This is a genomic window from Hyphomonas sp. (genome assembly GCF_022844445.1).
Lineage (GTDB): Bacteria > Pseudomonadota > Alphaproteobacteria > Caulobacterales > Hyphomonadaceae > Hyphomonas.
The window spans coordinates 1-44,550 of record NZ_JALHLS010000022.1 but is presented as its reverse complement, the minus strand read 5'-3'; the positions used below and the strand labels follow the sequence as shown (position 1 = coordinate 44,550).

Below are 44,550 nucleotides of genomic sequence, written 5' to 3'. Positions count from 1 at the left end.
TCGCAGATGTTCAGGTTCGGGTCGAAGATCTGAAAATGCTCGGCGACCGGAGGCTCATTCCAGGCATGCCGGTTGAGGTCTATATCGAGACCGAGCAGCGGACCGCGGCGTCCTATCTTATCAAGCCGTTCGCAGATCAGGTGAGCCGCGCGTTCCGTGAGGAATAGCCGACGCCACGACCCGGCGCCCGATCGGCAGGCTTCAGCGCTGTCGCTCTTGCTGCAGCCGCAGATCGCCTTCCGCTAAGTCATTGAAATTGATGGTAGCGAGGGGGCGCTACAGCCTTATACCCCGACAGGTAATCCGCTTCCGGCTGGTCGCCTGAAGCCGCTCACTTGCAATCCGGGCCGTCGCCCCGGAAGATCGCCGGATGAAGACGATCGTTTCCCTCATCTTTGTGCTCGCGCCGACGCATGTCATGGCTCAACCACCCGTGAGCCAGGAAGAGACTTATGCCGAGGTCGGACGGCGGCTCGAACAGATCCAGCGGGAGCTTTTGGGCTCTGAGGCCGGGGCAGGGTTCCTCGTCGAGGGCAAAGCCCATGCTGAGCCGGGAACCGTTGGCGAAGGACGCGGCCCGGCCACGGGCAGCGGACCGGAAGAAAAGAATGGACGCAGTGCGCAAGCTTCTGCGGATCTGCATGTCGACTACAGCATTCGAAATGCCATGAAGATAGCCAGCGAGACTGCCAAGTGGTTGAATGGCAATCCTTACCTCCGCATTTCCGGCTTTACGGTCGAAATCGGTTTTCCGCCCTCGGCCACGTTCCAGTTTGAAGTGCCGCCCCCTCAGCCGATAGCCGCCACTGCACCCTGACGGAACGAATCGCCGTCCAGCGGACTCGACTCGCATGCTGTGGCGTAACACGCCGGCGCCGCGCGGCGGCCGCCGGTTCCCCGAGGGCTTCATAGAGCCCTGCAAGCCGACCCTCACCGCCAAGGTGCCTGCCGGGCCGGACTGGATTCACGAACTGAAATATGACGGGTATCGCCTCATCTGCCGGAAGCAAGGCGACCAGGTGAAGATCTGGACGCGGCCGGGAAACGAGCGCGCGTCCGAGTTCACCGGCATCGCGGCGGGCCTGGCGCGGATCCCGCACGACTTCGTCATCGATGGCGAGGGCGCCTGCATCGAGGGCGAGAACTGCAATTTCCATGCGCTGCGATCGCGCGCCGGCAAGGCGCGCGCCACGCTCATGGCATTCGATCTCCTGGCGCTGGACGGCGAGGATCTGCGCGAGCGGCCGTGCGAGGAACGCCGCGCCCGGCTGGGCGAGATTGTCGCCGCAATGCCGGGGATCGCCTTCAGCGAGGCCGTCTCCGGCGATGACGGCCAGCTGCTTTACGAGCACGCCTGCCGCGCGGGCCTTGAAGGCGTCGTCTCGAAGAAACGGGCCAGCCGCTATCGTTCGGGGCCAAGCCAGGTCTGGCGAAAGACCTTGTGCAAGGAGTACAGCCGATGACACCAGCCGAAGCGATGGAACGGGTTTATCTGGCCGTCCGGCGGCTGCAGGCCCTGATGCGCGCGAAGATCGATCCGGAAGGCTCAATGACCCCGGAACAGTTTGAGGACCGCGCCCTTGCGGTCATCGACGACGGCGAACTGAACGACGCCTTGGAGGCGCTCCATGCCGAAGGCTTCGACGCCGACACGCTCGAAATCGACCCCGAAGAACCGTTCGAGCCGGATTGGGATCGGCAGTCCCTACACTAGCACCGGCGCATCCTGCTTTGCACCACGCGCGACGATCGTCAGCGCGTCATCTGGCAACGGCCGCTGCAGGGCCTTGGCCTCATCCCACGGGGCGCGCATCCAGACGTCGCGCTCTTCCTCGCTTGTGAGGATCACCGGCATCGCTTTCGGATGAATCGGTCCGACGACGGCATTGGGCTCCGTCGTCAGGAAGCCGAACAGGTCCGTCGTCTCTTTGCCGATCTTGACCTTGCGCACGCTGCTCCATTGCGGTGTCCAGATGCCGGCGAAGAACGCGAGCGGCCGCTCGTCGGAAAACGCAAACCAGATATCGCCGCCCTCGGCCTTGTTGAATTCCGAGAACGATGTGAAGGGCACCAGGCAGCGGCTTTCGGGCTTCAGCCAGCGCCGCCAGTGCGGCGACGAGGTGTTGCGGATGTTCGTCACGCCGGGATCCCGGTTCTTGATGAAAGCCGGCGGCGACGGCATGCCCCAGCGGGCCATGACGAGGGCGCGGCCGTCCGGCTCATTGACGACGATCGGGGCGGGATAGTCGGGAAAGATGCCGGGCAGGGGCGGCAGGTTGCCGGTCCGGTCGTGCATCGCGCGGGCGAGATCGCGGATGGCCTTCTGGCCCTTGGTCTGGCTGTAGAGATTGCACACGGAAACTACCCCGTCATGAGCCGCGTCACGGGCTCGGCCGGTGCCGAATAACTCAGCACGATATCGCGCCGCTTGCACCTTGGGCACATCACTACGGCGGACAGGCGGTCGAGCGGAAAGCCCGGCCCGCGCGTCACCAGGAGCGTGCGCAGATCCAGCTCGGCCTTCCAGCCGCATTGATGGCGCCGCGTCTTCAGCCCGTCGCGCCGCCGGTCGGGGCATTTGGCGGAAATCCGCCAGCCCTCCTGCCACAGCTGCCCCAGGGTCTCGATATCGGCCATGAGAACATAGCTAGAACAAATCGGGGCGGCCCGGCAAGGGAAGCCCGAACGCAAAAAGGCCCCGCCGCCGGCGGGAAGCCGGGGCGGGGCAAGGCAAGGGAGGAAACGCCAGAGCGGCAGACCTGCAAATTTGCAGGTCTGCCGATCGAGGCAGCAGCAACAAAAGAGTCGCCACCTACGCACCAAACAGACGGGCCGGAGACCCGCCTTCGCCCGGCGCCGCGGAGACGCCGCCGGGGAACTCAGCCGAAAAGATCGGGCGCCGGATCCTGCCGCGCCTGGCCGCGCGGATGGATCAGCACTTCCTTCGCCTCTTGGGCGTCGTCGCCGCCGCCGACCGTGTAGGTCACGTCCAGCTCCTCGAACGCGAAGGCGGCGAAGCATTCCCGCACGCCGGGGCAGTCGTTCAGCGACAGCAGGAACGTGCCCTCGATCGAGGCCAGCAGCGCGGCCATGTGATTGAAGTCCGAGCGCCGGAACATCGCCGGACCATAGTCGCGCTCGCAGCCCCAATAGGGCGGATCGAGATAGAACAGCGTGCCGGGCCGGTCATAGCGACGGATCAGCTCGTCGAACGGCAGGTGCTCGATGACGACGCCGGCGAGACGTTCGTGAACCGCCTCAAGAAGGGGACCGAGCTTCGTCACATCGAACCGGCCGGGGCCGGTCGGCGTCATGCCGAAATTGCGGCCCGCCACCTTTCCGCCGAACGCCGTGCGCTGCAGATAGAGGAAGCGCGCGGCGCGTTCGAGATCCGTCAGCGTGACCGGATCCGTCGCGGCCAGGCGCTCGAACTCCTGGCGGGAGGTCAGCTGGAATTTCAGCATCTCCAGAAACGCCACGTAATGACGCTGCAGCACGCGGAACAGCGTGGCGACATCGGACGACAGGTCGTTGATGACCTCGGTCTTCGGCGCCATCCGCCGGCGCAGGAACACGCCGCCCATGCCGATGAAGGGCTCGATATAGGCGTCGTGCGGGATCCGCTCGATGCGCTGGATGATGGCTTCGGCCAGCTGCTTCTTCCCGCCGATATAGGGCGCGACGGGATGCGCCGGCGACACGCGCCGGACCTCAATGTCCATTTGAGAATGCCTTAAGGATATCGGTCCACCCTGCCGGTGCTCGCGCGAGCGGCGACGGGGCGGCGTTATCCTAGATGTCGTCGTGCGGGGTCTCGGCCGCCAAGCTTGGCCCCGTAGGCGGGTTTCCAGCCCGCCCCCTGTCACCGGCTCACGGCATGGCCAGGACCGTCACGAAAAGCGCCGCGAGCGACAGCAGCACGCAGCACGGCCAGAACATGCAGCGCGTCATCGGCCGCGCTTCAGATCGTTCACGGCCGCCTCGACGGATCTGATCAGCGCGCCCTGCAGCGCGAGATCCTGCGACACCTTGCTCAGGTTTTTGAAAATGGTGTCCAGCTTGCCCGTCAGGCTCCGGAAGTCTTCCATCTCGACATAGTGCTTGGCGGCATAGAGCTTCGCCTCGCTGATCGTTTCGCCGAACAGCAGGATCTGGCTGCGCAGCACGCCCAGCATCGCGTCGACCTCCTTCTGCGTCTTCTCGCGCCGTTCGTTCTCTGCGTCGCGATCGCGCTCCAGCTGGGCAACGCGCGAGGTCAGCTGACCAACGGAGATGAACGCCTTTCCTATTGCCACCGTGCCGGCGATGACGACGCCGATGCCCGAGATCCAGATCGCGGTGTTCGCCGATTCCTGCATTAGTTCGCGCCCTTCCGGCATGCCCGCGCCTCGGCGCGCAGTTTGATGTGTTCGAGGAACTGCCGCTGTACGGACGGCAGATGCGGGATGGTTTCGACCTCGCGGGCGAGTTCGTCGCGGAAGCTGCGGCTCCATTCCGTCTCGCGCGGGCAGACGACCTGCACCGCCGGTGTCGGGGGCGGCAGCGGTGCGGCTTCCTTTCGGGCGTCGAGGAGCGCGGACCCAGCGAGCAGCAGCGCACCGATCAGTTCGGGCGGTATGGTCATATCTCGCCCTCGTGACGAAGGGCCTCGATCGCTTCGGCCATCGACTGCGGCGCGTGCGCCGCGGCGTCCTTCATGCGCTGCTCGGCCTCGGCCGCCACCTTGGCGCCGGCGGCGAGGGTCTCGGCGCGGCCGAGCTGCTGGGCTTTGCGCGCGAGCAGCCAGTCGCCGAACATGTCGCGCAGCACGCGCCCGAACGCGGAGGCAAATGCCCCCGCGATCGGACCCGCGAAAAGGGTTCCGAGGAACCCCATTCAGATCACGCCGATAGTGCGCGCCGCGCGAACCGCCTGGGCCGGATCGACATCGACATCGGCGTCGAGGTTGAGACGCGCCGCCAGCTTCTCGGCCACAGCCTTCGGACCGCCGACCCATTTGATCAGGAAGCCCGGTCCGTACTGCAGGGCGAAGACCAGCGCCTGGTTGAGGACGCTCTGGCCCTGTGCGGAATCCACGATCGGCTTGTCCGCGAGGGTGCCAGCGACCCGGTTGATACCGAACCGGATGGCGTTCGCCGCGATCTGCTCCCAGCGCGCGGTCACCAGAATGGCGTAGAGCTGGCCCGGCAGGAGTCGTATGCCGAATGCAATGAACACCAGAACGATTTCCTCGATATAGCCGCCGAGCCAGGTCACGAGATCTCCCCAGCTGCGGATCTCGTCGGGATTCGGGATCGTGCTCTCGGCCTCGACAGGCACGGGCTCGACCAGTGGGCCTTCAGCCTGGGCGAGGCGGAAGGCATCGCCGACACGATCCTGCGTCTTGACGATGGCGGTCGCGCCGCCCTCCCAGCTGACGACGCGAAGGTCTTCGGCGTCCGCCGTCACGGCGGCGGCGGCGGCTACAGTCAGGCACAGCACGGCCGCAGCCGCGCACGCAAGTTTGCGAAGCATCTTGTTCTCCGGAGTGTAGGGACAAATGCGCGGAACCGCCGCGCGGCGGTCTTCAGACCGAAGGCGGATTCCAGTGAGTGCTTCCGGTCAAACTTTCGCGAATGGCCTCGCGCACGGTAATCTGGACAGCGCGGGTGCGCTTCGCGGGTGAATCCCAGGCACGCACGAAGAGATTGTCGACGTGCAGCGCCACGGCGGCGGAAATCTCATTCAGGCCTTCATCCGTCGTCGGCTTTTGCATGGCCGCCACCTGAGACTTCAATTCGCCGACCTGCTGGTACAGGGAGGTGATCTGGTCGCTCGCATCGGCGTCGTTCATGCGGACAATGCGCTCGTGCTCGGCGAGCGATATGGTCTTGCGTTTGAAAATGGACAAATCAGCCTCCGAAAATTGTGCACCGCAAAGCCTCGGCGACGAGCGCGGCGGCGCCGAGGAAACAGAGCAGGGCGAGGGCACGTGTCTGCGTCATTACGCGGCCTTCAGGTGCGGATCCGCGATCAGCATCTCGCGCGTCAGGGCGCCGACCTTGCCGTCCGCGACGAGGCCATGATCGCGCTGGAAGGCCATGACGGCCTTCTCGGTCTGCTCGCCGAACCATCCGTCGATCGTGCCTGGGTCATAGCCGTGACGCGCGAGAATCCGCTGCAGATCGTCGACCGCGTCATCGTAGCTCTTCGACACCTTGAGCAGACGGCCGGGCAGGGCGAAGTCGTCGGAGTCGGCCGCGGCGAATCCGCCGGCCACGAACTTGGGCACGGTCGGCGTCATGGTCGGGGCCGGACGCCCGCGCGCATCGAGCTGCAGAACGTTGCGATAGTCGAACACCGGGCAGGCCTTCGCCGCCACCTCGCAATGGCCGTGATGCGTCACGCCGTTGGTGTAGGCCCGGTCGATCTGCTCGCGCAGATCACGCGCGAAGTTGTACTGCGCGGTCGTGAACTTCGCCTTCTCCAATCCATGCAGCGTGACGGCGATCGCGGCGGCATTGTGCCCGGCCTGCGCGGCAGGCGTCAGCTCCAGGTTACGGCCGTAGGATCCGGAGCCGTCCTTGTGGCCCATGATGTGATAGCCGATGTCCGACCAGCCGCGCTGCCGGTGCATCTCGCGGATGGCCGCGATGTTGTCGTGATGGGCGTGGTCGGTGGCGGTGCAATGCCAGAAGACGCGCGTCACTTTGCGCTTCGGCTTGATGAAGACGAAGGTCATCTCACTCTCCAGAATGTAGGGACGGAAGTTCAGCCTGGACGGCGCCAGGCATAGATGCGGCCGACGCTGTACTGGCCCTTGGCGACCTTGCCGCCGCGGCTGTTGCCGGAGATCAGGACCGCCTTGCCGTTGGGCGCCCATTCGACGAAATAGCCGACATGCCCGCCGCGCTTGCCGCGCCGCATGACGGCGATGTCGCCGCGCCGGACTTCGCTGCGCGCGATCTTGCGGCCGTACCTGTCGTACGATCGTGCGAGGTTGGAGCCGGTGCCTTTGCGGCCGACCTTCTTCTCCATCAGGCCGATGAAGTTCGCGCACCAGAGGCGCCGCATCTTCGTGGGGTTGGTGCCGATATACCGCTCGGCCAGTGCGACGACATCGCCGCCACGGGGAGGGGCGCTGCGCGCCTTGCTGGCCTTGGCGGGCGCGGCGAGGCCGGGCACGAGCGGATGCGCCCCGGCGGGCAGTGCGGCGAAGGAAACGGCACAGGCAAGCGCCAGCGCCGCGACGATGCGGTTCTGCATGGAAGTCCCCCAAAGGATTCAGGACAAAGGAAGAGCCGGATCCGGAACCTCGGATTGCCCGGCGGCGAAGATTCTACGAGCGCACGTTGTTCTTGACCGGCGATTCAACCGCCCGGTAGGGTGCCCCAGAAGGTCAGGGAGATAGGCCGATGTGGGCGCTCAATAAGCACAAGGACTCCGATTATTGGACCCGTAAGGGCGCCGAGATCGAAGAGGCCGCCAGAGCGGCGGCTGCCGGCGCGCAGCTTGTCGTCTCTGAGCAGAACGGCGTCCGAATTGCGCGATATGAACGCGACGGCAGGCCCGATTATGAGGCGTACCGCCGCGTGCAAAGCGAGGGAAATCGCCTGAAGCTGCAGCACGTATTTACGAACGGGCGCATGATCCGGCAGATCGCAAGGCATGCCCGCCGACGTGTGTCAGGTGGGGTCCATTCGGTCCTCTGTCACGGTTCCCGCAACGGCGCCGAGCTGCGCTGGTTTGCCGAGCAGTTTCCGAACGCCGAAGTTCTCGGCACAGATATTGCCGAAACCGCGTCGCAGTTCCCGAACACGATCCAGTGGGACTTCCACGACATACGGGACGATTGGCGCGGCAAGTGGAACGTCGTCTATACGAACTCATGGGACCATGCGATGGAGCCGGAGCGGGCCTTTCGCGCCTGGGCGGAGAGCCTTGCTCCCGGCGGAATTCTCTACCTCGAACACGGCAGTGGTCACGACGTGGATGGCACGAACGCTCTTGATCTCTTCGGAGCAAGCCGCGCCAAACTTCGCGACATGGTGGTTGAAGCCACAGGCCTCAAGCCGCTCATGACCGTGGGCCTTCTGAGCAAAACGCGCAAAGCCCTGCCGTTCCGCCGTGAGGCGTGATCAGATCGACGCCATCTCCGAACAAATGGCTGCGAACGCCTCGGAAAGAGCCTTCGCGCCTTTCGCGTTCAAACGAACGTCCTTTGTGACACTACGCAGATATTGCTTACGCTGGGTCACGGCTTCCATTTTCTCACGATTAGCCTCCTCGGACGCACGCAAGAAGGCAACGTCCAGATCTTGAAGCAGCGGAGCGCGAACCTGACGAAGCCGTTCCACGACGATATTCTTCGCCTTGGCGAGGTCTATCGCCACCGCCCGGCTCCTCAATGTCCATGCGTCTCGAAATTCTCGATCTGCGGGCAGGTCGGCACAGCGCACGAAGACGACGTCAACAGCGCCGGCCGGCACATCCTTCTTGGCGATGCGCGCCAGGAATTCTTGTTCGGTTTCGGCGTACTTCGCACCTCCGTCTGCCACGGCCTTTGCCATGCTGGACGGATGGGTGAACTTGGCGAACGCGGGCATGATCTGTCCATCGACCTCGATCAGGCGCGCGTTGTCGGCGGGATGCAATACAGACAGTGCGCCGCCGCCGTCCGTATATACAATGCAATGGTCCATCACTGTTCTCCGAAGGCTGCGAAGGTGTAACCGTCCTCAGGATCGGTAGGAACCGTTCCGGATCCAGCGGAAATCCGCACCTGCGCATAGTTCGCCGTGAAGTCGCCGTGATCCATGATGGTCCAGTGTCTCACCGCTCCGATCACGCCATGAACAGCCGAGTAGTCTTCCGATGTGAACGGGACAGCGAAGTTCAGCCTGACGATGCCTGATGCCTGATCCCCGACGCTGCTGATGTTGTAGCCCGCCGCCAAGGTCGGCGATCCCGCGCCGAGGACTTTCGCCCATGCCTTCGCCGCACTGGGATGGAATTGCTGAACGGCCGGCGTAACGCCAACAAGATTTGACGAGGCCGCGAGCTGATCGGCCTTTACCGCCGCAACAAATCCACCGCCGCTTCCGCCGCCGCCGCCAATTGCTCGCCACCGCGCGCTGGTGGCGTCGTATTCAAGGATCACGCTCTGGTCCGGCTGAATCAGCAAATCGGCGTTGAGGGCTAGACGGTTTGCTGCGATCGAGGAGGCGCTTTCGTCCTTCAGCGTGATGTTGCTGATGCTGATGTTGTGGAACACGATCTGGCGGCCATCGGTGCCCCCGGCGAGACCCGTCAGCTCGATGTTCGTCGTTGCGTCCTGCCGGATACGAGCAGCCGTAGAGAGCCCCGTCGGATTGTAATCGTTGGTGTTCGCCGAAAGGGCCGTGGGCGAAATATCACCTGTGAGCGCGAGCGCGCCGGACATGGTGAAATTGCGAACGCCCGACGTGTCGCCGCTGTCGTTCACCGTGACCGAAGAGCTCTGCTGACCCCCGGTTGTTCCGTCGTGCCGCACAAGCCGGCTGTCGGTTGTTACGTTCGGGAAGCCGAGCAGCGTCCGCACGGTCGGCGCGTCTGCATAGATTGGATCGAAATACGTCTTCAGGGTCGCCTTGATATTCGCCCAAGTCAGCTTCTTCAGGATCCCGGAATCCGCGCTGTCCCCGAGGCCGACGACATCCGCATCGACTGGCGTGGTTTTCGCTGCACATGCCGCAAGGGCGGCGCCGAGCGTGACGCCGGTCAGCAGGTCGCTGTAATCCGCCTTCAGCCAGTTAGCCGCGTACACGGTGGTTGAGGGTGCGTCGGCCAGCGCGATGAGGCGGTCGTCGACAGAGAACGCAACGCCGCCGACGGTTCCAGCAACCTCAACGATCCAACTGTCGCCAGCGATAACAGCTCCGGCCGTTCCGCCGCCGCCGGTCGACGGAAAGATCCCGGACGACGCGTCCCACGCTCCGCGCAGTACAACTACAGCATCGAGGTCAGCTACCCGGTTTCGGATAAAGTCCAGATCAGTGGCCGCCGAGACCGTGACGTACTGCAACTTGTCTCCGGCCTGATCGAGCGCAGCCTCTACATCCTCCGCGCCAGGAAAGGCGGCATGCCCGGAATAGCTGACCTGATCGGCTTGGCCAGGCCCGGCGGGCGAGAAATGAAGCGCGAGCTGTTCGCCACCGAAAAGATCGCCGCCCTTGTCGATGAGAACGACCGGCACCTTACGGCGGGTTCCAACCGCCTCGACGTCACCAGTGATGATCAGCTCGCGCCAAACCAGCGGGTTGCCATCGATCTGAATTCGCAGATAGCCCTTGCAATTCAGGGCTCCGATGTCGTCCCAGCTATCAATCGTCGGGCCGATGGGATCGCCTTCGACATTCACATTGCTGAGATACAGCCAGCCAGTATCATCGATGTCCACGAGCGATGCGGAGAACCGCAATCCGCCTTCGTCCGGATCGGCATCTTCCGTCTCTGGATCGAACAACATCAACGTTCCGCCGGTGATGCCGTCGAGGAAGTCGAGCTCGGCCGCCGTGCCTATTGGCTCGTATTTCCACTCGACTTCGTAGGTCTCGCCCTCGATCACCTTCCACGCTTTGATGCGGTAAGCCCCTCCCCGAGCGTGGAATCCGGCCAGCGCGTCCGCTCCGACCTGGAACGGGTTGTCCATCCCGTTGAGGCCTTGGCGGTCCGAATAGATGTTCGCAAGCCGCGTCAGGTTATCTTCGCGGCGGACCTCGACGAACGCATCCGGCATGATCTCATTGAGAATGTCCGTAATCGTCCGCTGCCACCGCCCGAGCGTTGCCATGCCTTGCCTCGATTGTTCGTGAATACGTACGTCAGTTGAACGTAGTGCCGACTACGTCGCCGGCCTCGATAACGGTCAGATAGGACCAGCCATCGACCGCAATGCCTGCGGCGGCGCCAATATAAAAATCGTTATCTGTTCTCGTTGTATCGCCGGGCTGGGCTGTTCCGCCGCCGAAGAAACTTGGGTGTCCGGATTGGCCAGGAGCATCACGAGACCCATCATGACCGTCGCTTCCACCGTTTACCCCTGAACCGCCTCTGCCGCCGCGGGAGCCTTGGCCACCGCCGCCGCCGTGATACTTGCCGCCACCGGCATAGACACCGCCTGAACCGCCGCCGGGGGCCCAAATTGCGCCGTCCGCCATGTCAACATCGACCGGGAAACGCGCATAGAGGGATGTGCCGCCGGCGGTCGGCGGCTGGTACTGGTTTGGCGCGGCGCTTGCCCCCAGATGGGACGCACCGTCGCCGCCTAGTCCCTGCACCCGCCCGCGAATAATAAGCGTCAAATCCATATCGACCGGCCATAAGCCGATGTCGAGCGCCGGAATTGACGTGCTTGTCGATCCGACGATGACGTTCGGCTCGATGATCATCGTCGCCGGTTTCGTGATGTCTGGATCGCCGTAGAGCGCCTGATACGCCTCGCGGAAATTCAGGTTGTAGGTATCCGCTTCGATGAAGATGCTGCGCTCGTCGGGGTCAAAATCCCCGTACTCGCGGAAAAGCATCTCCTGCAGATCGAGCGCATAATCGGCGTCGCGCGGCAGAAGACGGGTCAGTTCACCGGGCACCGCAACTGGCGCACCCGTCGCGTCCTGAAACGGCTCGCCCATGATCTGATAGCCGCGCCCCAGCACCGGGACGATCAGCCCGCCGCGCGGCAACGCGCATTTCATCTTGCGCAGTGGGTCGCGGTATCGGCCGAGAATGATGTTCCCGACGCGTTGCGCAGGGATCCGGCCGCCGGTCGCGATCCACGGCACATAAATTTTCTTGATCGCCGGGGTCCAGTAATCGATCTGCGCCTGGCCGTCGATGACGGATGCGACCGAGGCGTAGTTATCCTCGTCGCTCACCTTCTTCAGCGGGTTGTTCTGTGCGAAGTAGGTCCAGACATCCGACACGCGCGTGTCATGCTGCTCCGAAACCTGCGGCCGATCCTTCACGCTGATGTTGTCGGGCGTGAGCAGCGCGGCGTCGGTCGGGATCGCCTTGATCACCTGAAGCCGGATCATCGGCGCGAGATCGTCCCACCACACCTTGAGGCCGGCGGCCTGAACGACTTGTGACGCCAGCTCGCGGACCGGCGTCGGCTCGGCGATGCAGCGCGAATAGACGGTGCTCAGATTGGCCGCGACCTCCGCATCCCAGCTGTCGAGGGGAATGTAGGTCGCGGAAATGCTCGCATAATTCACGAACAGGTCGAACAGGATCCGGGCGGCGGTCTCTGCGGTGTAGACCAAGCAAAGCTGAACGCGATCCTGCGCCTTCAGCGCCGTCGCTGGTGTATTGCGCTGCGCGCGCGTGATGTCGAACACATCGCCCGTCCTCGTGTACAGGCAAATCTCCTTGCCGCCGATCGCGATCTCGCCGGAAATCGGGTAGGACGCGCCGGCGCCTACTGGGGAGATCGTGAACTCTTCGTCGTCGACAGCGAGATCCGATGTCAGGAATCCGGGCGAAAGCATCGGCGCCATCGCGCGGTCGCCGTCCGCGAGCTTCAGCGCATCCTTCGCGACGATGCGGAAGCGTCCAGCAAAGTCCGGCCCGTCCATTTCGTCGACGACGAAAGTCCGCTTCTCCATCTCTTCGAGGGTCTGGCCTTCCTGGCCGCGATACCAGCGCAGCTCGCGGCCGCGAAGCGAATACTGCCGTGCCCGAAATTTCCCCCAGAAGGATCCTTGCTTCACCGGATCGTAGCCGCGCTCAAGCCGGTATTTGTCGAAGCCGGGGCCAGTGTCGGTCCACGGCTGATCCCGGAACACGACTTCGAGCGAGGCTCGCCGGCCGAGGTTCTCGCCCAGCGATATCTCCTGCGGGGTAAAACTGATGTCCTCAATCAGTGCGAAGGCTTCTATGCCGGCCCGGACATATTGCAGCCCTTGTTTCGAGAACCGCCATGTAACGGGCTGATCCTCGTAATTCGCTTGGTCCTGGCATGTGCGCGGAGAATTGAAGCACTTGATCGTTCCGGTCGGATTTTCTCCGACCAGCGTGGCGGTGCACGGCGAAACCCCAAACGTATGGACGCAAAAAGGAATGTCGGCTTCGATGAAGTCAAGCGCCTTGATCAGACTCACTGAGGCACGCCCTCGATCGATAGGCTCACATTAACGAGTTCGGTCACCTCAGTGATCGGCACGTCCGGGTCGCTCACGCACCAGCAGAAGGCAACATCGTCTGGGTGCTGCTGCGGCGACCAAGCCCAAAAGAAGGGGTTGCGGTCCTTCGCATGCCGGATGAACGGCATCATCTCGGCCAGAAACCACGCGCCGTTCAAATGGTCGATGAAGATCGACGTACCGAGCCCTTCGTCCGTCATGACGCTGCCCAGAAAGTCGCCCTTCATTGAGCGATTCGTCTGTATGTCCGTCCGAAAGCCGCGTGTGATCGGCGTGTGCGGCGGAGGCAAGCCACGCAACACCTCAAGCAACTTGCCGATATAGATAACCGCAGCGGACGGAGCCACGGGCGTCTCGGCGTCGGGCGCGAGGTCGATGACAACCTGGGATAGATAAATCGGGTCGACCCGGATCAGAATTACTCCGTCGTGTGACGGGAGAAGCGGGCCATAGAGCGGTAGAAACTCACCTTCGTTCTCTGGATCTGGCCTCTTGACCGAGATCTCGATCTTCCCGGATCCGAAGTTGTGCCGGGCGATCGCGATATAGTCCACCGGCTCCTCGGTGACGAGATCGAACGTCAAACTCTGTGCAGACGTGCTGTCGCTCATCCACTTCGCATTGGTGAGATCGTTGAGGAGGTTCGACGCGGGATAGTCGGCATCTTCCTGTTCGGCGTCGACCGCCGTAATGACGGACTTCCAGCCGAAGACCGGGGCGTTGAGTCCGAGAAGGGGAGAATGGCCGCGCTGGATGACAAGAGCGTCTGCGATGTAGATGGACATCGTTAGCTCGCCATGCGTTGAATGGTGATGAGCGGCGTTCCGCCATCGACCGTATTTTGGTTGATCTTCTTGACCATTTCTTCGATGGACTCCGCCTTCACCGTGTCGCCATAGAGCGCGATGCTGATAGCCTGCCGCTGCACGGCCTCTTGGCTTCCGCCGGACGCGGCGCCTGCCGACGGTGACGCACCGCCACCGCCACCCCCGCCACTGGCCGACTTCGAGGTCTTGTTCGTCGACTTGATTGCCATCACCTGCTTCATGCCGAGGGCGAGGTGCGCGGCGGCCATGACGGCGGCCCAGGGCATCGGATATTTTGCGAGCGATTTGGCCACGCCCTCATAGGTCGACACGATGGCGTTCGCGATTGCGACCGCTTTGTTGTCCTCGAACAGCTGCCCCATGATGCCCATGACATCGGAGGCATAGCCGGCGACCGTGGCATGGGCCTCGGCCGTCGCGCGGCGCTGTGCGTCGGCGTAGGTCTCCCAGGAGATCGCGCCGGCGTCGACCATCTCCTTCAGGTTCGCCAGATCCTGCTGCAGTGTTTCGAACGGCCCGCGGTTCTCCATCGTGAGCCGCATGCCGTCGAGCTTCAGCTGGGCGTTCGCGTAGGCTTCGCCGAGCTCGTGAAGCTGCTCCAGCTGCGCCGGCAGCAGTTCGATGTCCTGCGCCTTCGCGGCCGCGATCAGTTCCTGGGTGAAACGGTAGGCCTCCGCCTTGCCGTTCGTCATGTCGAGCGCCGCCGCTTCCGCCTCCAGCGAGGCCACACGCTCCTTCGCCTGGCCAACGATGTCCTTGTACGCATCGTTGCCCATCGCCCGGTCCGTCGCGCGATCGCGTGCCGCGTTGCCGATCGCTCCCATGAACTGACTGGCATAGTCGGTCTGATTGATCTGGCCGAGACGATCCTGCAATCCGCTGAGAATGCCGTCGAGCTGCTTCTGTGCATCTCCGCCGCCGATATCGACACGGCCCAGACTGACGGCATTGAGGGCAACGCCCGGCAGCTTGTTGAGCAGCTCTATCGACTTGTTGACCCCCGCCTCGATGCCGGCGACGAGAAAATTGGCGGCGTTCTCCGCGGCGAGACGAAAGGCCGGTGGCAGCGAGGCGAGAAACGCCTTGAAGACCTCCCACATGCCGTTGAGCCCGCGGACGATCATGTTGAAGGAGGACGCCGCGTCCTTCTTGATCCAGTCCCACGTCGCCTCCCAGTACGGTGCCAGCCAGTCCAGCGCCGGCCTGATAAAGCTGTAGATGCCGTCGCCGATCACGCGGAATACGCCGAGGGCGACGTCCATGAAGCTGACGGTGACCTTCGATGTCTCGTTGATCGATGCTGTCAGGGCGCCCACGGCAGCGCCCGCCACGCCAATGATCGCGATGAACGGCGCAAACCTCGCGGCGAGGCCTGCCGCGCGTGTAGCGATCTCGCCCAGCGCACCTCCGACGCCGCCCGGTGCGGTGGAAAGGATCTGGTACAATTGGCCGCCCTGGCTGGTCAGAACCATCATCGGCGGCGCGCCCATAGCGAGCATTGTAACGACGTCGTTCACCTGATAGGCCAGGTTTCCCCACTGGTGGGTCGCAAGGCCGGTCTTCTTCTGAACGCCGTCAATGGCGTCGCGGGTCTGGTTGAACCGCGTAATGGCCATCGCGTGCGCGCCCGCGAGTTCGCCGGTCGAAATAATGCCACGGGCAGCCAGCGCCGAGTATTCCGCCATCTCCGCGTTGAGCCGGTCCTGCGCGGCCGATAACGGATCCAGTTGCGCCCGCAGGGCCGATGCACGCGCCTGATACTGCGCGGTCTCCCGCGCCGCTTCCTCGAACACAGCGGCCGACTGTGCCGCCGCGCCGTGGACTTGCGCCTGCACGCCCAGCAGCCGGTTGATGTCCGTCTGGTCAAAGGATCCGCGCGGCGAGCCGGCGGCTTGGTAAGCCTCACGGACGCGCAGGATCGAGGCTGCGGCCTCGTCGGCCGAGATCGTAGCTTGCTCCTGCGCGCGTTCGATCACGCGCATCTGGCGCTCATAGGTCTGCTGCGCCCGTAGGGTCGAATCCAGCGCCACCTTTTGCCGCTCATACGCGGCGGCGGCGGACAGCTGACGACGCGCCGCCCGCTCGGTTGCGATCGAGACGACCTCGCTTGATCGGCCGAGCTCCTCCTGCGCCACGGCCACACCGCGCGCGTCCGCCTCGGCCTTCTCCGCGCCGTCGGACGTGTACTGAATACGTACACGGCGAATGGATTCGAGAGTTGCCAAGGGTTAGCTCCGCGGCTGCTGTGATTTCGGCGTTGTCTTGCGGATGTGTTCGAGGAACACACCGTCGAGATGCCGGATAGCGGCATGGAAGAATTCAAACTCGCCGTCTTCGATGTGAAAGCGGCGAGCATATTGGTCGATGGTCGAGAAAGTGATTGAGCCGGCGGCGCCGAAGCCCAGCTGCCGGTCGCCGGATAGATCGTGAAAGGCGGCGAGATAGCGCCCAAGATCCGGTGGAAGATCCGGTCTTGTTTCGAGCGCCCGAGCTGACCCGGTCATCTCCTCAACGTCCTCGAGGAACTCGATGTGATCGCCCCACTCCAAATCCCAGAGCAGGGCGTCTTTCAGTTTTTTAGGTCGGCCTTGTCCTCTTCGTCCTCGTTGTCCGCCACTGTCGTGGCAGCAACCAGGCAGGCGTCGCGGAAGTCGATGTAATCCGGATCCGTCAGCAGCTCGCGCAGCTTTTCCTTGCTGAAGGGGATATCGGCGCCGGCGTCGTCCGTGAGGTTCCACGCCTTGCCGGTATCGGGATCCGGCATGACGCAAGTCTCGACGAGTATCTCGGTGTTAAGCCGCTCGCGGCTTTCGATCGACAGGGTGCCGCGCTTTTCCTTGCGGGGCAGGGACTCGAAGAACCTCGCGGTTAGCTTCGCCGCTGCGGCGTTGCGGAGACCTCGCGTGAAGATCTTCAGATCGCCCATGTTCGGCAGGTCCGTCATCCAGCGGCCGTTCTCGCGCGCATGGGTGTTCGATCTCAACTCAGAAAGTTTCATCGCGTCGTTTCCTTTTTCCTTGGTTGCTTTTCGCGGACCGCGTCGCGCTGCGCGTGGCCCTTCCTGACGAGCAGTTCGGCGTACTCTGCCGACAGATCTTCCGGGCGCTCGCCAGCCCGAAAGGTCCGCGCCGTTGTCCCATCGGGGTAGCCCGTGAAGGCGGCGTGGACGGTGATTCCGTTGTCCACCATCAGGCGACGGCGCGCGTGATCTTGATCGAGCAGGCTTCGCCGGCGTCGAATTCGGCCTGCCACGGGATCTCGGCCATCACGTCGTCGTCGTTGCCGCCGATCGGGCGCGCGCCGTCGAGAAAGCGCGCGCGGGGGATGGACAAAGTGTACTTCTCGCCCGTATCCGCGCCGAGCGTCAGCGAGATCGCGCCGTGCGCATGGTCCATCACCTTCTGGTAAAGCGCATTGCTGGTGAAGTACGCCGTCACTGTTCCGGTCACGACGCAGCGACCCTGGCCGAATTCCTGCGTGTAAAGCGTGCCGATGGCTGGGCGCACGCGAAGGCCGTTGTTCACCTCCACATTGAGAGCACGGATGATCGGCACTGGATTCAACCCGGCGACCGCCAGCGAGGCAGCATGTGCCGAGGCGGTCAGGATCGGGTTGTCGTTCGGAGGCGTATAGGTAGCGGACTCAAGGATCGCCGTGCCCAGCGTTTCCGAGTGGCCCATTATGCCGATATTGCCGGTAACCAACCCGCGCGCTTCCATCGCGAGCGACAGGGTGTTCACCATGCAACCCAGGAACCGGCTGAAGCTGTCGGTCGCGCCAAGCTCGACCGTCTCCTCGATCGTGAAGCTCGGCGCCAACACGCCGTTCTTGAGCACGTTCGTATCCCAGCTGCCGCAGAGCGCCGCCGCGAGGAAGTCGTCGAAGGATGCGTAGGAAAGCTCGATCGGATAGCCGCCCGTCACGTCGAGGCCGACCAGGGCGATGTTCGATACGTTGCGGTCTGCCCGGATCTCGTTGGATACGGCCGTCGCCTTGGTGGAGCGGAGCCCACCACTCGTGACGCGCATCTCCTGAAACACCGGCTCGGCCGGCGTCACGCCATACGAAGCTTCCGCGATATACGCGACGCGGGAGCGGCTGCTGGATCCAATGGTCATGTGAAAGCTCCGTGAAGCGGGTTAACCGAGTACGTCGTGCTGATAGGGTGTCGAGAACGAAAAGACGTGGTAGAGGCCGTCATCGCTCCGGTCGTCGAATACCGGCGAAGTGGGCGCGTGCGTAATGACACCAGAAATGCTTTTGCTGCGCATGGTAACGGCCAGCGCATCGCACAGTGTCACCGCGGCCTCGCGAGGATTCACCGTCTTTTTTCCAACCGAAACGACCAGGCGAATGGCGCCGGTGTGGCGGAAGACATTGCTTCCCGGCGCGCCGATGCTGGCCTGTTCGGCGTCGGGAACGGTGTACTGGATGGCGACAAAAGTGCCGCCATCCGCGGGCGGGGCGTCGCCTTCATCCTTCAAGCCGCGAAACGCGACATCGGGATGCTCGGCCTTCAAATAGGCCTCGACCGCATTGACAACAGCCATGCTTGCCATGCGTCGTTCCCTATTTGCTTGTACGGACGATTATAGCCGGCTGCCGTGTGTCTCGGCGAAGAGCGGCCTGCCGCGCGCGGCGGCTGTAGCCGGTGCGCGATGGCTTTCGCATCGCCGCCCACTTCAGCAGCGCCCCGCCCGGAAACTCGCGAAACCCAAAGCCGATGCTGGTGACATTGCCGAAGCGTTGCTTTGCCAGCGCCGCGATGCCCTCGTAGACACCCTCCGGAGCCTGTTTGCTCTGGCCGCGCTCGATCTTTCGCGCGTAGGGCTGTTCGTTCAGAAACACATATTCGCGCGCGGACGGCGGGTTCTCGATGTCCGCAACCTCGACGTCGTCAGCGAAGAGCTGATGCGAGGTCTGATAGTCGCCCTTGAAGCGAGGCGAATGCTTCTTGAGCGCGGTATGGATCCAGAGAAGCACATCGGCGACCAGCTCGAACTCGAACACGACAACGCCGTTCGGTTTAACGCTTTCGAGTGGCGCGCCAGCTCGGCCATCGACAAAGGTATCGTGCTCGGGAACGCGTCCGGTCACGATGCGATTGATGGACTGAGCGTCGGCGAGATGTTCACGCGCGACGCGCGCCCGGATCTCTGCCTGGGCGGCCGGGGCCAGATCTTCGCCAACGAACGCGACGATGTCCCGTTCCAGGACGTCCATCCGTGTGCGGACGCGCGCGGTCATCGTCCCTTTGCGGTGATGTTGTAGCCGACGACAACCCCGGCAATCGCGCGGGTCTGGTTGTCGACTTCCTCGATCGCCAGCATGTGTTCGCCAAACTCGACGATGTCGTCCCTGGCCGGGGCAAAGGCGAGATCCTCGTTGAGCAGCACGATCTCGTGGGATGTCTGCTCGATATCATTCACCAGCTCGTCGCCTTTGACGCGCGTGACCTTCGCGAGACCGCTGGTTTCCTGTGAGCCTCCACGCGTAATCGTGACGGTGATGCCGTGGGGTTCCAGCTGCCGCCGCAACGCCGCCTTGGCCGCTTCAGGTGTCATAGGCCGTACACGCGGAAGGGAGCTAGCAACCGCTCGCCCGTCTTGCGGAGCGTCTCGGCCGCGATGTCGGGAAGGGCATAATCGAACGTGCCGACGCCCTCGACCACTTCGCGCCGGATGGCGCCGGAGATGCCGCCGGCGGTCTTCAGTTCGGCCGCCATCAGGATCAGCCCGTGCTTGATGGCCTTCGGCACATCGGCGGCAGCCTGCCCGGCGACATAGCGGATCTTGACGGACTTTGCCGTAGGCCAACTGTAGCCTTCCGCGCGGACAACGTAGCCGTCGATCAACTCGTAGCTCTCGCCGTCGATCGTGTGTTCGACGTTCTCTTCGTCGCGATATTTGATGCTGGTGATGGTCGTCGCCGGTGCGTAGGCCAGGCGAATGCTGCCGTCGCATTCCGCGATGCTCCAAAAGCCGCAGCGAGCCTGCAGTTCGAGCGTCTGCGTGCCGATCGCGCGGCCGAGCCACCCATTCGGCCCGTCCACGCTCTGCTGCGCGACGGCGAGCAGCAGATCGACATAGGTGTCCCCATCGGAGGTCGGGAAGACCTGCGTGGCCTTGGCTTCAGCGGCCGTGACGGCCGCTGCCGGTGCTCCGATGAGGACAGTGGTCATGGCGTCTACTTGCCTTCAGCAGCGAACTTCTTAAGCGCAGCGACGACATCATCCGGCTTGTCCGGAATGTTATCGGCGCCGAGAAATTCGGCGGCTTCCACCCGCAATTCCTCCGGCTTCTTTTTGCTGGCCTCATCGGCCAACTTTCCGGCGGCCTTGCGTTTCGCGGCCAGATCCGCGGCAAGCTTTTCAGCCGCAACCTTCTCAGCCGCCGCGCGCTCGGCCGCGATATCCTCGGCGGTCTTCTCCTCGACACCGGCAGCCTTGCGCGCCTTCGATGCGGCAGGTGTCCCGGCGGCCTTGACAGCATCCTCGCTCAGGCAACCGGCCTTGTGCAGGCGTTCCGCCTGCTCGACGCCCGGAGGCGGGTCGAAAGTGTCGCCTTTGACGTATCGCCTTTCGGGCCGAACCCGAGAGTCGACGCACTCGGCCAGCACGATGAAGTTCTTGTCCGACATGATGTCCTCGATGTTCTCGCGTCCCGGCGCGTTAACGCAGCGCCGGGCGCGTAATTACGGGGAGGTGGAGGTCGACTTTAGGCGACCGGCGGGTTCGGGGTGGGCGAGTAGCGCGGGCCAAGCAGCAGCGCGGCAACCGCGAGGAAGACGTTGCCGCTGTTATTCGCTGGGGTGATCGTCAGCCGCACGTAGCGCTTCGAGCCCACGTAGCCGATCTTCCGGGTCTTGTCGTCGGCGGCGAACGTGAAGGCCGCCAGAGCCTCGGTGCCGGTCAGGAACTGGTCCGGCACCGCAGCGGCGTCCGAAAGGTTCGACTCGTCGCCGTGCTCCACCAAGACGGTGAAAGTGGCGTCCGCATCGACGAGGGCGCCGAGCAGAATTGCGAAGACGAGGCCTTCGTAGCCCAGCAGGTCGATGATCTGGGAGACATAGGGCGTGTTGTCGGTAACTGCAGCCGCCGGGCTGATCGCCCGCGCGAGATGGATGGAATTGGCGAAGTCGCGCATTGCGGCGAGCTCCTCACGTTGGGGGGATCGAAGGGCGAAAACACAAGCGGCCCGGCGTGGAAGCCGGGCCGCGAACTAGGCGGGCGTATGCGCCGGAGCGTTAGGCCGGTACGTCGAGCACCACGAACGGCGAAACTTCGTAGCCGTTTTCTTCCTTGATCGGCGCGGTAAGCCACGGCGCGCCGTCGACATTGTAGAAGATCTTGATGATCGTCTTATTGGACTTGAACAGAACATGTTCGGAGGCGGCGACAAACGGGCCCGAACCATCCTTGATGAGATAGTTCGAGTATTCACCCAGCACCAAGTCGCCCTTGGATCCGAGCGCCGGGGCGCGGTTGTTCCAGCGCAGCGGATAGCCGAGCAGGGTCCCCGCAAAGCCATCACGAGCATTTTCCACCCAGATAAGATTGTTGTTCTCATCCTTCATGGTGGCGATCTGCGGCAGCACCGACTGCGGCGCCGACCAGACCGGAGATCCACCGCGCATCAGCAGTCGGGCGACCATGTTTACGAGGTCCGCGTACTTGACCTGGTTCGCCGTCGTGCGATTGACCTTGTAAGCCGCGTCAGACTCGATGACGCCGAGAGGCTTGTGCACGCCGTTCCCGCGAAGGAAGGCGTAGTCCTCTGCCTGGGCAATGCCGCCGCGAAGCAACTGCTCGATGAACGCAGCAGACGCCTGCCAATTTCTCAGCAGCTTGTCCGTGATGGTGACAAAGCCGGCCACTTCGTGAGGCGTCAACGTGACCTCGCGCAGTTTAGCGTCGGTCTCGGGTTTGTCTTCGCCTTCGCCAATCCACTGCACCTCGACGCCACCGAACATGTTACCCGGCGCCGTGCCGGTCTGGTCAAGGGCCGGCATCGTGACGCCGGCATCCGGCGGGGTGCCCGCCTCGATAACGCTGGCCCGGGGGCGGACAAGAGCCTCCTGCGGCTGGACTTGCATGATGTTCGACCGGAACTGATGCGGCACCATGAACCCGCCGGACGGATTGTTGTCCATACGCATTTCCGCATGAATCTCGGAGCCTTCCACCTCGGCCGAGCCAACGCCCTCCACGAAGGTAAGACGCGGGTCGTTGTGGTTGAACCGAACCGAGGACATGAACTCGCCGAAGTTCTCGAACTCGCGGCGAGCACTCGGACCGGGTGGGATCGGCATCGGCCCGCCACGACGCGCAGCCGCTGGCTGCACGGCATTCATCTGCTCTTCGGCGGCCGCGACTTCCTGCGCCCGCTCGATGCGTTTGTCGAGTGTCACCTTCTCGGCCTTGAGGCCATCATAGGCCGCCTGTTCCTCGGCCGTCAGGTCGCGGTTTTCCTCCTCGGCCTTGTCCAGCAGGGCCTTCATCTCGCCGACAAGTGTGACACGCCGGGCGAAAAGAGCGGCCAGTGGCTCGGCCAGGTACTGATGGTGATCCGCTGCCCACGCGAAGGCGGGAGTGGGATCGAACAATACTGCTGCGCTGCAGATAAGAGCGACGGCCACTGCCGCAGCGAGCAGGGCGTACATCGGTCGGATGGTTTTCATTTTGGCGGATCTCCGCTCGCTGCCGGGCTGGAATGCAAAACCCCGCCCATGCCGGCGCATGAACGGGGCCTAACCGCCGATGGCGGATTCGGTGAATTGTGTGTGGTCAGAAGTCCGCGAGAGCGCGACGCTCGCGTTCGAAGGCGGTGGCGCGGCGCTTCTCGATCGGGCGACCGTACAGCGACACGCCGAAACGCTGCAGCGTCTCATCGAGCGTTGCGATGCGGTCGACCATGCCTTCCGACAGGGCCTGTTCGGCGAGAACCATATCGCCCTCGCCAAATCCGTCGCGTACGGCCGTCAGAGGCTTGCCGCGGTTGCGCGCCACCGCGCGGACAAACATGTCATAGCCCTGGTCGACGCGCGCCTGCATGCGAGCGGCGGTTTCCTCATCGAGAGGGCCGTAGGGATTGCCGGAAGCCTTGAATTTGCCAGCCTTGATGATGGTCTTCCGGACGCCATCCTTTTCCAGCTTGGCGCTGATGTCCTCATGGACGCCGAACACGCCGATACTGCCCACCGAGCCGGAGGGAGTAACGACAACCTCGTCGGCTGCCGATGCAATCCAGTATGCCGCACTTGCGGCGGTCGCGTTGACATGCGCAACGATTGGTTTGGTGCCCCGCGCATTGAAGATCATGGCGGAGAGCTCGTCCGTGCCGCTGACCGCGCCGCCAGGCGAGTCGATATCGAAGACGATGGCTTTGATCTGATCGTCACGAAGCGATGCCTGGAACAGCGAGGAGAGGGCCTCGGAACTCGTGGATTCGCGCACGCTGCTGTTGCCTACCATCGACATGCGATTAGCGATGACGCCGCGGATCGGAATGATCGCCACGGTGCCTTCTTTGCGGGCCACGGCGCGCTCTTCCTGCTTGCCGATGCGCGCCTCGATGTCCGACGCCTCCAGCTTTTCGCCGCGCGCCTGGGCCTCGAGGAAGTCGAGAATGGCCTGGAGCTTGGCCTCGTGCATGGCCCAGCGCTCATCGCAGATGGCTGTCAGGATGTGGGAGTACCTCATTCGTCCTCCTCGTCGTCGCCTGCGTCGGCAGGTGCGTTCTGTACGGTTGGGGCAGTCGCTGGATCCGGCGGATTGAGCGCCCGTGAAAGCGGCTGTACGTTGTTCGATACGAACCGCTGATCGCCCTCGGGCCCGATCGGATCCATGTCTTCGAGAGCGAGAATGTTGTTGGGCGTAAGCCCGGCCAAGCTGAACAGCTCCTTGTAGAACATGGCGCGCGCCTGCATGTCGCCGCGGAGCAAGGCATTCATGTTGAACTTCACGAAGTAACCCTTCGCGCGCTCCTCTTCATTGAAGAGCTTCCAGTTCAGCTCCTGTTCCCACGCCGCGACCCAGGGCTCGATGGTCTGGCGCACGAAGCCGATCATCAACTGCTCAACACCGGTGCCCCAGCTCGTCGACTTCTCGTGGCTCTGCAGAAGAATAAGCGGAACATCGTAAATACGGGCGATCTCGGCGATGTTGAACTCGCGGGTGCCAAGAAACTGCGCGTCTTCGGGAGGAATCGTGGTGGGAATGAATTTCATTCCCTCTTCGAGCACCTTGATGCGGTGTGCGTTGTCCAGTCCGCCTTGGCGTTCAACGTCCGCGCCCGGATCGGAGCGCTTGTCTTTCGCCTTGCCGATGTTTTCCTTGGCTCCGCCGGACAGCTTGCCCGGGTGAAGAAGGAAACCGCCGCTCTTCGCCTCGTTGGCGAAGAACTTCGCCCCGAATTCCTCCATCGCAAGTCCGGTACCGATCGCTTGTTGTGCGAGGCGAACGGGCGACAGGCCGACATAGCCATCATGGCTCAGGTCCATGATGTGAAGCACGTTGTCGTGCGGCAGCTTGAAAGTCTGCCCCCCGATGACCGTCTCGAAATATGGAGCGTCGGATCCGACATCTTTCTTCGGCTTGGTTTTGTCGGGCAGCAAAGGCCAGAGGGCGACGGCCTGGCCGCGCCCATTGCGCTCGATCTCGATATAGCCATTACCCCAGCCGAGGGCGTGGGCCTGGACAGTCTTTCGCAGCGTGCGCGACCCCATGAACGGATTCGGCCGCAGCGCGAGGCTGCGGCTCATCGGATGGTTTCGGACCTCTCTGGATCCGCCACCCTTCTTCGGCCGGCGGATAGAGATCGGAAACCGCGCGATCGGATTCGCGATCCGGTTCCAGCACGCATATACGACAGGCAGATACGGCGCCGTGAACTCGTTTACCTCCGGCCCAGCCTTGGTCTTCCCACCGATCATGCGCAGCAGCCAGCCGCGGTCATCGTTAAGATACGACGACGGGCCGTACACAGCCGCTTTCATGGCGTCCATACTCTCGGAAGCCGTGCTACCGAGAATTGCCGCGCGAAGCGCGTCGAGGCGCGAGGCGAACGGCATCAGACTTCGATCTCCATGATGCCGCGCTCCTCATAGACGGAAGGCGGCTCAACCTCGACGGCGACCGCAAGTCCAACACCCATAACGGCCGCGACAATCCCGTCGATCTTCTCGGCGGACTTCTTCTTGGCCGGCATGTAGTTCATGTTCTCGTCGAACCTCACTGCAGCGTTCTGGGCCATCCAGCGCAGCACCGGGTGGCTGCCGTGGTCGAGCGTGCCGGCATAGACCAGGCGCTCAAAATCCTTGCTTGGACCCGCGAACGTCCGGATGCCTTGGCGATACTCGTGGAGGAGGTCCGGGTCGAAGCCTTCCTCTTGCAGATCCGTGATCAGCTTCGTCGTGTTCCACGGATCGTACGCGACGCCGGCGAGATCAAAGTAGCGCGCGTCGTCGAGCAGCGCGTTCATGATGACGTTCTGGTCGACCACATCTCCTGGCGTCGTCAGCAGCGCGCCGGACTCGAAAAACCGGTCGTAGGGCACTCGGTCGTTCTTGACGCGAACGGCCATCGTGTCTTCCGGCACCCAGAATTGCGCATACAGATGCCAGAGCGGGTCGTCGTCCTCCGGCGGGAACACGATGAGTTTCGCGGTAATGTCCAGAATGGACGAAACGTCGATCGCGCCAAACCCGCGGCGGCCCGCCATTCTCTCACGGATGGTCTTCCAGCCGTCTTTCTCGCCGGCGCAAGCATCCCACTTCCGGATGTTAAGCCAGCGTACGGACGCCTCGACCCATTGGTTGAGGTGGTAGCGCCGAAAGTGAGCTTCAGCGCGCGGGTTGTCCTTTGCGATGCGCGCTTCACGGCGCAGGAACGATATTGTCGGCGAAAGGCCGAGGGACGGATTTGGCGCCGCCCAGGTAGCCTCATTGAACGGATCAGCTTCAGGATCGGCCGCGAAGATGACGACGAGCGTCGTCGGATCCTCAATACGCCCGTCAAGAATGCCGACGCTTTCTTCCCAGAGCCCGTAGCCAACGAGATTTGACTTCAATCCGGCTGTCGAGGCGTAAAGTTCGATCGGTTGCAGCCTGGCGCCGGTGCCCTGGCGCAGGTTCGTGGCCAGATCGGTGCTCGTCCACTCGTGCATCTCGTCGCCCACGATGACGGTGGGCGAGCGTCCGTGTTTTCCTTCGGCCTTGCCACTGAGAAGCTCGAACAGCGCCCGGATCTTCGGGATCCAGATCGACTTCTTGAAGGACTGGACACCCTTGGCGAGCTTCGGCGACTGAGCGAGCATCGCCTTGATCTTCTCAAAGACGATCTTGCCCTGCTTTTCGTCGCGCGCGAACGCGAAGCCCTGGCCGCCGATGACGCCTTCGAGCACGAAGAACAGTATCGCCAGTGCTGCCAGAAACTCGCTCTTGCCGTTCTTGCGCGGGATCCAGAGCATGAGCCGCCGGAATAGGCGTACATGCTCGATACGGGGCTTGCCGCTCTCCTCGTCGATAACCTCTTCCGGCCGCTTCCAGCCGACGAGCAGGCGGACAATCACCTCCTGCCAGAGGATCAGATTGAACGGTTTGCCGGCGAAGCGGTCCTCGGTTAGGCGAAAAACGCGCGGCCAAAGCCGTACGATCTGCTCTGCCTTCTTCGCATCGAACCACGCACCGGGTTCCGCCGCGGCGCGATGCCAGGCGATGCGCGCCCACTCGTATTGCGGATCGTCCGCAGGAATCCACGACGGCAACGGAAAGAGTCCGCCCGGCGCTCCAGCTCGCAGTGCCGCCGCCGTCACCGCCGTTTCGGCGACATAATCGGGCATGTCAGTTCGGCAGCGTGTCGGGGCCCGCCGAGTCCATACGGTTCAGCACGCCGATCATGTCTTCATCCTCGGGCGCCTGGTCGACAGGTTCGCCTTCGGAGCGGGGCGGGGCGCTTTCGCCGCCGGCCGGCAGGTTATTGCCGAACAGCGGCAAGCCGGTCGCCAGCGACTGATCCCGCAGCATCTTGAATCGCATGTCGGGGCGCATGCCGAACGCCCCTTCGATCTCTCGAAGGGTCTTGTCGAGATCCTGCCGCGCATGAAACGCCGGATGGCGCTTCTTGGTCTCTTCGCCCGTGGTCGACTTCGTGTCGTACCAGGTGCCTTCCTTTCGCACCGCTTCGTCGGCGGCGATCCAGTCGACGACATACCGGCAGTATCGAGCGAGCGGGAATGCATCGAGCTGGGTCAGCGCGTTCAGCTGACGAAGCAACGGCGCGAGCGTGTTCCAGACTTCCGTGGCGGCCCGGCTCTTCTTCAGCCACTTGGGCGGCTTCACACCTTCCACGACGATCGGCTGCAGCTGCGGCGGCGACGATTTCTTCGCTTTCCGCTTGCCGGGGTTTCCCTTCGCGGCCTGAAGGCCGGGCGCGTCAGGTTTTCGTCCTCGCGCCATGATGACCGCCTCTGAAAAAAAAGTTTTCGCCAATTTCGCGGGCGTAAACGCGAACCTCCCCCAGCGGTCCGGGCCCCCCATCCCCTGAACTTTTGACCCACCCCCGGTGGGCCTTAATTCAGCGCGCGCAGCTCGCGCGCGACACGCACAGCGACCTCGCTGTCCAATCGCATGTCCTTGGCCTCGATCTCACGCCGCGACCACATGTGCTCGAGGCGCTTCTTCAGAACGTTGTGACACCAGCCGCATGCGGGCTGCCAATTGCCATCCTCATCCCAGAACTTGGCCATGTTGCCCTTGTGGGGCTCGATGTGATCCGTCACCTCGGTGCATGTAATGATGCCGAGGGCCTCGCAGCCGAGGCAGAGCGGGTGCCGCTGACGGAAGAGCAGGGAGCGTACGTCCCAGCCCGATGTGTAGCCTCTCGCCCTTGCGCTTCCCCGCAGTGCATCCCGCTCGGCATGTGAGGGCTGCGCCGGCAGGCCTGCTGGGCGGAATTGCTTGGGCCGCCTCGGCATCGCACCTCACAGTGATAGTTGCCCCACCGAGACGCCCGTATGCAGCGGCGTGTCGATAGCCACGTTCTCGTGCGCTGGCTTGGTCTGCACACCAGAGGCCGGGGCGGACCTCAATTCGATAAGGAAGCCTCCCGTCCTGGCCGCCCGTGGCGCTCAGGCCACGGGTCGGGGGGACAGGCGTCACATGATCGTCTCCGTTGGAAGATCGCTGCGCACGATGTATGGGCGAGGCCCGAAACGACGAAACCCGGCGCGGGGCCGGGTTCCATCAGAGCGCAGTGCTCTTGATCGACATACCTCCAAATTCCAGGCGCAACGTCAAGCGCGGGCTTTCGGGCGTGTGGAGAGGCCGCGCCGCATCGCATCCCCGGCAGCACTCAAATGCATGTACCGCATAAGGTTTCGGCGGTCTGTCTCGCCGCCCGGCCGGGTCATGTTGTCGGGCCTGCCCGGAATGTTCTGCACAGGCCGCAAATCCGGCAGCACACGAATCGTGCGCGAATCGCCGGTCTCCCAAGGCCGCACGGGTATGGACGACGCCTCGACCTCGATCGACGTCATCAGCGGCGGCATCTCTTCCATCAGCGCGTTCAGCGCGTGCGCCCAGCACTCATATTCCGCACGCTCGGCCACCACGGGCGCCGGGTCCGGCTCCAGCCGCACCTTGCGATAGGCGTCGAGGTGAGGCTTGCGCGTCTTCGGATCGATGCCGTTCGTCTCGACCTCGTTATAGGCCGTGCCGCCATCGGCCGTGGTGTAGGGGATCCGCACCTTCCGGAACCAAAGCTCCTTGCCGTTCTGCCCGCGCACGATCTCGCGCGTCACCGGCTCGGCCTCCCAGATCGGCCGGGTGAACAGCACGGCGCCCATGCGCACGATGTTGAGCAGCCCGCGCTTCAGCCGCCGCTCGCCATCCTCGCCGATGAACGTGGCCTGGCCGATGCCGTGATGCACAGCCTCGCGGGTCTCGTCGGCATCGAGGCCGAGATCCGTCACCGGGTTCCAGTCCGCCGGCAGCACGACGGGGCAGGCGTCGAGCCATCGCACCGCATCGCCGATCGTCAGCGCGTCCGGATGAGGGTCTCCGCTTGCATAGAGATCCGGCGTCACGCCGTACATATTGTCCACGCGCTCGGCCGCGTCCCACATCGAGCCGACATTCTCGGACGGCCGGAAGTCCCGGATCCGTGCGCCCGGCGACGCGGCCACCTTCGGCAATTCCTCTCGGAACGCCCATTGCAGCGCGCGTTCGATGTCCATCCGCTTCTTCACAAGCTACCTCCACGTTCCAGGAACTCGCGGTCCGCATCCTCGACCTGTTCCGCAGTGCGCTCGGCCTCGGTCGGTTCGGCAAAGGTGCCGTCCTTCCGCGGCGGCCAGGGTGCCGGGAAGCACCAGCCGTCCAGCGTGCGGTCGAGCGGTGAACCGTCGAAGTTCCAGCCTATCGGTTTCGGCGCGTCGCGCAGCCAGTGCTGCCATGCCCACCAGTTCGGCGTTCCCTTGCGAACCTTGGTCCAGCCGTCCGGACACGCGCCCTCGCGGAAATACGGCAAGGCCAGGGTGCCCGGAGGCTGCATCGGCGGCCATTCCGACGGCGCGTGCCAGCCCTTGCCGCCGCGCGCGCCGCTGTAGGTCAGTAGGCCGATCTGCGTGAGGCAGTAGCGGAAGATCGACCAAGCCCGATGCTGGGGCGTGTCCGCCTCGACCCAGACCCGCGTGTCGGGCGGTGGAGGGCGCAGCTTCGGATCGTCGAACAGTCGCGATTTCAGGAACTGCGAAGCCCTGCCGAGCCTCGGGCCTCCGCGCTTGGCGCAGGCCTTGGCCCATTGCGGCACGGCGCCGACAACGCGCATCTGTTCGATCGGCAGCAACGCATCCCACAGCAGTTCGCAGGCGGTGGCATCCTTGCCGAGCGGTACCGGCCACAAGGCCGTGAAGGCCGAGAAGGGCGCAGCCGGGGTCTCGCCGTCGGGCTCGCTTTCGGGGGGTAAGGGGGTAATTGTTCTATCTGACGGTTCAAGGGGATTCACCTGGGTGACTCCCTCCCCGGACTCACCTGGGTGACTCCCTCCCAACGGTGGGGAGGGGTCCACCGTGGACCCCTCCCTCGGCGCGCCCGACGCGGATTCATCGTCGGAATCCGCGTCGCTCGAGACCCTGTTTGGCGCGCCATCGGTAATTACAAACTCGGTCGGGTCCTTTGTCAGCGCGAGCCGATATTCGTTCGAGGTCGTGCGTCCGCTGCGCGGGTCCGTGCGCTCGAACACGGCGACGACGCCCGCCGCCTCGAATTCCTTCAGCCGCCGCTTCACCGTGCCTTCGCTGGTCATGGCGAACTGCGCGATGCGCTTGATCGAGGGGAAGGACACGCCGGCCGGATCCGAGTGCTCGGCCAGGGCCAGCAGCACCAGCCGGCCCGTCGCCGAGCCCGGCATCACATCCCACGCCCATTTCATGGCCTGTGTGCTCAATGCAACGCCCCCGTTTGACAGAGGCCCGCCGACGCCTTACCGGGCGAGCACAAGCCGATCGAGAGGCTCTGATGTCCCCACGTTCCGCCGCGTCCTACTTCGCCGTCATAGGCACGGCTTTGCTGATCGTCCTGCTCGGATATGCCGTCGCGCTGCTGGACGATCCGGTGCCGGAGATCCGCGCCGGCGCGCTTGGTGCGCTGGCGACGCTCACCACGGGGATCATTGCGATCGGAGCGGCCGCGACGGTGTGGATCATCGCGCAGCGGCAGCGGGAAGATGCTGCAACGGAACAGAGCGCAGCCGAGGCGGCAGGGGCAATCGCGGTTTCGGAATATGCCCTTTTGGTTTTGGCCCGCTGTGCCACCCTCAGCCGCGATAATGCCATGCTTCTCCGGGAGGATTTCCGCATCCTTCCAGACAAGGTGCGCGACGAAATTTCGAGCCGTGCGCCGGGAGATATTCTTTACCCTTACCTTGTGCTGCGTAGCCGAATTGCCCGCTTTGATGCACGCACGAGGCCCGCGCCGGTCACTTGGGGGCAACCCACCGTGGAGGCCCACTTGGTCCGCTTTGAGCGATCTGAAGTAACTGAAATTGCCAAGGATGCCTTCGCGGTCATCGCGAAAACCAGGGAATACGGCGGCGCAGATCCTGCAGACACCGATTTCACCACCTGAGATCATCAGCGCCTCCCGCCCAGCGGCAGCGCCTTCTGCGCCCGCGCCAGCTCGTAGCTACGCCGCGCGTGGTGCGCCGCGGCGATGACATCGCCCCGATCGGATTCGACGGCCCCGGCCGCGATCGCGCGATCGCGCGCCGCCGGCGTCAGGTCGTAATGCGGAAACTTCACCTTCGGCGGCATCTGGCGATAGCTCGTCACGCCGATCTCGGCCGCGAAGGCGTCGAGCGTCGCAAGATCCGAGCAGACCATGTGGCACCACGATTTGCCGTCGTGTAGCCGGAGCGCATCGACAAGGATGGGGGCGTTATCAGGCATGGACACCGGGCCGCGCACGGCTCTCGCGCACCGCGTCCAGGCGATGCCGGATCTGCTCGGTTTCTTCCGGCGAGGCCTGATTGCCAATAAGGAAGGCTTCGTGCGTGATGGCGAGAATTTCACTCCACAGCGCAGGAGGGCGATCCAGTCCGAACATTTTGGCCGTCTTGCGGTCGGCGAACGCAATCGCGCCGTAGGCCGCCCACTTCGTCTTCTGTTCCACGGTCACATCCTGACCATCGCTCAACGCGAACTTCAGGTAGCTCGCGGCGTTCTGGGCATCGCGAGCGGCAACGCCCGTGGAGGGGCGCTTGTTGCCGACTGATGTGACCACCCGGAGTGCATCCGTGATCTCAATCACTTTCCGGCAGCGTTTGGCGGCGGAGGACAGACCTGCCGCGTCAAGGTAAGTACTCAACACGCGCTTGACGATCTGCACCGAGAGATAGTCCGCGCGGCGGGCTTCCACTTCGGGCGCGTCGGCCGAGCCGGACAGCTTCATGACAAAGGGCAACAGCTTTTGCCGTTCCGCGCTTGGCATCGCGTCGTTGATCACGATGAGGAAGGCCGCCAGCGGCTTGGAGAAGCACGGCGGACAATCGTCGGCGCTTTTTACCTCGCGATATTCGAGGCCGGCGGCCACGATTGCCGCCTCGTTGATGCAGGTGCCGCCGTCACGGCCAGGAAAATCGTGAGAGCCGCGCTGCAGGCTCCAGTTCAGGATGTGATCGAAGTCCATATCAGCCCTCCTTCAGCAAGTTTTGCGACAGAAACTCGTCACTTCACCATGCCCAGCGCGGTCAGGTAGAGGTCCAGAATGGCCTCTTCCTCCTCACGCTGGGCCTGATCCTGTTTGCGTATGGACACCACCTTGCGCAGCACCTTGGTGTCGAAGCCGTTGGCTTTCGCCTCGGCGTAGACCTCCTTGATATCGTCGGCGATGGCCTTCTTCTCTTCCTCCAGTCGCTCGATGCGTTCCACGATCGAGAGCAGCTGGTCCTTGGCCACGACGCTTGCATCCATAGTCACAGCCCTCCGTCAAAGAGCGGGGTTTCGGTGCGTACACGCTTACGCTTCGGTTTCGCCGCTGCCTTCGCGGCGCGCAGGGATTCGGTCTTGGCCTCGCGCAGGCGCGCGACGGCCGCGGTCGCGTCGTCAAGCTGCCGCCGCAGCGCGCTGCGGCCGTTCTTCTCGACGGCCAGTTCCTGCCGGATCCGGCGCGCATCGGCCTTCTGCCATTCGATCTCGGCTTCCAGCAGCGCCTGATATTTCTTTTCGTCGTGCGGGGCACGATCGTGCGCCTGGCGGGCCCGGCCCAGCCGTCGCGCCGCCTCGTCGAGCGTAAGGACGGGAGTGTCAGTCATCGCGCGGCTCGTCGGAAAGAAGCTCGGCGCGGTGCCGCAGATAGTTCAGCAACGTGCGCCGCTGCACCACGGGCAGCCCGCGCAGCGCAAAGCCCAGGAGGCGGGCGAAGGCCTCCATCAGGGCCATCCGATCGTCGGTCGCCAGCGCGCCCTCGGCGCCCGTCCGCAGCTGCTCCTGATAGCCGCGCGTGCGCTCCATGCGCGCGCCGTCGCCCTGCAGGTCGAACGTGGCTTTGAGGATCTCGGCGCGGCTGGACATGAGGCGGCTATTCCTCGTCGGCCAGCATGCGCACGGTGCCGCCGCCGACATTGACCGCCGCCAGCACCCGGTCCTCATCATCCTCGCCGGCTTCGCCCTCGATCGGCTGTGCCTGGTTGCCCCAGACATCCCAGCCTTCGCGCGGCTCACGGCAGAACAGCTCGATGCGCGGCAGGTCGGGCCACGTCTGTTCGATCCACGTGCGGATCTCGTCGGGCTTGCGCGAGTGTTCTCGCACCGGCGACTGCAGAACGCTGGAAAGCTGCGTACCCATCAACGGTGCCGGGAAGTCGCCGCGCGTGGCGACGATCAGAATCTCGTGCTGGTTCCTGAACCAGTAGCCGGTGCCGATCTTGTCCTTGATCCAGGCGAGATGCGATTTGTATTCGAAGCCCCAGCCCGGCAGGCAGTTCAGCGCCTTGGCGAGATGTGGCACCGTCGTCCAGAGCAGGAGCAGCGCATCGTCGCCGGCGATCCTGTCGAGCTGCAGGGCTTGAATGTCGGCAAGGTCCATACAGGGGTAGTGATTTTCCGAAGAGCGATCCTTGCCGTTCTCGGTCCATGTTTCATGCAGCCAGGCAGGGTCGCCGTAAATGATGGGATAGCGCTTGTTCGGCAGCGGGCCGTTGCCCTTCGAGATCTCTCGTATCCGCTCCAGACGGGTTTCGCGCTTAGCCGCATTCCGCTCGGCACGGATCTCTTTCGCCTTGTCGAGGATCTCCTTTTCGCCCCGCGCGACGATCTGGGCCTGTTCGGCTTTCGGCAGACTCGTCAGGGCCTCGGCGGTCGAGACGGACACGCGGCCCTGTTCGACGGCCTCAGCCAGCTCCGGCGCGCCTTGGGCCAGCACCTTCGCGGCCGACGCCACCGAACGTTCCGAGACCTGCAGGCTTTCCGCCGCCGCCTGGCGCGTCACCGGCGCCGGCGCATCGCCTGAAACCTGCAAATTTGCAGGTTTGACCCGCTGCCCCTGTTTGAGATTGGCGATCTTCGCCGCGACGATGGCGCGCTGGCCTTCGCTGAGATGGCGCCGGCGGAGGTTCTTCGACAGCACCCAGGCGAGCGCATCCTCGCCCTCGAATTCCACGAACAAATCTGGCCGGTCGCCCGGATTGATGTCCGGCGAAACCATCCTGTTTTTCAGCAGCGCGCGATAGCGGTTGCGGCCGTCGAGGATCGCACCGTCCAGCAGCACCACGCTTTCCTGCAGGCCGTTCTTCTTGATGTCCTTGGCCAGCTCGTCGAAGTCCTTGCCGTCGAGCACGGGGAACAGGTTGGCGTAAGGGTGGAAGGGCAGGCCGGGCGACTCGGGATCCTCGGCGCCGGTGTTCTCCGCCGTCCACGGCTCGCCCTCGATCGGTGCATCCTTGCGCACGCCGGGGTTCGCGGCATCTGCCACATAGCGAAGCACCGGCCAGTCCTTCGTTTTCGTAACATGTCCATACGACGTCAGCTCGGTGCGCTGACGGTCGAGTTCGATTTCGTCCGTTACGAAATAACGCCCCTCGGTCGGGAAGTCCGCAACGGGCACGAGGTCGCCGGCATCGCTGATGGCGATGATCAAGCCGGCCGCCGGGCGGCCATAGCTGGCATGCTTGGGGTCGGGAAAAGCGCTGTCCGCTTTTGGTTTGCCGCCCCGGCGGTCGCGCGCGGCGTCCCAGGCCTCGGCGAGCCGGAACGCGCGCGCGGCAAGGTCGCGGCCGTCGGGAAGCGTGACATCGGTGGCGACCACGCCGCGCTGCAGCGGGCGCAAATAGGGCTCGTCATCGTCATCGTTGTCTTCCGAGGGGGTGAAGCCGGCATCCAGCACATACACGGTGGACGGATAGCAGCGGTCGTTCTCCTCCTCGTCGTCGCTCGCCACGTCCTGTTCGATCAGCTTGCGCGCCCAGGCGTCGATGGTGTGGCCCACCACAGGGCGCTCTGCGTCATCGCCATTGCCGGCATCATGCAGATAGGAATAGCCGTGCCGCGCGGTGAAGACCTGGTCGAAGCGCGTCGCGTAGTAGGCGAAGCTCATCCGGTTCTGGTAATGCCCGCCGGGTTCGACCTTGACGATGACGGAGAGGCCGGCATGCTCGACCGGGAAGATGCCGTGCTGGCCCCACTTGGGGATGTCGCCTGGCGCAGCGGCGCACTGTGCCTCCAGCGTCTCCTCGGCTTCGTAGGCGTATGTGCCGAAGCCCTCGCAGCCGGATGCACGCCGCCGCGCGGCAACGAGTCGTTCGTCTGCCGAGGCCTCTGCGTCGGCGTCTCCGGCCATGATGGCATCGTGCAGAAGGTCGACGGCGGCCATGTAGGCTGCCTTGATGCTGTCCGCGTCGAACGGTATCGCCTCCGCCAGCGCCTTGATCCGCTCCTCGCGCAGCTCGTGCTCGGTCTTCGCCTTTTCCTTCTTCGGCGTCTTGCCCTTCGCGGCCTTGCCCTTGGCTTTCTTCGGCGCCGGCGCATCCTCGTCGCCGCCCTCGTCGAGAACGGCCTCGGTGGAGGTGTCGGCAACAGCTTCTTTCTTGCGGGCCATGTCTTGACCTCCCTCCAATACGGAGCCGCGAAAGCGGTCCCAGAATGATTTCTTGCCCATCAGCGCGTGGCCTCCGGATCCGCGAGCGACACAAGGTCGGCCTTCGCGTCGCGCGCATGCACGATGAGGTCGACCGCGACATCCTTTGCGATGGCCGGCACGAACGCGGCTGTGATCTCGGTGCCGTCCGCCAGCTTCATGCCGAGCGTCACGCAGCCGGGCGCGTGCGAAACCGAGACGATGCGGACGGGCAGCGCCATCACGTCGACCTCCCGTGCATCAGTGCGAAGCTCTCGCGCAGGCGAGAGACGCAGCCGTCGGCGATGTGATCGAGAAGGGGTGCGGAGGGCACGGGGATACCCTCCGCGACCCGGCCGTGGAGGGTAGCCCGGCCGGGCTGGCGCGCGGGTACATCCGCCGCATCGCCAAATCGAAAGCGCGAGTTCTCGCGCAGGAATTTTCCGAAGTCGTCGCGCCCCCGCCGCATTGCGTCACGCACCCCCGGAACGAAGGTGATCCAGCTTGACCCCGAACATGCGCGCTATTTCGCGACGGGTGTCCTCACCTGTTTCGGCAGCAAAAACTTGATCTGGAGATATGAGATGATCCGCCGCCTGCCGCAGCGGCAGGTAAAGCGAGGGAGGTTCGCGCGGTTCGGTGTCGGGCAATGACCCGCCGGGAACGATCGCGTAGCGGCCGTCCGAACTGAATTCAGTTCCCTCCGGAAAACGGATGCCGTCCCAGCTGCGCAGCTGCACCACGCGCATGAACGCAGCCGCATCGCTTTCCTCCGATGCATCGAAGGTGCGCCACGCCGAAACGATGACGTTCCAGAGCAGGCAGAGCAGGGGCCAGGCGATGGTCACCGCGAGGAACAGCGCCAGCGCGCCGAGCGACACGACGCCCATGAGTGTCTGTACGCCGTCGAGCTTCATGCAAGCCTCCCGCGTTCACCATGTTTGGAGAAAGTCGCCGCGCCCTTCGAGCGTGCACAAACTTTTGCCTTTGATTTCAAGGCCGCGATTGCAACCATGAATTCCAGATGCGCGCGGCATGCATCCTTGCGCGCAGGGGGATCGAGATGGGCAGCGCACTTCGTGAGTGCGCCCCGCCTCTGGTCGAGCCGGTTCCCGTTGGCGACACGTTCGTCACCGGCCTCGGGCTCGCAGAGCCGCGCGGCGATTTCGTACGTCTCACCTTTTTCAGTGAGCGCTGTGTGGTCGAAGCCGCGAGCGAGTTTGCGACCGCGCCGCCCGCCGAGGAACGCACGGTCGAGGCGCGCCTTGTCCTTACACCGGACCGGCTGCGCCGCATCGTGCGGCAGATGCAGGATCTGGTCGAGCAGATGGACCGTCATGCCGCGCGCACCCGGTCGGCGTCGGCATCGTCGATAATGGGGATCCTGAGAAAGTAGCGCGCGTCGATGCCGGTCTTCGCCTGCAGGCCTCCGGCAAGGTCGGCGCTGGCGCGCCGCTTGCCGGCGATGACGTCGGACATATGGGTTTCGGAGCAGCCCAGCTCGCGCGACAGCTTCGCGGCGGTCATGCCGTCCTGGCCGTCAATCCATTTGCGGAGCCGAATCAGTCTTTCCATCGCGCAGCAACTCCGCTATTAGCGAAGTTGGAAGTCAAGATGCGGCTCCGCTTCCTGTTGGTGGTGTAGAGTATGTGGGCTGTGGAAAATTCTTCGCCAATGGCGAAGTCTTCTCAAAAATACCGACGCACCTTCCTGAAGGAATGGCGGATCCATCGCGACCTAACGCAGGCGCAGCTGGCCGAGGCGATGGACATCAGCGAGACCTACCTGTCGGACCTCGAAAGAGGCATCCGGCGCTATAACCAGGACATGCTGGAGACCGCTGCCGAGGCTCTGAATTGCTCGGTCGTGGATCTGTTGACCCGTAAACCGGCGCCGGCCGAGGGCAAGTCCGAGGACGTCTGGTCAATGTTGAGCGAACTGGACGAGGCCGACCGTCAGCGCGCCGCGGTTATCATCAGCACCCTGAAACGCTGAAATTCTCAATATCCGCAAATGATTGAAGCCCACCCGCCGGGCCGCTTCCGCGCGGCTTATCCACAACTCCGCAGATAGCGGATATTTTCTTAACCACCGTTCTCCGCTAATAGCGAAGTTACGCGGCGGAGGGTTGAGACATGGCTGTGGCCTATCACGTAACTTCGGAAGGGGAGCGTGCCGGCCGTCTTGCCGACCGCTACGCCCGCGCCGCCTCGGCGCCTTCGCCCCTTCGCAACTTCCTGAACGCCGTCGAGCACGGCGATCCGGCCGACGTCCTGGCCGAGCTCGAACTGGCGCGCGCCCGCGCGCTTCTCGGCGAAGACACGCTCCTCGATCCCGACATGGACTTCCTCGCATGAGCAAGACCGCAAATACGCCGGGGCCGGAAACCTTCTGGAACGGCGAGCCCACCAAAGCACGCAAGGTTTTCGTAGAGGTCGGCGGGCCGGTCCCTTCGACGTGGTGGTGTGCCGACCTGATCGGCTTCGAGCGCCGCGCAGTCGAAGTGACCTACCAAGGCCAGACGTTCTTCCTCGACGACGAGGACGGCAGCGGCTGGGAGAAGGTGACCACCGGCCGCGGCGGCTTCCGTTATGGCCACAGATCGCTGCCCGGGAACAGCACCGTGACGCACGAGCGTGCCGACAAAGCGGAGGGCCGGTCGTGAACTGCCCGAAGTGCGACGAAGATATCGGCGACAGTTACCAAGAGGACGATCCGTCTGTCGGCATCGTCGGCGGTTACTACTGCGATGCCTGTGATCTACCGGTCGATCGGGACGCATACGAGCCAATGGAGGGCGATGTCCCGATCATGACGGCGCGCGAAGCGCGTGGTGATCGTCCTCTCGGAACCCCCATTTCGAAGCTGTCTGGAAGGCCCGGCGAGCCCGGCTTCGCCGAGTTCTGCCGGATCGCAAGGTCGTGGGGGCATGAATGACCGCGCTCGCACGGCTCCGCCAATCAATTAGACAGGCGCTGTGTAAGCACACGTGGCGACCGACACTGTTTCAGGCGCTTGTGCCCGGCACATCGTACGAATGCACCAAGTGCGGCAAGATGGAGCAACGGCCGTGATCGGCTTCTTCGTCGACTCCGTACTTACAGCTTTCGGCCGCTTTCTCGGACTGGAGGGCACGCATTGACCTGGGCGCAATCCCTGCGCGGCAACGCGCTCGAACTGGTCGAGCCGACCGTCGAGCAGGTCGACTTCCGCGAGATCGCCGAAACGCTGGCGACGCTCAACCGTTACACCGGCTGCGCGCAGATCCCGATCTCGGTGGCGCAGCACACCATCATTTGCTGTGAGAACGCCCCGGTCGAGATCCGGCCGTGGATCCTGCTGCACGACTGCCATGAGGCGGGCAGGGTGGGCGACATCGGCACGCCCCAGCTCGAAGCCTTCTGCAAGATCGCCGAGCAGATGTACGGACTGACCGCGTCCGACATCGTCCGTGCCACGATCGACGAGGCCAAGCGCCGCCACGATCTGGTCATCCATCGCGCCGCCGGGCTGCCGATGCCGACGCCGGAACAGAGGGCCGTCATCAAGCGCCTCGACCTTGCCGCGCTCGCCACCGAGCGCCGCGACTTTCTCAACCGCAGCAAGCGCGCATGGCATCCCGCCGTCGAGGCCGCGCAGCCCTTCCGCAAGGTCTATCGCTATGTGCCGCCGGCGATGGCAGCCGAGAGTCTGTACGGCGCGTTCTGCGCCTATCTCCCATCCCTGTCGGGAATGCCCTCGTGAAAGACGCCAGCATGTCCTCCGCGAGATCCTCAAACATTCCCGCAGCGGCCCGCGTTGCCGTCTCAAAACTTGGAGACGCGGGCCGCACCCCTTTCTCAACCGGAGCCCGCAGCCATGACGCTGTTCCATCGCTTGCTCGACAGGTTTGACCGTTGGCGTTTGAAGTTCGCGCTGCGTGCTGCAGCCCGCGTGTCGGATTACCCGCACGAGCATATCGAAGGGCGCGTGCTGTGACGGCCGCCTCGCTGCGGCTCGACCGCACGGCGGCACAGCCGGAACACCAGCCGAAATTCGATTGGCAGAACGGCGACGGCAAGTCCGACATTGTCCGCACGCTCACGACGCCGGACGGCTTCACGGCGGAGATCCGCTGCAAGGGCGAATTCAATTTTCAGTATGAGGTCGCCAGGCGCGGCAGCCCGACCATCATCGACAGCGCTCGCGCCCTCTCGCGCCCCGGCGCCGAGGCCTGCGTGGAGATGCTGATCGAGGATCAGCGCAATGGCTGACGGCTCGAAGATCGAGTGGACCGACGACACATGGAATCCCTTCGTCGGCTGCAGCCTTGAATCGCCGGGCTGCACGAACTGCTACGCCATGAAGCAGGCGCCGCGCACCGACGCGCTTACGCTCGGCGCGCAGCTGGCCGGCAAGCTGGCCGACAGGCTGACGGTACCGTCGAAGAACGGTCCGGTCTGGAGCGGCCAGATCCGCTTCGCCGAGCGTAAGCTGTCCTTCCCGCTCCAGAAGCGGCACGGCCGCCGGATCTTCGTCAATTCGATGTCGGACCTGTTCCATGAGGACGTGCCGGACGAATGGATCGACAAGGTCTTCGCCGTCATGGCGCTGTGCCCCCAGCACACCTTCCAGATCCTGACGAAGCGCGCTGCGCGCATGCGTGCCTACATCGCCAGCCGCAACGCCGAGCGTCCGTGGCAGGACGGAAACCTGATCAGCATGACCTTCTGGAACGGCAAGGGCTCGGCCTACAAGTCATCCATTTCCAAACAGACGCCGCCCTGGCCGCTGCCGAATGTATGGCTCGGCGTCTCGGTCGAGGATCAGAAGCGCGCCGACGAGCGCATCCCGGTTCTGCTCGACACGCCGGCGGCCGTTCGCTGGATCTCCGCCGAGCCGCTGCTCCGGCCGGTGAGTCTCGAAAAGCTGTGCCTCGTTACGAAGAAGCCGGGATCTGCGCGCGCTGGCATTCATCTTGATGCGCTGGAAGGCCGCTTCTTTGAGAGCGGGCTGCCCTATAACAACGGCGCTCGCCTCGACTGGATTGTCTGCGGCGGCGAGAGCGGTCGCAGCGCCCGTCCCATGCATCCGGATTGGGCCCGCTCGCTGCGCGACCAGTGCGCCGCCGCCGGAACGCCGTTCTTCTTCAAGCAGTGGGGCGAGTGGGCACCCGGCGAGTGTGCGGACTCGGCGCCGACCCGAACTCAGGACGCCGCCTCCTACTACGACGAGAACTGGACAAGCCCCGGCTGGCACTTTGAACGCATAACGCCTCGCGCGAGCGAGGAGATGCATCGCGAAGATGAGCCGGACGTCTATCGCCTCGGCAAGAAAGCCGCCGGTCGCCTGCTCGACGGCGTCGAACATAATGCCCTTCCGGAGGTACGCACATGATGGTCGCACCCGACACATATCGCGTGCTCGTCGTCGACGAGAACCCGTCCGTCATCCGCGTCAGCGACGACGGCAAGCGCATGTTCGCGTTCTTCCTCTCCGACATCGAGGTCGAGCGCACCGAGGAGCGCGAGCTGGGCTTTCAGGTCGCGCGGATCTCGGTGCCCGATTGGCTCGCCTGCCGGAAGGGCCTCGCATGAGATCCGACATCGCCGATTACACCGTGGTCTTCATCCACGAAACGCCGGCTGCGGTTCTCGTCACCGACGACGGCACCCGCGAGGTCTGGCTTCCGAAATCGAAGATCGAGATCGAACACACCGGCAACTATGACCACCGCCGGCGCGAAGTGCTTGTCGTGTCGGTTCCCGAATGGCTCGCCAAGGACAAGGGACTCGCATGAAGATCATCCTTACCGCGACAAATCAGTTCTCCGATGTCGGAGGAGCCGCTTGCCGCCTCTGGATCGGCGCGACAGACGACGGCGTGCCGGTACATGCGTGGATCCGCGCCGTCAGCCCGCAAACGCACGACGAGGCAGTGAACGCGCGATTTGCCGCCGACCTCATCGACACCGGCAACGCCCCCGGCGACTTCGCCGCGATCGACAGCAGGTATGTCCAATGATCGCCGCGGTCACACGCCCAAGCCTCTATCTCGCCGGGCCGGACGTTTTCCGGCAGAACGCCGAAGAATTCGGCCAGGCGCTCAAGGCCACCTGCCTGAACGCGGGGTTCACGCCGCTCTGGCCGCTCGACCAGGAGCCGCCGGAGGCCGAGCTGTCGCCGCGTCAGATGGCGCACAGGATCTGTAGCCTCAATCTCCGCATGCTGCAGAAGGCCGATGCCGTGCTGGCCAACATAGAGCCGTTCCGCGGGCCGGGGATGGACGCCGGTACTGCGTTCGAGATCGGCGTCGCCTTCGCCATCGGCAAGCCCGTCTTCGCCTACAGCAGCGACTTCCGTAGTTACGCGCAGCGCGTGTCGGATCAATATCACGGCCACCGCCGCCCTTGGGCGATGCGGCTGAAGCCGGTCGGCGAAGAGATCTACGCCGAGGGCATGCAGGTCGAGAACTTCGGCCTCGAAGACAATCTCATGATTGCTTGCACGGTGAAATGGATCGCCGGCAGCGCCGAGGAGGCGCTCGATCGTGCCGCCCTCTGGCGCGACAAGGACTGGCGACCGTGAGCGAGAAGCCCGCCCATACAAGGCAGACGGATGCGCGACTGTTGCGCGAGATCCTGACTTGCCAGCGCGCGCTGAACGCCGCAATCCAGCGAGGGTGCGAGGCAGGGCTGGCCGTGCAGGTGACGGTCACGACGGGCCGCATCGAGCGCAGCCCCGGTGTCGATGTTCGCGCCTTCCGCGAGGTATCGCCCTGATGGTGGCCTACAGCTTCAAGCAGCGGTTTGCAGATCCGATCGAGCAGCGCACGAAGCTGCAGACGATCCGGCTCGACAGGAAGCGCCACGCGCGCAAGGGCGAGGAGCTTCAGCTGTACCAGGGCATGCGGACACGGCACTGCCGCCTGCTGCGCCGGGCGACGTGCACACTGGTCTGCGACATCGAGATCAACTGGAAGCCGCCGGTCATCATCCGCCTCGACAAGTTCATTGTCCTGGCCGAGCGGGGGATGCTGGAGGACTTCGCCCGCAAGGATGGCTTCGAGGATCTCGCCGACATGCGGGCCTTCTGGGAAGCCGAGCATCCCGGCCTGACGATCTTCCGGGGCAAGCTCATCCGGTGGGAGGCCTGACGATGCCCCGCCAGCCGCGCCCCTTGCCCCGGAGTCCCGACCCGGCCATTCTGGCCCTGGTCAGGGCGGCAGCGCGGCAGCTGGCCCGTGAAGATCACGAGAGGGAAACGGGGGAAAAAGTAGTCTATGAGCCGCCGCGCCGCGATCTACGCCCGCTTCTCGACAGACCTCCAGAACGAACGTTCGGTCGATGACCAGATAGCCCTGTGCCGCGACTATGCCGCGCGCGAGGGTTTCACGGTGGTCGAGGTCTATTCCGATTCCGCAAGGTCCGGTGCCTCGATCTTCGGCCGTGACGGCCTCATGGGCATGCTCGCCGCCTGCGAGCTGCAGACCCTGCGCTTCGACATCGTGCTGGTCGAGCATGCTGATCGCCTGTCGCGCGACATCGAGGATCTCGCGGGCATTCACAAGCGGCTGGATTTTCGCGGCATCGAAATCCGCGCGCTCAACTCCGGCACAATCGACACCACGACGGTCGGCCTGTTCGGCCTGGTCGCGCAGATGCAGCGCGAGGAGGGCGCGAAGAAGACGCGCCGGGGCCTCAAGTCCGTGGTGCGTTCCGGACGCAGTGCCGGCGGGCGTCTGTACGGCTATCGCCCGGTACCGGGTCAACCCGGCGAGATCACGATCGATGAGGACGAAGCTGCCGTCGTTCGCCGGATCTTCGACGATTACAACAGCGGCCTGTCGCCACGCGAGATCGCCGCGGCGCTCAACCGCGACGGCGTTCGGCCGCCGCGCGGCGATCGCTGGAACGCCTCGACCTTGAACGGATGCGCATCGCGCGGCTATGGCATCCTGCGTAACGATCTCTATGCCGGCCGCCGGATCTGGAACAAGGTCGCCATGCGCCGCAATCCGGCGAACGGAAAGCGCATCTCGCGCCCGAACGCCGCCGCCGAGCACGTCATTACCGAAGTACCGCACCTTGCAATCGTCGCGCCGGACGTCTTCTCCGCCGCATCGCTCAGGAAGGCCGCTGACGGCCGTTCGCACCCATCGCACGCCCGCAGGCCGCGCCACCTGTTGTCCGGCCTTCTGCGCTGCCCGTGTGGCGCGGGAATGAGCGCCAAGGGCGCGGACAAGACCGGCCGCAACCGCGTTGAATGTTCGGCACATCGGGAATCCGGTTCGTGCCCGGATCCGCATGTCTTCTACATCGACCGGATCGAGAGGAAGGTGCTGGAGACCCTGCGCGCCGAGATGGACGATCCGCAGATCCTGTCGGCCTTCATCTCCGAATACCACGCGGAGCGGAAACGGCTCGCGACGCGCCGGATGTCCCAACGCGCGAACATCGAACGCAAACTGGCCGAGCTCGGCCGCGAGCAGCTGCGCCTGGTCGACGTGATGGCGAAGACGACGGGAGACGTGCCGGAGCTGATTGCGCGCACAAACGAGATCACGGCCGAGCGCGCGCAGCTGCAGATCGAACTCGAACGACAGCCGGAACCGGAGAAGGTCATTGCGCTGCATCCTGCCGCGCTGGTGCATTACGAGGCGCTGGTGAAGCGTCTGCAGAACGCCATCGGCCGCGCGGCCGTCGCCGGCGATCCGGAAGCATCGCAGGCGCTGCGGGATCTGGTCGAGACCGTGACGGTCCGGCCGGGCAATGTGAAAGGTGATGTGGCGATCGAGATCGTCGGCCGGCTGAACGCCCTGCTGGGCGACTACGGATTCCCCAACGTCGCGTCGGGGGGAATGGTGGTAGCGAGGGAGGGACTCGAACCCCCGACACGCGGATTATGATTCCGCTGCTCTAACCAGCTGAGCTACCCCGCCATCCGGGCCCGGATATAGGTGCCCCGCGAAGCCCAAGTCAA

63 protein-coding genes and 1 tRNA gene are annotated in these 44,550 nt (G+C 64.2%); 19 read left to right on the top strand and 45 right to left on the bottom strand.

What is annotated here, in order from left to right:
- Window positions 1-370 precede the first annotated feature (370 nt).
- From Q0C17_RS17245 to Q0C17_RS17235, 3 genes are read left to right on the top strand one after another with little or no spacing between them, the layout of a single operon-like run.
- Window positions 371-817, top strand: coding sequence for a hypothetical protein (locus Q0C17_RS17245; RefSeq protein WP_291209055.1), 447 nt, complete (start codon window positions 371-373; stop codon window positions 815-817).
- A gap of 34 nt (window positions 818-851) precedes the next feature.
- Window positions 852-1,463, top strand: a complete 612-nt coding sequence (locus Q0C17_RS17240) for a hypothetical protein (protein WP_291209053.1) — start codon at window positions 852-854, stop codon at window positions 1,461-1,463.
- Window positions 1,460-1,714: a hypothetical protein gene (locus Q0C17_RS17235; RefSeq protein WP_291209051.1), complete on the top strand. Its 255-nt coding sequence runs from the start codon at window positions 1,460-1,462 to the stop codon at window positions 1,712-1,714. Before Q0C17_RS17240 ends, Q0C17_RS17235 begins: the two co-directional genes overlap by 4 nt.
- On the opposite strand, the gene Q0C17_RS17230 is transcribed toward Q0C17_RS17235, so the two are convergent.
- From Q0C17_RS17230 to Q0C17_RS17185, 10 genes are all read right to left on the bottom strand, one after another.
- Window positions 1,706-2,356: an SOS response-associated peptidase gene (locus Q0C17_RS17230; RefSeq protein ID WP_291209049.1), complete on the bottom strand. Its 651-nt coding sequence runs from the start codon at window positions 2,354-2,356 to the stop codon at window positions 1,706-1,708. The genes Q0C17_RS17235 and Q0C17_RS17230 overlap by 9 nt on opposite strands.
- 5 nt (window positions 2,357-2,361) lie before the next feature.
- Window positions 2,362-2,637, bottom strand: a complete 276-nt coding sequence (locus tag Q0C17_RS17225; RefSeq protein ID WP_291209048.1) for a hypothetical protein — start codon at window positions 2,635-2,637, stop codon at window positions 2,362-2,364.
- 242 nt (window positions 2,638-2,879) lie between these two features.
- On the bottom strand, window positions 2,880-3,722 hold the full coding sequence (locus tag Q0C17_RS17220; RefSeq protein WP_291209047.1) for a DNA adenine methylase: 843 nt from the start codon (window positions 3,720-3,722) through the stop codon (window positions 2,880-2,882).
- Between the two features lie 225 nt (window positions 3,723-3,947).
- Window positions 3,948-4,358 (bottom strand): hypothetical protein, encoded by a 411-nt coding sequence (locus Q0C17_RS17215; protein ID WP_291209046.1) that lies wholly within the window; start codon window positions 4,356-4,358, stop codon window positions 3,948-3,950.
- A complete protein-coding gene (locus tag Q0C17_RS17210) occupies window positions 4,358-4,624 on the bottom strand; it encodes a hypothetical protein (RefSeq protein ID WP_291209044.1) in 267 nt (88 codons plus the stop codon). The genes Q0C17_RS17215 and Q0C17_RS17210 overlap by 1 nt, the downstream gene beginning before the upstream one ends.
- Complete coding sequence (locus Q0C17_RS17205; RefSeq protein WP_291209042.1) at window positions 4,621-4,875, bottom strand: hypothetical protein; 255 nt, start codon at window positions 4,873-4,875, stop codon at window positions 4,621-4,623. Before Q0C17_RS17205 ends, Q0C17_RS17210 begins: the two co-directional genes overlap by 4 nt.
- Entirely contained in the window at window positions 4,876-5,514 is a 639-nt protein-coding gene (locus Q0C17_RS17200; protein WP_291209041.1) for a hypothetical protein, read from the bottom strand.
- A gap of 52 nt (window positions 5,515-5,566) precedes the next feature.
- Window positions 5,567-5,890, bottom strand: a complete 324-nt coding sequence (locus Q0C17_RS17195) for a hypothetical protein (RefSeq protein WP_291209040.1) — start codon at window positions 5,888-5,890, stop codon at window positions 5,567-5,569.
- A gap of 93 nt (window positions 5,891-5,983) precedes the next feature.
- Window positions 5,984-6,721, bottom strand: coding sequence for a peptidoglycan-binding domain-containing protein (locus Q0C17_RS17190; RefSeq protein WP_291209039.1), 738 nt, complete (start codon window positions 6,719-6,721; stop codon window positions 5,984-5,986).
- Window positions 6,722-6,750: 29 nt separating this feature from the next.
- Window positions 6,751-7,245, bottom strand: coding sequence for a CHAP domain-containing protein (locus tag Q0C17_RS17185; RefSeq protein WP_291209038.1), 495 nt, complete (start codon window positions 7,243-7,245; stop codon window positions 6,751-6,753).
- A 149-nt stretch (window positions 7,246-7,394) separates the two neighbouring features.
- On the opposite strand from Q0C17_RS17185, the gene Q0C17_RS17180 reads away from it, so the two are divergent.
- Window positions 7,395-8,117, top strand: coding sequence for a class I SAM-dependent methyltransferase (locus Q0C17_RS17180; protein WP_291209036.1), 723 nt, complete (start codon window positions 7,395-7,397; stop codon window positions 8,115-8,117).
- Here the strand turns inward: Q0C17_RS17180 and Q0C17_RS17175 are convergent, their stop codons facing one another.
- From Q0C17_RS17175 to Q0C17_RS17065, 23 genes are all read right to left on the bottom strand, one after another.
- Entirely contained in the window at window positions 8,118-8,681 is a 564-nt protein-coding gene (locus Q0C17_RS17175) for a hypothetical protein (RefSeq protein ID WP_291209034.1), read from the bottom strand. It abuts the gene before it with no gap.
- On the bottom strand, window positions 8,681-10,810 hold the full coding sequence (locus Q0C17_RS17170) for a hypothetical protein (RefSeq protein ID WP_291209032.1): 2,130 nt from the start codon (window positions 10,808-10,810) through the stop codon (window positions 8,681-8,683). The genes Q0C17_RS17175 and Q0C17_RS17170 overlap by 1 nt, the downstream gene beginning before the upstream one ends.
- Before the next feature lie 31 nt (window positions 10,811-10,841).
- Window positions 10,842-13,115, bottom strand: coding sequence for a hypothetical protein (locus tag Q0C17_RS17165; RefSeq protein WP_291209030.1), 2,274 nt, complete (start codon window positions 13,113-13,115; stop codon window positions 10,842-10,844).
- Complete coding sequence (locus Q0C17_RS17160) at window positions 13,112-13,942, bottom strand: hypothetical protein (RefSeq protein WP_291209028.1); 831 nt, start codon at window positions 13,940-13,942, stop codon at window positions 13,112-13,114. Before Q0C17_RS17160 ends, Q0C17_RS17165 begins: the two co-directional genes overlap by 4 nt.
- Before the next feature lie 2 nt (window positions 13,943-13,944).
- The gene (locus Q0C17_RS17155) at window positions 13,945-16,209 is read right to left on the bottom strand and encodes a phage tail length tape measure family protein (RefSeq protein WP_291209025.1); all 2,265 of its coding nucleotides are present in this window, start codon (window positions 16,207-16,209) and stop codon (window positions 13,945-13,947) included.
- A gap of 3 nt (window positions 16,210-16,212) precedes the next feature.
- Window positions 16,213-16,488, bottom strand: coding sequence for a hypothetical protein (locus Q0C17_RS17150; protein WP_291209023.1), 276 nt, complete (start codon window positions 16,486-16,488; stop codon window positions 16,213-16,215).
- A 65-nt stretch (window positions 16,489-16,553) separates the two neighbouring features.
- Window positions 16,554-16,982 carry a hypothetical protein gene (locus Q0C17_RS17145; RefSeq protein WP_291209020.1) on the bottom strand — a complete coding sequence of 143 codons (429 nt, stop codon included), beginning with the start codon at window positions 16,980-16,982 and terminating at the stop codon, window positions 16,554-16,556.
- Window positions 16,979-17,173, bottom strand: coding sequence for a hypothetical protein (locus Q0C17_RS17140; RefSeq protein ID WP_291209017.1), 195 nt, complete (start codon window positions 17,171-17,173; stop codon window positions 16,979-16,981). Before Q0C17_RS17140 ends, Q0C17_RS17145 begins: the two co-directional genes overlap by 4 nt.
- Window positions 17,173-18,102, bottom strand: a complete 930-nt coding sequence (locus Q0C17_RS17135) for a phage tail tube protein (RefSeq protein WP_291209014.1) — start codon at window positions 18,100-18,102, stop codon at window positions 17,173-17,175. Before Q0C17_RS17135 ends, Q0C17_RS17140 begins: the two co-directional genes overlap by 1 nt.
- A gap of 21 nt (window positions 18,103-18,123) precedes the next feature.
- Window positions 18,124-18,543 (bottom strand): hypothetical protein, encoded by a 420-nt coding sequence (locus tag Q0C17_RS17130; protein WP_291209011.1) that lies wholly within the window; start codon window positions 18,541-18,543, stop codon window positions 18,124-18,126.
- A 10-nt stretch (window positions 18,544-18,553) separates the two neighbouring features.
- Window positions 18,554-19,231, bottom strand: a complete 678-nt coding sequence (locus Q0C17_RS17125; RefSeq protein ID WP_291209009.1) for a hypothetical protein — start codon at window positions 19,229-19,231, stop codon at window positions 18,554-18,556.
- Window positions 19,228-19,548, bottom strand: coding sequence for a hypothetical protein (locus tag Q0C17_RS17120; RefSeq protein WP_291209007.1), 321 nt, complete (start codon window positions 19,546-19,548; stop codon window positions 19,228-19,230). Before Q0C17_RS17120 ends, Q0C17_RS17125 begins: the two co-directional genes overlap by 4 nt.
- On the bottom strand, window positions 19,545-20,165 hold the full coding sequence (locus tag Q0C17_RS17115) for a hypothetical protein (protein ID WP_291209004.1): 621 nt from the start codon (window positions 20,163-20,165) through the stop codon (window positions 19,545-19,547). The genes Q0C17_RS17120 and Q0C17_RS17115 overlap by 4 nt, the downstream gene beginning before the upstream one ends.
- A 5-nt stretch (window positions 20,166-20,170) precedes the next feature.
- A complete protein-coding gene (locus Q0C17_RS17110; RefSeq protein WP_291209002.1) occupies window positions 20,171-20,623 on the bottom strand; it encodes a hypothetical protein in 453 nt (150 codons plus the stop codon).
- Window positions 20,624-20,700: 77 nt separating this feature from the next.
- On the bottom strand, window positions 20,701-21,129 hold the full coding sequence (locus tag Q0C17_RS17105) for a hypothetical protein (protein ID WP_291209000.1): 429 nt from the start codon (window positions 21,127-21,129) through the stop codon (window positions 20,701-20,703).
- Window positions 21,130-21,229: 100 nt separating this feature from the next.
- Window positions 21,230-22,663, bottom strand: coding sequence for a phage major capsid protein (locus tag Q0C17_RS17100; protein WP_291208998.1), 1,434 nt, complete (start codon window positions 22,661-22,663; stop codon window positions 21,230-21,232).
- Window positions 22,664-22,769: 106 nt separating this feature from the next.
- Window positions 22,770-23,684 carry a S49 family peptidase gene (locus Q0C17_RS17095; protein WP_291208995.1) on the bottom strand — a complete coding sequence of 305 codons (915 nt, stop codon included), beginning with the start codon at window positions 23,682-23,684 and terminating at the stop codon, window positions 22,770-22,772.
- Entirely contained in the window at window positions 23,681-25,054 is a 1,374-nt protein-coding gene (locus tag Q0C17_RS17090; RefSeq protein WP_291208992.1) for a phage portal protein, read from the bottom strand. Before Q0C17_RS17090 ends, Q0C17_RS17095 begins: the two co-directional genes overlap by 4 nt.
- The gene (locus Q0C17_RS17085; RefSeq protein WP_291208989.1) at window positions 25,054-26,823 is read right to left on the bottom strand and encodes a terminase TerL endonuclease subunit; all 1,770 of its coding nucleotides are present in this window, start codon (window positions 26,821-26,823) and stop codon (window positions 25,054-25,056) included. Before Q0C17_RS17085 ends, Q0C17_RS17090 begins: the two co-directional genes overlap by 1 nt.
- Before the next feature lies 1 nt (window position 26,824).
- Window positions 26,825-27,439, bottom strand: coding sequence for a phage terminase small subunit P27 family (locus Q0C17_RS17080; RefSeq protein WP_291208986.1), 615 nt, complete (start codon window positions 27,437-27,439; stop codon window positions 26,825-26,827).
- A 113-nt stretch (window positions 27,440-27,552) separates the two neighbouring features.
- On the bottom strand, window positions 27,553-27,957 hold the full coding sequence (locus Q0C17_RS17075) for an HNH endonuclease (protein WP_291208983.1): 405 nt from the start codon (window positions 27,955-27,957) through the stop codon (window positions 27,553-27,555).
- A 318-nt stretch (window positions 27,958-28,275) separates the two neighbouring features.
- Complete coding sequence (locus tag Q0C17_RS17070) at window positions 28,276-29,217, bottom strand: hypothetical protein (protein ID WP_291208980.1); 942 nt, start codon at window positions 29,215-29,217, stop codon at window positions 28,276-28,278.
- An 8-nt stretch (window positions 29,218-29,225) separates the two neighbouring features.
- Complete coding sequence (locus Q0C17_RS17065) at window positions 29,226-30,428, bottom strand: helix-turn-helix domain-containing protein (RefSeq protein ID WP_291208977.1); 1,203 nt, start codon at window positions 30,426-30,428, stop codon at window positions 29,226-29,228.
- Window positions 30,429-30,499: 71 nt separating this feature from the next.
- Between Q0C17_RS17065 and Q0C17_RS17060 the strand changes: the two genes are divergently transcribed.
- Window positions 30,500-31,108 (top strand): hypothetical protein, encoded by a 609-nt coding sequence (locus Q0C17_RS17060; RefSeq protein WP_291208975.1) that lies wholly within the window; start codon window positions 30,500-30,502, stop codon window positions 31,106-31,108.
- Between the two features lie 5 nt (window positions 31,109-31,113).
- On the opposite strand, the gene Q0C17_RS17055 is transcribed toward Q0C17_RS17060, so the two are convergent.
- Genes Q0C17_RS17055 through Q0C17_RS17005 form a run of 11 tightly spaced genes read right to left on the bottom strand, consistent with a single transcriptional unit; the run spans window position 31,114 to window position 37,165 of the window.
- Complete coding sequence (locus tag Q0C17_RS17055; protein ID WP_291208972.1) at window positions 31,114-31,428, bottom strand: DUF4031 domain-containing protein; 315 nt, start codon at window positions 31,426-31,428, stop codon at window positions 31,114-31,116.
- Entirely contained in the window at window positions 31,421-32,167 is a 747-nt protein-coding gene (locus Q0C17_RS17050) for a hypothetical protein (RefSeq protein ID WP_291208970.1), read from the bottom strand. Before Q0C17_RS17050 ends, Q0C17_RS17055 begins: the two co-directional genes overlap by 8 nt.
- 38 nt (window positions 32,168-32,205) lie before the next feature.
- Window positions 32,206-32,451: a DUF2312 domain-containing protein gene (locus Q0C17_RS17045; protein ID WP_291208968.1), complete on the bottom strand. Its 246-nt coding sequence runs from the start codon at window positions 32,449-32,451 to the stop codon at window positions 32,206-32,208.
- Window positions 32,452-32,453: 2 nt separating this feature from the next.
- Entirely contained in the window at window positions 32,454-32,792 is a 339-nt protein-coding gene (locus Q0C17_RS17040) for a hypothetical protein (RefSeq protein WP_291208966.1), read from the bottom strand.
- Complete coding sequence (locus Q0C17_RS17035; RefSeq protein ID WP_291208964.1) at window positions 32,785-33,051, bottom strand: hypothetical protein; 267 nt, start codon at window positions 33,049-33,051, stop codon at window positions 32,785-32,787. The genes Q0C17_RS17040 and Q0C17_RS17035 overlap by 8 nt, the downstream gene beginning before the upstream one ends.
- Before the next feature lie 7 nt (window positions 33,052-33,058).
- A complete protein-coding gene (locus Q0C17_RS17030) occupies window positions 33,059-35,572 on the bottom strand; it encodes an MT-A70 family methyltransferase (RefSeq protein WP_291208961.1) in 2,514 nt (837 codons plus the stop codon).
- 59 nt (window positions 35,573-35,631) lie between these two features.
- Window positions 35,632-35,832: a hypothetical protein gene (locus Q0C17_RS17025; protein WP_291208958.1), complete on the bottom strand. Its 201-nt coding sequence runs from the start codon at window positions 35,830-35,832 to the stop codon at window positions 35,632-35,634.
- A complete protein-coding gene (locus tag Q0C17_RS17020; RefSeq protein ID WP_291208956.1) occupies window positions 35,832-36,059 on the bottom strand; it encodes a hypothetical protein in 228 nt (75 codons plus the stop codon). Before Q0C17_RS17020 ends, Q0C17_RS17025 begins: the two co-directional genes overlap by 1 nt.
- 4 nt (window positions 36,060-36,063) lie before the next feature.
- A complete protein-coding gene (locus Q0C17_RS17015) occupies window positions 36,064-36,507 on the bottom strand; it encodes a hypothetical protein (RefSeq protein WP_291208953.1) in 444 nt (147 codons plus the stop codon).
- The gene (locus Q0C17_RS17010) at window positions 36,504-36,929 is read right to left on the bottom strand and encodes a hypothetical protein (protein WP_291208950.1); all 426 of its coding nucleotides are present in this window, start codon (window positions 36,927-36,929) and stop codon (window positions 36,504-36,506) included. Before Q0C17_RS17010 ends, Q0C17_RS17015 begins: the two co-directional genes overlap by 4 nt.
- Window positions 36,926-37,165: a helix-turn-helix transcriptional regulator gene (locus Q0C17_RS17005; RefSeq protein ID WP_291208947.1), complete on the bottom strand. Its 240-nt coding sequence runs from the start codon at window positions 37,163-37,165 to the stop codon at window positions 36,926-36,928. Before Q0C17_RS17005 ends, Q0C17_RS17010 begins: the two co-directional genes overlap by 4 nt.
- 99 nt (window positions 37,166-37,264) lie before the next feature.
- Here Q0C17_RS17005 and Q0C17_RS17000 point away from each other — a divergent pair, with 99 nt between their 5' ends.
- From Q0C17_RS17000 to Q0C17_RS18230, 14 genes are all read left to right on the top strand, one after another.
- Window positions 37,265-37,585, top strand: coding sequence for a helix-turn-helix transcriptional regulator (locus tag Q0C17_RS17000; protein WP_291208944.1), 321 nt, complete (start codon window positions 37,265-37,267; stop codon window positions 37,583-37,585).
- Between the two features lie 140 nt (window positions 37,586-37,725).
- Window positions 37,726-37,947 (top strand): hypothetical protein, encoded by a 222-nt coding sequence (locus tag Q0C17_RS16995; RefSeq protein WP_291208941.1) that lies wholly within the window; start codon window positions 37,726-37,728, stop codon window positions 37,945-37,947.
- A complete protein-coding gene (locus Q0C17_RS16990) occupies window positions 37,944-38,255 on the top strand; it encodes a hypothetical protein (protein ID WP_291208938.1) in 312 nt (103 codons plus the stop codon). Before Q0C17_RS16995 ends, Q0C17_RS16990 begins: the two co-directional genes overlap by 4 nt.
- Window positions 38,252-38,527: a hypothetical protein gene (locus tag Q0C17_RS16985; protein WP_291208936.1), complete on the top strand. Its 276-nt coding sequence runs from the start codon at window positions 38,252-38,254 to the stop codon at window positions 38,525-38,527. The genes Q0C17_RS16990 and Q0C17_RS16985 overlap by 4 nt, the downstream gene beginning before the upstream one ends.
- A 201-nt stretch (window positions 38,528-38,728) precedes the next feature.
- Window positions 38,729-39,334: a hypothetical protein gene (locus tag Q0C17_RS16980; RefSeq protein ID WP_291208932.1), complete on the top strand. Its 606-nt coding sequence runs from the start codon at window positions 38,729-38,731 to the stop codon at window positions 39,332-39,334.
- A 230-nt stretch (window positions 39,335-39,564) separates the two neighbouring features.
- Window positions 39,565-39,843 (top strand): hypothetical protein, encoded by a 279-nt coding sequence (locus tag Q0C17_RS16975; RefSeq protein ID WP_291208929.1) that lies wholly within the window; start codon window positions 39,565-39,567, stop codon window positions 39,841-39,843.
- Window positions 39,836-40,966 carry a phage Gp37/Gp68 family protein gene (locus Q0C17_RS16970; RefSeq protein ID WP_291208926.1) on the top strand — a complete coding sequence of 377 codons (1,131 nt, stop codon included), beginning with the start codon at window positions 39,836-39,838 and terminating at the stop codon, window positions 40,964-40,966. The genes Q0C17_RS16975 and Q0C17_RS16970 overlap by 8 nt, the downstream gene beginning before the upstream one ends.
- Window positions 40,963-41,166 (top strand): hypothetical protein, encoded by a 204-nt coding sequence (locus tag Q0C17_RS16965; RefSeq protein WP_291208923.1) that lies wholly within the window; start codon window positions 40,963-40,965, stop codon window positions 41,164-41,166. Before Q0C17_RS16970 ends, Q0C17_RS16965 begins: the two co-directional genes overlap by 4 nt.
- A complete protein-coding gene (locus Q0C17_RS16960; protein ID WP_291208920.1) occupies window positions 41,163-41,369 on the top strand; it encodes a hypothetical protein in 207 nt (68 codons plus the stop codon). The genes Q0C17_RS16965 and Q0C17_RS16960 overlap by 4 nt, the downstream gene beginning before the upstream one ends.
- Complete coding sequence (locus Q0C17_RS16955; protein ID WP_291208917.1) at window positions 41,366-41,593, top strand: hypothetical protein; 228 nt, start codon at window positions 41,366-41,368, stop codon at window positions 41,591-41,593. Before Q0C17_RS16960 ends, Q0C17_RS16955 begins: the two co-directional genes overlap by 4 nt.
- The gene (locus Q0C17_RS16950) at window positions 41,590-42,156 is read left to right on the top strand and encodes a nucleoside 2-deoxyribosyltransferase (protein WP_291208914.1); all 567 of its coding nucleotides are present in this window, start codon (window positions 41,590-41,592) and stop codon (window positions 42,154-42,156) included. Before Q0C17_RS16955 ends, Q0C17_RS16950 begins: the two co-directional genes overlap by 4 nt.
- The gene (locus Q0C17_RS16945; protein WP_291208912.1) at window positions 42,153-42,350 is read left to right on the top strand and encodes a hypothetical protein; all 198 of its coding nucleotides are present in this window, start codon (window positions 42,153-42,155) and stop codon (window positions 42,348-42,350) included. Before Q0C17_RS16950 ends, Q0C17_RS16945 begins: the two co-directional genes overlap by 4 nt.
- Window positions 42,350-42,724 (top strand): hypothetical protein, encoded by a 375-nt coding sequence (locus Q0C17_RS16940; protein WP_291208909.1) that lies wholly within the window; start codon window positions 42,350-42,352, stop codon window positions 42,722-42,724. The genes Q0C17_RS16945 and Q0C17_RS16940 overlap by 1 nt, the downstream gene beginning before the upstream one ends.
- Before the next feature lie 126 nt (window positions 42,725-42,850).
- Window positions 42,851-44,476: a recombinase family protein gene (locus tag Q0C17_RS18230; protein WP_366914859.1), complete on the top strand. Its 1,626-nt coding sequence runs from the start codon at window positions 42,851-42,853 to the stop codon at window positions 44,474-44,476.
- Here Q0C17_RS18230 and Q0C17_RS16930 read toward each other — a convergent pair.
- Window positions 44,433-44,509, bottom strand: a tRNA-Met gene (locus Q0C17_RS16930). The genes Q0C17_RS18230 and Q0C17_RS16930 overlap by 44 nt on opposite strands.
- Window positions 44,510-44,550: the final 41 nt, after the last annotated feature.

Coding starts and splice junctions, on each gene's coding strand:
- Q0C17_RS17245 (WP_291209055.1), top strand. CDS start 371: ATGAAGACGATCGTTTCCCTCATCTTTGTGCTCGCGCCGACGCATGTC.
- Q0C17_RS17240 (WP_291209053.1), top strand. CDS start 852: ATGCTGTGGCGTAACACGCCGGCGCCGCGCGGCGGCCGCCGGTTCCCC.
- Q0C17_RS17235 (WP_291209051.1), top strand. CDS start 1,460: ATGACACCAGCCGAAGCGATGGAACGGGTTTATCTGGCCGTCCGGCGG.
- Q0C17_RS17225 (WP_291209048.1), bottom strand. CDS start 2,637: ATGGCCGATATCGAGACCCTGGGGCAGCTGTGGCAGGAGGGCTGGCGG.
- Q0C17_RS17220 (WP_291209047.1), bottom strand. CDS start 3,722: ATGGACATTGAGGTCCGGCGCGTGTCGCCGGCGCATCCCGTCGCGCCC.
- Q0C17_RS17215 (WP_291209046.1), bottom strand. CDS start 4,358: ATGCAGGAATCGGCGAACACCGCGATCTGGATCTCGGGCATCGGCGTC.
- Q0C17_RS17210 (WP_291209044.1), bottom strand. CDS start 4,624: ATGACCATACCGCCCGAACTGATCGGTGCGCTGCTGCTCGCTGGGTCC.
- Q0C17_RS17205 (WP_291209042.1), bottom strand. CDS start 4,875: ATGGGGTTCCTCGGAACCCTTTTCGCGGGTCCGATCGCGGGGGCATTT.
- Q0C17_RS17200 (WP_291209041.1), bottom strand. CDS start 5,514: ATGCTTCGCAAACTTGCGTGCGCGGCTGCGGCCGTGCTGTGCCTGACT.
- Q0C17_RS17190 (WP_291209039.1), bottom strand. CDS start 6,721: ATGACCTTCGTCTTCATCAAGCCGAAGCGCAAAGTGACGCGCGTCTTC.
- Q0C17_RS17185 (WP_291209038.1), bottom strand. CDS start 7,245: ATGCAGAACCGCATCGTCGCGGCGCTGGCGCTTGCCTGTGCCGTTTCC.
- Q0C17_RS17180 (WP_291209036.1), top strand. CDS start 7,395: ATGTGGGCGCTCAATAAGCACAAGGACTCCGATTATTGGACCCGTAAG.
- Q0C17_RS17175 (WP_291209034.1), bottom strand. CDS start 8,681: ATGGACCATTGCATTGTATATACGGACGGCGGCGGCGCACTGTCTGTA.
- Q0C17_RS17170 (WP_291209032.1), bottom strand. CDS start 10,810: ATGGCAACGCTCGGGCGGTGGCAGCGGACGATTACGGACATTCTCAAT.
- Q0C17_RS17160 (WP_291209028.1), bottom strand. CDS start 13,942: ATGTCCATCTACATCGCAGACGCTCTTGTCATCCAGCGCGGCCATTCT.
- Q0C17_RS17150 (WP_291209023.1), bottom strand. CDS start 16,488: ATGACCGGGTCAGCTCGGGCGCTCGAAACAAGACCGGATCTTCCACCG.
- Q0C17_RS17145 (WP_291209020.1), bottom strand. CDS start 16,982: ATGAAACTTTCTGAGTTGAGATCGAACACCCATGCGCGCGAGAACGGC.
- Q0C17_RS17140 (WP_291209017.1), bottom strand. CDS start 17,173: ATGGTGGACAACGGAATCACCGTCCACGCCGCCTTCACGGGCTACCCC.
- Q0C17_RS17135 (WP_291209014.1), bottom strand. CDS start 18,102: ATGACCATTGGATCCAGCAGCCGCTCCCGCGTCGCGTATATCGCGGAA.
- Q0C17_RS17130 (WP_291209011.1), bottom strand. CDS start 18,543: ATGGCAAGCATGGCTGTTGTCAATGCGGTCGAGGCCTATTTGAAGGCC.
- Q0C17_RS17125 (WP_291209009.1), bottom strand. CDS start 19,231: ATGACCGCGCGCGTCCGCACACGGATGGACGTCCTGGAACGGGACATC.
- Q0C17_RS17120 (WP_291209007.1), bottom strand. CDS start 19,548: ATGACACCTGAAGCGGCCAAGGCGGCGTTGCGGCGGCAGCTGGAACCC.
- Q0C17_RS17115 (WP_291209004.1), bottom strand. CDS start 20,165: ATGACCACTGTCCTCATCGGAGCACCGGCAGCGGCCGTCACGGCCGCT.
- Q0C17_RS17110 (WP_291209002.1), bottom strand. CDS start 20,623: ATGTCGGACAAGAACTTCATCGTGCTGGCCGAGTGCGTCGACTCTCGG.
- Q0C17_RS17105 (WP_291209000.1), bottom strand. CDS start 21,129: ATGCGCGACTTCGCCAATTCCATCCATCTCGCGCGGGCGATCAGCCCG.
- Q0C17_RS17100 (WP_291208998.1), bottom strand. CDS start 22,663: ATGAAAACCATCCGACCGATGTACGCCCTGCTCGCTGCGGCAGTGGCC.
- Q0C17_RS17095 (WP_291208995.1), bottom strand. CDS start 23,684: ATGAGGTACTCCCACATCCTGACAGCCATCTGCGATGAGCGCTGGGCC.
- Q0C17_RS17090 (WP_291208992.1), bottom strand. CDS start 25,054: ATGCCGTTCGCCTCGCGCCTCGACGCGCTTCGCGCGGCAATTCTCGGT.
- Q0C17_RS17085 (WP_291208989.1), bottom strand. CDS start 26,823: ATGCCCGATTATGTCGCCGAAACGGCGGTGACGGCGGCGGCACTGCGA.
- Q0C17_RS17080 (WP_291208986.1), bottom strand. CDS start 27,439: ATGGCGCGAGGACGAAAACCTGACGCGCCCGGCCTTCAGGCCGCGAAG.
- Q0C17_RS17075 (WP_291208983.1), bottom strand. CDS start 27,957: ATGCCGAGGCGGCCCAAGCAATTCCGCCCAGCAGGCCTGCCGGCGCAG.
- Q0C17_RS17070 (WP_291208980.1), bottom strand. CDS start 29,217: ATGGACATCGAACGCGCGCTGCAATGGGCGTTCCGAGAGGAATTGCCG.
- Q0C17_RS17060 (WP_291208975.1), top strand. CDS start 30,500: ATGTCCCCACGTTCCGCCGCGTCCTACTTCGCCGTCATAGGCACGGCT.
- Q0C17_RS17055 (WP_291208972.1), bottom strand. CDS start 31,428: ATGCCTGATAACGCCCCCATCCTTGTCGATGCGCTCCGGCTACACGAC.
- Q0C17_RS17050 (WP_291208970.1), bottom strand. CDS start 32,167: ATGGACTTCGATCACATCCTGAACTGGAGCCTGCAGCGCGGCTCTCAC.
- Q0C17_RS17045 (WP_291208968.1), bottom strand. CDS start 32,451: ATGGATGCAAGCGTCGTGGCCAAGGACCAGCTGCTCTCGATCGTGGAA.
- Q0C17_RS17040 (WP_291208966.1), bottom strand. CDS start 32,792: ATGACTGACACTCCCGTCCTTACGCTCGACGAGGCGGCGCGACGGCTG.
- Q0C17_RS17035 (WP_291208964.1), bottom strand. CDS start 33,051: ATGTCCAGCCGCGCCGAGATCCTCAAAGCCACGTTCGACCTGCAGGGC.
- Q0C17_RS17030 (WP_291208961.1), bottom strand. CDS start 35,572: ATGGCCCGCAAGAAAGAAGCTGTTGCCGACACCTCCACCGAGGCCGTT.
- Q0C17_RS17025 (WP_291208958.1), bottom strand. CDS start 35,832: ATGGCGCTGCCCGTCCGCATCGTCTCGGTTTCGCACGCGCCCGGCTGC.
- Q0C17_RS17020 (WP_291208956.1), bottom strand. CDS start 36,059: ATGCGGCGGGGGCGCGACGACTTCGGAAAATTCCTGCGCGAGAACTCG.
- Q0C17_RS17015 (WP_291208953.1), bottom strand. CDS start 36,507: ATGAAGCTCGACGGCGTACAGACACTCATGGGCGTCGTGTCGCTCGGC.
- Q0C17_RS17010 (WP_291208950.1), bottom strand. CDS start 36,929: ATGACGGTCCATCTGCTCGACCAGATCCTGCATCTGCCGCACGATGCG.
- Q0C17_RS17005 (WP_291208947.1), bottom strand. CDS start 37,165: ATGGAAAGACTGATTCGGCTCCGCAAATGGATTGACGGCCAGGACGGC.
- Q0C17_RS17000 (WP_291208944.1), top strand. CDS start 37,265: ATGGCGAAGTCTTCTCAAAAATACCGACGCACCTTCCTGAAGGAATGG.
- Q0C17_RS16995 (WP_291208941.1), top strand. CDS start 37,726: ATGGCTGTGGCCTATCACGTAACTTCGGAAGGGGAGCGTGCCGGCCGT.
- Q0C17_RS16990 (WP_291208938.1), top strand. CDS start 37,944: ATGAGCAAGACCGCAAATACGCCGGGGCCGGAAACCTTCTGGAACGGC.
- Q0C17_RS16970 (WP_291208926.1), top strand. CDS start 39,836: ATGGCTGACGGCTCGAAGATCGAGTGGACCGACGACACATGGAATCCC.
- Q0C17_RS16965 (WP_291208923.1), top strand. CDS start 40,963: ATGATGGTCGCACCCGACACATATCGCGTGCTCGTCGTCGACGAGAAC.
- Q0C17_RS16960 (WP_291208920.1), top strand. CDS start 41,163: ATGAGATCCGACATCGCCGATTACACCGTGGTCTTCATCCACGAAACG.
- Q0C17_RS16955 (WP_291208917.1), top strand. CDS start 41,366: ATGAAGATCATCCTTACCGCGACAAATCAGTTCTCCGATGTCGGAGGA.
- Q0C17_RS16950 (WP_291208914.1), top strand. CDS start 41,590: ATGATCGCCGCGGTCACACGCCCAAGCCTCTATCTCGCCGGGCCGGAC.
- Q0C17_RS16940 (WP_291208909.1), top strand. CDS start 42,350: ATGGTGGCCTACAGCTTCAAGCAGCGGTTTGCAGATCCGATCGAGCAG.
- Q0C17_RS18230 (WP_366914859.1), top strand. CDS start 42,851: ATGAGCCGCCGCGCCGCGATCTACGCCCGCTTCTCGACAGACCTCCAG.